This window comes from Serratia sp. TSO36, assembly GCF_057808395.1.
The window spans coordinates 113,089-170,424 of record NZ_JBJZOU010000009.1; the positions used below are offsets into that span (position 1 = coordinate 113,089).

Here is a 57,336-nt window from a genome sequence, read left to right on the forward strand (position 1 = left end):
AGTTGCCGCCGACCTGGAACAGCGACTGCGCCAGGCCGTGCCGCCCGCCGGAGGCCATGCGCGCCACGCGCGAGGATTCCGGGTGGAACACCGATGAGCCGGTGCCCACCAGCGCCGCCGCCAGCAGCACCAGCGGGAAGGTGCTCGCCACCGACAGCAGCAGCAGGCCGGACAGGGTAAAGCCCATGCCGATCGGCAGCGAATAAGGCTGCGGATGTTTATCGGTGTAATAACCAATCAGCGGCTGCAGCAGCGAGGCCGTCAGCTGATAGGTCAGGGTGATCATACCGATCTGCACGAAGCTGAGGTGAAAATCGGCTTGCAGGATCGGGTAAATCGCCAGGATCAGCGATTGGATCATATCGTTGAGCAGGTGAGACACGCTGATGGCGCCGAGGATGGAGAAGGCGGTGCCTTTCACCGCACTGCCCTTGGCGGGTGGCATCGCGCTTTGGCTACTGTCGGTCATATTATTATTAGCCTGATAAGTTGTTGAGCACAGAGAAGACATCTTAGGCAGGGTGCGCAATTTTTACCATATCTGAAATAATCAGACTCACATCGCAAAAATTTGAAATCAGCTGTCATTGATTCGCGCTACAATTTCGCCCTCATCATAAAAGCCATTTAATACACGGAGATCCGCCATGCGTTTTTCGCTGAAAACCACCGCATGTGCGTTGGCCGTTTCCCTGACGTTGCTGTCGGGGGCCGCCAGTGCCTGGGAAAAGGATAAGACCTACGCCATCACCATTCTGCATACCAACGACCATCACGGTCACTTCTGGCAGAACGATCATGGCGAATACGGCCTGGGCGCGCAGAAAACGTTGGTGGACGGCATTCGTCAGGAAGTGGCGGCGCAGGGCGGCAGCCTGCTGTTGCTGTCCGGCGGCGATATCAACACCGGCGTGCCGGAATCGGATTTACAGGACGCCGAGCCGGACTTCCGCGGCATGAACCTGGTGGGTTACGACGCGATGGCGATCGGCAACCACGAATTCGACAACCCGCTGAGCGTGCTGCGGCAGCAGGAAAAATGGGCGACCTTCCCGCTGCTGTCCGCCAATATCTATCAGAAAAGCACCGGCCAGCGCCTGTTCAAGCCTTACGCCTTGTTCGACAAGCAGGGCATCAAGATCGCGGTGATCGGCCTGACGACCGACGACACCGCCAAGATAGGCAACCCGGAGTACTTCACCGACATGGAGTTCCGCGTGCCGGCGCAGGAGGCGAAGCAGGTGGTAGAGCAACTGCGTAATGACGAGAAGCCGGACGTGATTATCGCCGCCACCCATATGGGGCACTACGACAATGGCGAACACGGCTCGAACGCGCCGGGCGACGTGGAAATGGCGCGCAGCCTGCCGGCCGGGTATCTCGACATGATTGTCGGCGGCCACTCGCAGGATCCGGTGTGCATGGCCGGCGACAACCGCAAACAGGCAGATTACGTGCCGGGCACGCCGTGCTCGCCGGATCGCCAGAACGGCACCTGGATCGTGCAGGCGCACGAGTGGGGCAAATACGTGGGCCGCGCCGACTTCGAATTCCGCAACGGCGAGCTGAAGCTGGTGCATTATCAGCTGATCCCGGTAAACCTGAAGAAGAAGGTGGAGAAGGCGGACGGCACCAGCGAGCGGGTGTACTACACCCAGCAGATCGCGGAAGACCCGACCATGATGAAACTGCTGACGCCGTTCCAGGAGAAGGGCAAGGCGCAGTTGGGCGTGAAGATCGGCAGCGTTAACGGCAAGCTGGAGGGCGATCGCAGCAAGGTGCGCTTCGTGCAGACCAACCTGGCGCGGGTGATGCTGGCGGCGCAGAGGGAGCGCGCCGATGCCGACTTCGCGGTGATGAGCGGCGGCGGGGTGCGCGATTCGATTGAAAGCGGCGATATCACCTATAAGAACGTGCTCAAGGTACAGCCGTTCGGCAACACCCTGGTGCATGTTGATATGAAAGGCAGCGAGGTTGAGCAGTACCTGGCGGTGGTGGCCAACATGAAGCCGGATTCCGGCGCCTACGCCCAGTTCGCCAACGTCAGCCTGGTGGCGGACGGCAAGGGCGTCAGCGAGGTGAAGATCAACGGCCAGCCGCTGCAGGCGGATAAAACCTACCGCATGGCGACGCTGAACTTCAACGCGCTGGGCGGCGACGGCTATCCGAAGCTGGACGGGCTGCCGAGCTACGTCAACACCGGCTTTATCGACGCCGAGGTGTTGAAGCAGTACATCGAGAAACATTCACCGCTGGATGCGGCGGCCTACGAGCCGAAGGGCGAGATCGTCTATCGATAAGGGCGTAGCGGAACGGCGTTTCTCGCTTGTCGCGGGGGCGCCGTTCCCGCCGTCGCCGTTTTAGACGGCCTCTTACTTTCTTCTCTCCATATACGCCCTCGGCGGGCAGCCCACCATATTCTTAAAAAAAGTGGCGAAGGCGCTGTCGCTGGAAAACGCCAGCCGACCGGCGACGTCGGATTGGCTCAGCCCTGCGGCCAGCATCTCTATTGCTTTGATCAGGCGCCATTGCTGACGCCACTGTTGATAACTGAGGCCGGTTTCACGGCGGAAAATCCGGCTGATGGTTTTCTCGGAAGCGCCGCTGTAGCGCGATAGCTCGTGCAGCGGCGGAAGCATGTCCAGATTGGCCAGATGGCGCAGGCGCCGGTCGCTGGGCAGCGGCAGCAACGTCAGTTCGCGCGGCGCGGCGGCGATCTCGTCCAGGCAGACCGCCAGAATATTGGCGTGAGGCCCATGCTGCCAGTCGGTGTCGAATGCGGCGAACGCGATGCGTTCCAACACCTCGCGCAGCAGCGGCGAGGCTGTCAGTACGGCAAGCTGCGCAGGCAGACAGGCATAGCGATCGGCGTCGAGATAAAGCGAACGGTAACCGACTACGCCGTTGACCTGAACGCGGTGAGCCACTTGCGGCGGGATCCAGGCAACTCTGCCCGGCGGCAGCATACAGATGCTTTGGTTGAGCGTGATACGCATGCTGCCTTGCTGACAGAACAGCAACTGGCCCCTGTCATGCCAATGCGTGCCAGAGTCGTGCTGCGCCAGTTCGGCGGCGATCCCGAGCACGCCGTTGTCGAGCGTATCCGGATTAAAACTGTCCTGCGCCTGAAGCCACGCCATAGTATGTCCGATTTTGTAAATTTATTGTCTTTTATATTGTAATCGGCGCCGGGGAGCAGATGCTACCTTGTGCAGCTTATTCTTGGCTACAGGATCTGTTATGCAACGTAAACTGACTCTGACATTGGCGACGTCGATGATGATGTTTCCCCAGGTGGTGGAGACCATCTACAGCCCGGCATTGACGCACATTGCGCATGGTTTCCGGGTAAGTGCGGAAATGGCGGCGCAAACGCTCTCTTGCTACTTTTTCGCCTTTGCGCTGGGCGTGGTGGTTTGGGGGCGGATGTGCGACGTCATCGGACGCCGTCCCACCATTTTGGCCGGGCTGACGCTCTATCTGCTGGCTTCTATCGTCGCACTGTTCAGCGGCAGCTTCAGCGTGCTGCTGGCGGCGCGGGTGCTGGCCGCCTTTGGCGCGGCGGTCGGTTCGGTCGGGACGCAAACGGCGATTCGCGATCGCTTCGACGGTTATGAGTTGGCGCGGGTGTTCTCGGTGATGGGGATCGCCATGGCGATCAGCCCGGCGGTTGGCGTATTGAGCGGCGCAGTGTTGACTCATTACTGGGGCTATCAGGGGGTGTTTGGCGGTTTGGCGCTGTTGGCGGCGCTGTTGCTGGGCTATGCCGGTTGGCAACTGCCGGAGACGCGTCCGCAACAGGTGGTGAGGCATTCATTTTTCGGCACGTTGGGGCGGATGATCAAGGACGGGGATATTTGGCTCAGTGCGCTGCTGGTGGCGTTGTTCAATATTTGCATGTTCAGCTATTACCAGCTGGCGCCATTCCACTTCTCGGCGTTGGAACTGCCGGCGCAGTGGTTCGGTTATACCGGTTTGGTGTTGGCGGCCGGGGTCGGTATCGGCGCGGCGATCAACAAGTTTTTGATCGGCAAACACTGGCTGTTCCCCGCGTTGCTGATGCTGGCCTGCGTTTTGTCACTGGCCGGCGGCCTGCTGGTACTGCTGCTGGAAGGGAGCTTGTGGTTCGTTCTGCCGATGATGCTGGTGGTGATGGCGTACGGCATCGCCATTCCCAATATTCTGGCGCGCGCGCTGCGGCATTATAAAGACTGCATGGGCACCGCCGGCGCGATCCTTGGCCTGATGTATTACCTGATGCTCGGCGGTGGCTTGGTGCTGGCCGGGCTGTCGCAGCACCTGGGCGCCGTGCTGTCGCTCTGCAGCCTGTGCGTGCTGCTGTTGGCGTGGCGGGTGGTGCACAACGAGCGCCGTTTGGCGTTGCCTGAGAGTGAAAACGCCTGAGTGTTACCGGCTGGCCGGTTCGCTCAGGCGGCCAGCCAGCAACTGGTGAACGCCGGCTATCACCGCCTCGCGCTGCGTGGTGATATACATATGTCCGCCGGCAAAAGTGCGCTGCTGAAAATCGCCTTGCGCGATCCGGCGCCAGTCGAGCAAATCCTGCCGATCGATCAACTCGTCGTTTTCACCATAGAACATCGCCAGCGGGGCGTGGTAACCCGGTTGCGCAGGGAAAAGCAATTGGCTGGACAGCAACAGATCGGCACGGATCAACGGCAGATAGTAATCGACCAGCGCGCTGTCGCCGATGAGAGACTCATCCAGGCCCTCGCCGGCACAAAGCGCGTTCAACAAAGCGGCACGCGGCATCCTCAGCAACTGGCTATGGCGCGCCAGAAAGGGCGATGAACTGGCGGAAATGATCAACTGCAGCGGCGGTTGGGGCAGCGCCATCGCTAACGCCAGCGCAACCCGCCCGCCAAGACTGTGGCCGAAAAAGATCAGCGGTTTATCCTGCAGTGGCTGCAGTGCCGGTATCAGTTGATTGATGAGCGATTGGGGTTGGCAGAGCGGCGCTTCGTGCGCCCGCTCCTCTCGACCGGGGTATTGCACGGCATAGAGTTCGATGTCCTGATGCAACGCGGGGCTCCATCGCTGAAAGGCAGTGGCTCCGGCGCCGGCGTGGGGAAAAGCGATCAGCCGCAGGCTGCCCTGGCGTCCCGGCGTCAGCGGTTTCAGGCCGAGGGGGGCGTTGGGGAAGTGGGTGCAATGCATGGCGAAAATCCGTATTTTCAGGGGTGCCAAGGAAGCCTGAGCTTCCTTGGCGTTAAGGGAATGCACTCAGTTGATGGCGTTCCACAATTCATCGAAGATCGGCGTGAACAGCGTAGATTTAAGATAGTCCGAACCCGATGAACCGCCGGTACCTTTCCGCTGCCCGATCGTACGCTCCACCAGTTTCACATGGCGGTAGCGCCATTCTTGCAGCAGTGAATCCAAATCAAGCAGTTGGTTGAGCAGCAGCGACTCGCAGCCTGAACGCGTCAGCGATTGCCTGATGATGTCGTCGAAGCCTTGCGCCGCCTGATTGGGCTGGTCATTGAGACGCATCAGGTGGCCGCGTATCGCCTGCCATAGGGAAACCGGTTGGATAATAGCCGCCAATCGGCGCTGTGCCTCTTCATCACCTTGATACTGTTGTAGTTTCTTTGGGTTTTCCTTGCCGAGCAGCGCTTCTATGCCGGCAAACTGGTAGGATTGGAAACCGCTGGCGGTGCCGAGATAGCTGCGAAAACGCTGGAATTCATGAAACTTCAGCGTGCAAATCACGGCGATCTGATTCACCACGGTTTGGGTAATGGCATTGACGCGCGTCATCGTTTCGATCGCCGCTGGTATATCTCCTTCTTCGATCAGCGCGATCGCCAGATGAAGCTCATCGATCAACTGCTTGAACCAGAGCTCGTAGGTTTGATGAGTGATGATAAACAAGTTTTCATTGCGGTGTTCCGCAGACGGCGAGGCTGGCTGTTGCAGTGACAGCAGCTGGTTTAGCTGCAGATAGCTGGCGTAATTCATGATGTCACTTTCCCTGTAGAAAACGAAAATAGGACGGGCCGACTGGGAAGGGCATCCCCGCTCAGATCCGGCAGTTGAATGGTCAGAAAATAGTGTCCCGCCGCGGCGTGTGCGGGAACCTGAATCAGCTCGGTCACGGAGGCGTGTTTGCGCCCGGAGTGCGGCCTGACGGGGGCATCAAGCCCCCAAAAACGGCGATGGTTGTCCATGCGTCCGCCGTCGTATAGCCGGTCGATCGACGGAATATCCACCAACAGATGCTGGACGCCGAGTTCGACGATGCGCGCCAGAGCTTGATGGCTGAAGTAGGGCGCACAGGCTGCGGCGCGGAAATCGCTCGGCGTCTCGACCGCTATCACCAAAGCCTGCAGGTAGTCGCCCGACAACGGCGCCAGCGCGTCATCGAGCGCCGCCCGGGTAATCAGCCAATCTTCAGAGGCAGCGCTGGCGTTATAGCTCTCCGTGGTCCCGTCCGCGCGTTGCGGCCTGACGCGAATCAGGGTGGCGGCGATGAACGGTTCAAGCGGCAAATCCGCCACGTTGTGCGTTTCAGGAAGAATATGGCCGATGCATTCGGTGTGCGTGCCGTGGCAGTGTGGCACCAGGCTGATACGCTCGGCGTTGCAGACCCCGCCATGACGCACGCTGGCGACGGTATCGCCGTAACTCAGCGGCGCCGAATCGGCGGGGGCCACGCCATAAAGGTTGATCGGGTTATCGGCGAAGTCCAGCCTGGCCGAGAGCCGCAGCGGCTCTCGGTAGTCAAGGTGATGACAACGTCCATGGTGGTACACCTCAATGCGTTTCATCGGTGACCCCGGCAGTTTTGCTCAAGGCCAGCGCGGTGAGTTCGCGGATCTGGCTGTGCATGATGAATTCGCGGATAGTCAGCGAGACGCCCATCTGTTGACGAATGGCGTGCAGCAGTTGCGGGATCTGCAGTGAATTTCCACCCAGGCTGAAGAAGCTGTCGCAGACGCTGATCTGCGTCTGCGACAAGACTTGTTGCCAGATATGCTGCATGGCGCTTTCCGCCTCGTTGGCCGCAGGCGTGTAGTCCGCTTCGGAAGCCGAGTAGTGGGTTTCCGGCGCCGGTAGCCGACGAATGTCGATTTTATTGTTGTTGGTGAGCGGGAAGGCCGACAGCACCACAAAACCGGACGGGATCATGATATTCGGCAAGCGAGCTTTCAGCGCCGTGCGCACCGCTTTTTCATTCAGCTCCTCTCCCGGCGTTAACTGCAGGTAGCTGACGATGCGGGCCTGCTGGCCTTCACCGACAATTAAGCTGAGCGACCGCTCGATATTGTCGAGAGAGGATAAACTGAGATCGATTTCGCTCAATTCGATGCGGTGGCCGCGAATTTTGACCTGGTGATCGTTCCGGCCGAGGTATTCCAGCTGCCCCTGACGATTAAACCGCACAATGTCGCCGGTGCGGTACATATAGCGCTCGGTGCCGAACGCCTGGCGCCGTAGAAAGACCTTATCGCTCAGCGTCGGGTTGCGCCAATACCCCGGTGATACCCCTGCGCCGCCCAGCCATAGCTCACCAAATGCGCCGCTTGGCATCGGGTTGCCGGCCTGATCCATGACCAGAACGTCAGTCGACTGTATCGGCGTGCCGATACAGTCGCTCGCGCCTTCGTGAGTCAGATCGGCGCAGGTCGACCAGATGGTGGTTTCCGTCGGGCCATACACCTGTAGCACCCGTGTCGCGATGCGTCGCAATTGCGTCAACAAGGCCGCCGGCATCTTCTCGCCGCCGCACAGCACGGTCAGGGGGCGCTGGCCCGCCGCCGGCAGATGGTGGACGATGGTGCTCCAGACGGTAGGTGTCGCTTGAATCACACTGGGCTGCTGTCGCTCGATAAAGTGATACAACTTGACCGGATCCATGGCGGTTTCTCGTGGACACAGCGTGACGTGCGCGCCGCCGGCCAGCGAGCAGAACAGTTCCAACCCAAAAATATCGAAACTGATGCTGGTCAGGCTGAGCACCTTATCGCTCGCGCTCAGCGCCAGCCGCCCGACGAAGTCGTGGGTGAAATTGTTCAGGTTGCCGTGGGTGATCATCACGCCTTTGGGGTTACCGGTTGAGCCTGAGGTGTACATGATGTAGGCCAGCGTATCGTCGGCTGGGATCGGCAATGTGTCGGCCGCTGCAGGTTGAGAAACCAGCGAGTCGAAACCGACGGCGGGACTGGCCCAACGTTGCTCTGGCTCTCCATCGGTCACCAGCAACCGGGCTTGCGCGTTCTCGATCATGTAGCTCACGCGGTCGGCCGGGTAGTGTACGTCAATCGGCACGTAGTGTTTGCCGGCTCTCAGCACGCCGAGCAGGAGTACGGCGACGTGGCAACTTTTCTCCATCATGACGCCGACCGAAAAAGGCTTGCTGTCGATGCGCTGCAATGCATGCGCGATGCGCTCAGACTGCGCCCACAGCTGACGGTAGCTGTACTGTTGCCGTTCGCAGCTGACGGCGAGGCTGTCAGGCTGGGTTTGTGCCAAGCGATCAATTTGCACCAGCAGCGAGTCACCTGAACCAGCGTCCGAGCTGACGGCCAACTGTTGCAGCCAATGTTGCTCCCGTTCGCATAGCGGGTTGAGGGCACGCTGCGCCGTGTTGGCCGGCAGGGTGAGCACTTGCCGCAGCGTTTGCTGATAGTTGTCCAACAGCATCTGCATGCTGGCGGGATAAAACAGTTCGCTGGCGTAATCGAGTTCGATGGCGACGGCGTCCTGTTCCACACTAAAGTTCCAGGTCATATCGAACATCGAGAAGCCGGACGAAAGTGGCAAGCGATGCAGCGTGCAATCGTGCAGGTTTTGTTGGCATACGTCGCCGGCGTTCTGCAGGATCGCCATGATTTGGAATAACGGATTTTTGTTCGACATTCGCTCGTATTCGATCTGGTGCAAGATCCGGTCGAACGAGAGCTGCTGATGCTGATAGGCGCCGATGCAGGTTTCCATCATGTTACCGATCAGCTCGGCCAGGGTGTCCTGTTCGCTCAGTTGGATACGCAGCGGTACGGTATTGACATGGAAGCCGCTGACCTGCGCCTGATCCAGGTTGTCCCGCGCTGCGATGGCGGTGCCGATGACGATATCCTGCTGCTGGGTATAACGGCTGAGCAGTAAACTTAATGTCGCGCAGAGCAAGGCGAAAGGCGTGGCGCCCAGCGCTTTGCCCCGTGACGCCAGCAGACCGGCCACGTCGGGCTGCAGCTGATAATGGATGCGTTCTCCGGCGTGCGTCGGCATTAGCGGGCGTGGTTTATCCAGCGGGAAGTCCAGTTCGCGGCAGCCTTGCAGTTGCTGTTGCCAGTAAGCGACATCCGCCGGCGCAGGTGGCGCGATGCCGCTGTTGACGATGTCGATGGTTTGGATCTGCGGTTGCGGCGCGTCAAACCCATTGTGATCGTCGAGCTCGTTATAGCGCTGCCACAGATCGTTAAGGATCAGCTGTTCGCTCCAGGCGTCGGTAATTATGTTGTGTTTTACCCAAATCAAAACATGGTGCTGCTGATGATACTGTACCAGCCGAAGCGTCAGAGGCGGCCGAGCGGTGATGTCGAAAGGCATGGCACACAGTTGGCGCACCCACTTTTCTGCCGACAGCGTTTGGCCTTCCACCCAGTGGTCGGCAAGGCGAATCGGGGTATGCGGTTCTGCCAACTGATAGGCGACACCGTCGGTTTCGGCGAAGCGAGTGCGCAGGCTTTCATGTTTTTCATAGATAAAATTGATCGCCTGTTCAAAGCGCGCCAGATCGAGCGAGCCCTGGATGTCTATCGCCAGCGGCAGGTTGTAACTGCAGTCGTCAGGATTCAATGCGCTCAGGTACCAGAGCAGGTTCTGCTGAGGGCTGAGCGGCGCGCGGCGTTCGTCGCAGATCGCGATGGCGCGCTCCGCGGCAACGGCCTTATTCTCGATATATTCGGCCAGTTTGCGTACCGTATTATGGCGGAACAGATCGGCGATGCTCAGGTGGCAGCAAAGATCGCGTGCCACGAGCGCGACGATTTTGCTCATGGTCAGCGAGTGTGCGCCCAGGTTGATGAACTCCTGTGTGACGTCGGCTTGCGGACAGCCGATGGCGTTGGCCACGATGCGCTCGAGAATGGCCTCAGTTTCTGTTTCCGGTGGCGTCAGGCGCTCATTTCGTTCATCCAGCGGCCAGTTTTCCAACTGTTGACGGGCGATCTTGCCATTGATGGTCAGCGGCAGCGCCGGCAAGAAAATAAAGACGCTGGGGATCGCGGCTGGGTGGAGCTGTGTGACCAACGCGTGACGCAGCGCGTCGATCGTCAGCTCAGGCGAAGCGGGTTGTACGAAGGCGGCGAGAATTTTTCCCGAAGGCTGGCTGCGAGCCACGACGCAGGCGCTTTCAACCAGGGGGTGACTGCGGACGGCGCTTTCCACTTCACCCATTTCGATGCGTACACCGCGTATCTTCACCTGGTGATCACGGCGGCCGACGAAAATAATGTTGCCCTGTTCGTCCCATTTGGCGATGTCACCGGTTTGATAAAGGCGCTCTTCGGCCGCCATATACGGTAGCCGACAGGTAATGAACTTCTCTGCGCTCAGCGCCTCTTGATGCAGGTAACCGTGCGCCAGGCCGCTGCCGGCGATGCACAGTTCGCCCTCAAAACCGACCGGCAGTGGATTATGGTGGGGATCAAGGATGTGACAACGGTAGTTTTTCAGCGGTTTGCCAATGCAGTTCCAGGGAACGCCTGGACGATACTCGCACAGCGAAGTGGCAATGGAAGCCTCGGTCGGCCCGTAACCGTTGCACAATCGGGTGCGCTCGGCCCACCAGGTGACGACGTCCGCTGGCGGTGCGTCTCCCATGACGATCATTGTCCGCAGTCCCGGCCACATTTCGCGGGGCAACAATTCCAGAATTGCCGGTGTAATAGTGATATGGCCGATATCGTGTCGAGTCAGATAATCGTGCAGTGCGCCGACATCGGTATGCAGCTCCGAGGGCGCCAGATAAAGCGTCGCACCGCTGACCAACGCGCCATAGACATCCCAGCCGAAGGCGTCGAAACCCAGCGAGGCGATGGCCAGCACGCGACTGCCTTGCGCCAGGCCAATGAAATCGCGGTGGTTTTGCGCCACGTTGCTCAGGCCCTCACGCCCTATCATGACGCCTTTGGGCTTGCCGGTCGTCCCGGAGGTATAGCAGACGTAGGCCAGTGCGTCTCGCGATTGAGGGAGTTGCTCCGCATGAATGTTCAGCGAACGGTAGTCAATGCTTGATGGCGCAATGCACGGCGCGTCGCCGGAGTGCAACGGCGAGTCGGCCAAAATCAGCGCAGGCTGCACGTCGTCAAGAATGTTTTGATTGCGCGCCGCTGGCGCCTGTGGATCGAGCAGTACATAGGTTTTATTGCTTTTCAGTATCCCTAACAGCACGATCAGCAGCGTCGCTGACTTGTCCATCGAGACGGCGACGACCGAGCTGGCGGCCCCGCTGTGTTCAAGCAGCCAACAGGCAAACTGATCCGAGGCGCGATCGATCTCGCCATAGCTGTATATCTGGCCATCGGCATGCAGCGCGGCCTGTTGCGTATGAGCGGCGGCGGCGTGGCGGAACAAAGCGATGACGTCGTGCGCCAGGAGCTTGGCATCGTCGGTTGCGTTGAATTGGCTCAGGCGATGCAACGTTTGAGGTTGAGTAACAATAGGCGCGGCGACGGGATCGGCCGGATCTGCCAATAGCGCGTCAAGATAGTCGGTGAACGCGTTGAAACGCATGTCGTCGCCATACAGGGTAAGCTGAGTGCCGTCACCGCAAGCCGCTACGTCGACCATCGCTCGTGGCTGGGCATAGCGCCCCTGTTTGAGCGCGCCGGTTTCATTAAAGAAGAAATGTTGCAGCTGTGCGGGGGACGTGATGTCCGCCACCGGCAGCGTATGGAAGTCGGCGCCGGGTTGCCAGGTGAGATGGCAGAGATCGCTGCCGCAACGCCCCTGCATCTGATCGCCAAGGCGTTCCATCAGCAATGCGGTCAACTCGCGCATGCGCGTCGGTGATTCGGCATAGTATTTACGCGCCAAACGGTAGGGAGTGTCTTGTGCGTGCGGTAAGCCGCCACGCGAAAGCTCGACCACAATGTCGACAAGCTTTTCCTGCAGCAGGGGAAGTTGGGCGCCTGCCGCCATATCGGACAGCGCGTCGCACAGATAAGCGGTTTGGCCGGCGGAGCTAAAGTACAGAGAAAAGTGTTCTTGGTTTTGCAGGGTATCAATGTCGCTAATATTTTTTTTATTGGTTACGATCATCAGCAGATTTTTTCCCTGCTGTTGCAGCCGTCGTATTGTTTCAGCGTTATTTTCAGTGGTGATAATAAGATCGAATTTTTCGATTGGACGGCGTTCGAGACTGATAAAACTAACCTGATGGCCGTATTCCTGGATTTCGTCTGTTAATAATTTACCGCAGGCACTGTCGCCGAAATAGCCAATATGAAGTAATTCCATTTTTGCTTCCTGAGAATAATGATTTCCCTTACGGAATATCAAAGGTGCTGACTTTTTATGCCGGTTAATTAGATTTTTGCATGCAGCGCATCGGCGATAGGCAAATCGGCCAGAATGCCCGATTTATTCAGTGCCACCAGCATTTGTTCCGTGACGATATTATTGGTTTCCCACGGTTTAACATGCGTTGCTGGATAAGTGTCTGCGATGATGTCGATAATTTCCGCTTCGGCCAGTCCGAGTTGGCGCAACATGCAGGCGCTGAAATCTTTGGCGATAGCGTCGGTTGCGTAGCCTTCCAGGAAAGCCAAAATCGGTTGTTGCAACGCTTGCTTGGTCGCCGCGTCGCTGTGGCGCCAGATATGGCTTAGCACCTGCTGTGAGAAGCGGGCATGGCGGCCTTCATCCGCAACGTGATCTTTCATCACCAGATAGAAGGTCGGGAAAATATCTTCGTTGTTGATCACATCGATAAGATCGGTCGTCAGCGCCTGCTCTGACAGAGACACGCACACCAGTCGCAGCAGTTCGCGCAGCCGTTCGTCCCCCATTGCCAACGATTGCGCCAGGGCATAGGAAGCCTCGGTGTCTTTTGGCATCGGCAGCGGCGCAATGGACGTCATCTGCTCTACCTGATTGATCAGATCCAGCGCCACCAGGGCGTGATAGGACTCATCCACGACCACGGTCAGCGCGTCTAAGCGCATTTCAAGCGGAAAGTCTACGCCGACCGCGTTTTTGTAGAGCTTGTAACTGGAATCATTGATGATATCCAACTCGATGTTGGCGATGCCATTCAGGTAGTGGTAGAGGGTTTGCACCTGAATATAGCGCAATGCTTGTTCACCGAGCGCGGCAACGCGCGGATGGAGGCACAGCGGCAGACGTTCGAGGGGGAAGAAAAGGGTTGATTGGCTGTCCTGTTCGTTGAGAAGGCGACGAGGACGGGAGCGGACAATCGCGGCGCGATCCCATTTTTTCAACGTGGTTTCAATGAGGCTCATCGGTTAATCCTTATTAATAGAGTTCTATTTCAATATCCGATTGTGAATAAGCACAGCAGGCTAGAATAATATTCTCTTCTAACTCCTCTTCGCATAAGGCACTCTGTTTTTCATGGCGTATATTTCCGCTGATTAGAAGTAATTTGCAACAGCCGCACCTCCCCTTTCGGCATAGGTTGGGGATGTCGATATTTAATCTTTCAAAGTTTTCAAGCAGCGACGTTTCAGGACAAAAGTCACCGATGCCCGCGCCATCAAAAATAACATGATGACCATCGGGCCCTGTTTTTGCAGACATGGCGTGTTATTCCCTATGGAAGTCAGTGAGTGAGATCACATTTTAAAATTCATATAAGTAAATTGTTATTAATAATAGGTTGTGGGTTTTAATGGGGAGTAACGATAGCTTTGGCTTTGTATATTGTCAACACGACACATTAAAAACATTAACATTATATTAAAGGTTGTTTCACATAATATAGTTCATATTCAAACTTTATTGCCTGGATTGTTTGGCAATTCTTATTATTGTTTGTTTTATAATATCAACAGGCAAAAATCTTTGTTCAGCGAATGGAAAACAGGACGTCGCCGCCTTCTAATGATAGCCTGAGCGGCAATTTGGTTTTGATAACGCAAGCAGGAAGATGACATGTTGAAAACCGCAGGCTGGCTGCTGCCCGCCATCCTGGCGCTGGCGGGGTGTTCGTCATCCGGTCAACGTCATGAGCAAACGCTTAGCCAGGCGCTGACGGCCCTCGGTCAGGACAAGGCGCTGATTGGGGCGTCGAGCGGCGTGATGGTGCGCGACGCCGAGAGCGGCACCGTGCTGTATCAGGCGCACGCGGAGCAGCGTTTGGCGCCGGCTTCCAATATGAAGATTTTCACTTCTTTGGCGGCGTTCGGCGTGCTGGGGGCGGATTACCGGTTTGAAACCCGGCTGCTGACCGCCGGCGAGCAGCGCGGCGACATGTTGCGGGGGGATCTCTATCTGCAGGGCAGCGGCGATCCGACGCTGCATCCGGACGATCTCGACACCTTCGCCGCGGCGCTGGCGCAGCGCGGCATCCGTCATATACAGGGGCGGTTGTTGCTGGACGCCAGCGCGTTCGATCAAACGCCATTCGGCGCCGGATGGAGCTGGGACGATGAACCCTTCGCCTTCGCTGCGCCGATCTCGGCGCTGAACTATGCCTTTACCCCCGGCGGCGATATCAACGTGGTGCAGGTGGATGTGCGGCCGGGGGCTCGCGCCGGCGCGCCGGGACGGGCGAGCTTCTATCCCGCCAATGACGCGGTGACGCTGGTCAATCGCACCACCACCGGCAGTGACACCGCGCTGAAGTTCGAGCGCTGGCCGGGCAGCAACCGGATCGTGGTCAGTGGCACCATCGCCGCGCAGGCGGAGGCCAGCTCGCGATTGATTACCGTCGATCAACCGGCCCTCGTCGTCGGCGCTTTATTGCAACATGCTCTGCGCGCGCACGGCATCACCCTGCGCGGCAACGCTGAAGAGGGCGTGACACCGGCCGGCGCCCGGCTGCTGGCGCAAAAAACCTCGCCGCCGCTCTCCCGCCTGGTCGTCACTTTCCTGAAAGTGTCCAATAACGGCTACGGCGAGATATTGACCAAGGCGATGGGCCGCAAGACGCAGGGCAAAGGGGATTGGGCCGCCGGCCTTCAGGCGATAAACGGATTTGTGCAAAGCCAGGGCATCGCGGCTGACGCGTACCGTCAGGTGGACGGTTCAGGGCTGTCGCGCATGAACCAGATCACGCCGCAACAGCTGACGACGCTACTGCTGGCGGCCAGAAAACAGCCGTGGTTCGCCGACTGGTATCGCGCCTTGCCCGTCGCGGGCGAGCCGGGGTTGCTGGTGGGCGGCACGCTGCGTAACCGCATGGTGAAAAGCGCGGCGGCCGGCCGCGCCCACGCCAAGAGCGGTTCCATGACCGGGGTATCGTCGCTCAGCGGCTATGTCGATTCGGCGACCGGGCGGCCGCTGGCGTTCGCCATCATCAGCAATAACTATCTGGTGCCCGGCGCAGAGGTGAAAGCGCTGGAGGACCGCCTGGTGGAAACGCTGGCGGCCTGTGACGCCACGGTGGTGTGCCGCTGAGTACGCGGCGTCAGTCGCGCTTGGCGATGTCGGCGAAGCTGCCGGCCAGCAGGCGGCACAGATCGGCGGCGGCCAGCTCGATGTCCAGCCCGCGTTTGCCGCCGGAAACGTAGATGGTGGCGAACGCTTGCGCCGGGCTGTCGATCACCGTCGGCAGCCGTTTTTTCTGCCCCAGCGGGCTGATGCCGCCCACCAGATACCCGGTGACGCGCTGGGCCAGCTGCGGATCGGCCATCTCGGCCTTTTTGGCGCCGAGCGCGCGGGCGACCTTTTTCAGATCCAACTGGGTGGCGACCGGCGTGACCGCCACCGCCAGATGTTTGGCGTCGCCGTTCAGCGCCACCAGCAGCGTTTTGTAAACCCGATCGGCATCCAGCCCCAGCTTTCTCACCGCTTCGTCGCCGAAGTTGGTTTCGTCGCTGTCGTGGTGATACGGATGAAGGGTGAAGGCGACCTTTTGTTTCTCGAGCAGAACGACTGCGGGCGTCATAATGTATTGTCCAAAATGTCCCTAACGGGGAAGGGGTGATAACCAGCCTTAAAAATACAAAAATCCAACCCGCCCGGCAACCTGAGCGGCTGTTACATAAAGCGGGTTGCCAAGATATTCACCGGGTTGCTACCCTGTTTGTTGTAACCGTTAACACGGTTGCTATGCGTATAACTACAATATAAGAAATTCCTCTTTGACTGGCCAATAGCGATATTGGCCTCTTTTTTAGCCCTGTGGCTGCAGCATTGCCGGCAGGTTATCCTCGCCGTACAGGTGCAATGCGCCAACCGCCACCACGTAGTCACCGGCCGGCAGCGCCTCCAGCTGACGCCGCCAGTCGCGATTGCGCTGATGCATCAGCACATCGTACAGCCCGGCGCTGAAGGTGGCGGGCAGGGTGTCCAGCGTGCCGCGCGGTTTGGCGTCCAGCCACCAGCTCACCATGGTTTGCAGCAGCCGCGCGTTGGTGTGCCAGTGCTCCAGCGTATCGCGCAGCAGCGCGATGCCGCCTTCCGGCAGCTGTTCCAGCATCGCCAACTGCTGCTGTGCCCCCTCGAGTTCGATCACCGGTTTGTCATGCGCGCGGGCGGCCTGCAGCAGCTGATAGTCCACGCCGTACTCCGCCCGCAGCCCCAGACGCTGAGCCTGGCGCGCCTGCATCATCAGCGCCACCTGCCAGCCGGGCAGGGTGGCGAAGGCGTGCGGATCGGCGCCCAGCTCGTGGCAAAGCGCCAGCAGCCGTTGATATTCTTCGGCGGACAGGCGCTGTTCCAGCGCCGGCTGCTGTTCTGCGTGGTCAAAAGGGGAGGCGGAATCGGTGATATCGGCCTCGACGATCAGCGCGTCGGCCTGCTGCAGCCGGGCGGCCAGCCGCGCCGGCAGCGGCGACATATCGACGGTGCCCATATGGATGCTGCCCACCAGATGCAGCCGACGATCGCCAGGCAGAGTGATGTCCAGCGCCGGATAAGCGTATCGTTTGGGCGAGATCAGGCCGAGGAAGGCGGCGAGGCGGCGTAACAGTTGACCCATACGGCGTGGCTCCTGAATAACGGGTGCGCGTTTCAGCATGAAAGGCGAGGAAAAATCGTCATTCATGCTAAACGCTATCCGCCGCGCAGGAAAGCCCGGAAAACGGCGGGGCGCCATGACGGCGCCCCTGAGATCACTTCCTGGGTTTAAAACGCAGCAGCCGGTTGGCGTTGCTGACCACGGTAATCGACGACAGCGCCATCGCCGCGCCCGCCACCACCGGGCTGAGCAGCGTGCCGGTCAGCGGGTAGAGCACGCCGGCGGCGATCGGGATGCCCAGCGTATTGTAGATAAAGGCGCCGAACAGGTTCTGCTTCATGTTGCGCAGCGTGGCCTTCGACAGTTCCACCGCATCCGCTACGCCGTGCAGGCTGTGGCGCATCAGGGTGATGGCGGCGGTCTCGATGGCGATGTCGCTGCCGCCGCCCATCGCGATGCCCACGTCGGCCTGCGCCAGCGCCGGGGCGTCGTTGATGCCGTCGCCGACCATCGCCACGCGCTGGCCCTGCGCCTGCAGCTGCTTGATCGCTGCCGCTTTGCCGTCCGGCAGCACCCCGGCAATCACCCGATCGATACCGGCCTCTTTGGCGATGGCGTTGGCGGTCACCGGGTTGTCGCCGGTCAGCATCACCAGCTGATACCCCTGCTGGTGCAGGCGCTGCAGCGCCGCGACGCTGTCTTCGCGCAGCGGATCGCGAATGGCGAACAGCGCGGCCGGTTTACCGTTAACGGCCAGCAGCACCGGTGTCACGCCGCGTTCGGCCTGGGCGCGCATCGGCGCTTCCAGTTCGGCGGTCGCAACCTGATGCTGCTCCAGCAGCGCGGCGTTGCCCAGCAGCAACTGCACGCCGTCGATCTCCCCGCTGACGCCAGCGCCGCGCAGGGTGCGGAACTGCGCCACCTGAGGCAGCGTTTGCCCAGCGGCACGTTCCATGATGGCGCGCGCCAGCGGGTGATTGGAGCCTTGCTCCAGCGCGGCGGCCCAGCCGATCGCCTGCCGTTCGCTGACCTGATTGAAGGTCAGGATCTCCACCACCTGCGGCTTCCCTTCGGTCAGGGTGCCGGTTTTGTCGAACACCAGGGTGTCCAGCTGGCTGGCCTGCTGCAGGGCGTCGGCGTCGCGTACCAGCACGCCAAACTCCGCCGCGCGGCCCACGCCGGAGATGATCGACATCGGCGTCGCCAATCCCAATGCGCACGGGCAGGCGATGATCAGCACCGTGGTGGCGATCACCAACGTGTAGACCAGCTGCGGCTGCGGGCCGAAGAAGTACCACATCGCCGCGCTGAACAGGGCGATCGCCACCACCGCCGGCACGAACACCGCCGAGACGCGATCGGCCAGTTGGCCAATCGCCGGTTTACTGCTCTGCGCCTGGCGCACCAGTTTGATGATGCGCGCCAGCGTGGTTTGGCTGCCGATGGCGGCGGCGCGGAACAGCACGCTGCCGTCGTCGACCACCGTCCCGGCATGCACCGTATCGCCGGGACCTTTCTGCTGCGGCACCGCTTCGCCGGTCAGCATCGCTTCATCGAGCCAGACTTCGCCCTGCACGATTTCACCGTCGACCGGCACGCGATCGCCGGTGGTCAGCCGCAGCGTCATGCCGAGCTGCACCTCCGCCAGCGGGATATCGCGCTCGCCGTCGTCGGTCACCAGCCGTGCGGTAGGCGGCGTCAGATCCAGCAGCCGTTCCAGCGCCTGCGAAGAACGCTGGCGAGCACGCTGCTCCAGCGCATGGCCGAGGTTGATCAAACCGATGATCATCGCGCTGGCCTCGTAATAGAGGTGGCGCGCCTCCATCGGGAAGAAATCGGGCCAGATGTTGACGGCGATCGAATAGAGCCAGGCGGCGCCGGTGCCGAGCGCCACCAGGGTATCCATGGTGGCGCTGCCGTTCATCAGCGCGCGCCAGGCGTTGCGGTAGAAGTGCCCGCCGGCGAACACCATCACCGCCAGGGTGATGACGCCGACCAGCAGCCAGGGGCGCTGGGTTTCCGGCGTCAGCGTCATGCTGCCGCCGAACAGCCCCCAGGCCATCAGCGGGATACCCAACGCCAGACCCAGCGCCGCCTGCCAGCTAAAGCGCTTCATGTTGGCGCGTGCGGTCTGCTGTTGGCGCTCGCGGCGTTCGGTCTCGTCCTGAATCATTTCGGCGCCGTAGCCGGCTTTTTCCACCGCCGCCACCAGCGCCTGCGCATCGGCGGCGCCGGTCACCAGCGCGCTGCGTTCCGCCAGGTTGACGCGCGCGTGCTCAACGCCGGGAACGCTTTGCAGCGCCTGCTGCACTTTATTGACGCAGCTGGCGCAGGTCATGCCGCTGAGCAGCAGCTGTACGCTGTCGTCCGCGCCGTCGGTTGCCGGAAGGGGAGATTGCGCCGCTGGCTGAACGTCCGGCAACGAAGGTGTTGCGTCAGTCAACGGCTCAGTTTTTGGGGCGACGGCGCCCGCTACGCCGGCGTGATAACCGGCATCTTTCACCGCGGCGATCAGCGCCTGCGGATCGGCATCGCCGTACACTTTCGCGCTGTCGATAGCGACGTCGGCGGCGAACACGCCCGGCACCGCTTCCAGCGCTTTGCGGGTGGTGCCGACGCAGTGCATGCAGCTCAGGCCGCTCAGCTGCAGTTCGGTATCGGCGTGCGGCGCGACTTCGGCCTGATAACCGGCGGCGATCACGCTGTCGATCAGCGCGCTGTCCGGTGCGTCGCCGGTCACTTTGGCGTAATGCACGTTAACGTCCGCCTGTTCGACATCGCTGCGGCTTTCCAGGGCTTTTTTCACCCGCTGCGCGCAGTTCATGCAGGACAGCCCCTGCAATGCCAGCATAGTGGTGTGTGACATGATTGAACTCCTTGCTTAAAAGACGGTGTTTAAAGGTTGACCGCCTGACCTGTTTTCACTAAGAATGGAGCTTAAACCTTCCAGCAAGGGTAAGGTCAAGGAGGGAAAATGAATATTAGCGACGTCGCGAAAAAAACCGGGTTAACCAGCAAAACGATTCGTTTTTATGAAGAGAAAGCGCTGATTACCGCCCCGATCCGCAGCGATAACGGTTACCGCCATTATTCCGCCAGGCACGTTGAAGAGCTAACGCTGCTGCGCCAGGCGCGGCAGGTGGGGTTCAACCTGGACGAGTGCCGCGAGCTGGTGGCGTTGTTCAACGATCCGGCCCGACACAGCGCCGACGTGAAGGCGCGCACGCTGCAGAAGGTGGCGGAGATCGACAGGCACATCAGCGAACTGGGCGAAATGCGCCAGCGCCTGGTGACGCTGGCCGACCAATGCCCGGGCGACGAGGGGGCGGAGTGCCCCATCATCAACAACCTGGCGGGATGCTGTCGTTCTAATTAGAGGCCGATGGCGCGGATCACCAGCGTGACCCCTTCCACCGCCACCACTTCCACTTCGGTGCCGGCGGGCAGATCTTCCGCCGCCTGCGCGCGCCAGCTGCTGTCGCCGATATTGATGCGCCCCATGCCGTTGTGCATCGGCTCCGTCAGCGTGGCGCGGGTGCCGATCAACTGGCGGTTGCGCTGGTTGAGCACCGGCGAACCGCCGGATGCGGCCGCCGGGCGCCGGCGCAGCCAGTACCACCACAGGTAGGCGACGACGACGGTCAGGACGGCGAAGATCATGCCCTGCCACGCCCAGGAAAGCGGCGGCAGCAGCCAGATCAGCACGCCGACCAACAGCGCCGCCACGCCGCTCCACAGCAGGTAGCCGCCGGCGCCGAGCATTTCCGCCGCCAGCAACACGCCCCCGAGGGAGAGCCAAAACCACAGCGGATTCGCCGCGATCAGTTCAAGCATGATTATTTGCCTTTGCTTTCTTTCAGCAGCTCGGTAATGCCGCCGATAGAGCCGAGCAGGCTGCTGGCGTCCAGCGGCATCATCACCACCTTGCTGTTGTTGGAGGAACCGATCTTCTGCAGCGCGTCGGTGTATTTCTGCGCCACGAAGTAGTTCACCGCCTGAATGTTGCCGCTGGCGATGGCGTCGGACACCAGCTGGGTGGCGCGCGCCTCGGCCTCGGCGGCGCGTTCACGCGCTTCGGCCTGCAGAAATGCCGACTGGCGTTCGCCCTCGGCCTTCAGGATCTGCGACTGTTTCTCCCCCTCGGCGCGCAGAATGGCCGCCTGACGCACCCCTTCCGCCTCCAGGATGTCGGCGCGCTTGGTCCGTTCGGCCTTCATCTGGGCGTTCATCGAGGCGATCAGTTCCGCCGGTGGCCGCACGTCGCGGATCTCGATACGAGTGATTTTCACCCCCCACGGATTGGTCGCTTCATCGACGATGTGCAGCAGGCGGCTGTTGATGCTGTCGCGCTGTGACAGCATTTCGTCCAGCTCCATCGAGCCGAGCACGGTGCGGAAGTTGGTCATGGTCAGGTTGACGATCGCCTGTTCGAGGTTGCTGACCTCGTAGGCGGCGCGAGCCGGATCGACCACCTGGATAAAGCACACCGCGTCGATGGCGACGTTGGCGTTATCGCGGGAAATCACCTCCTGCGAGGGAATGTCCAGCACCTGTTCCATCATGTTGATTTTACGGCCGATGCGGTCCATGAACGGCACCACCAGGTTCAGGCCCGGCATCAGCGTTTTGGTGTAGCGGCCGAAGCGTTCTACCGTCCATTGGAACCCCTGCGGCACAATTTTGACGCCGGCGAACACCACAATCAGCGCGACGACGATCACGATGGGGATAAAAGTAAGCATGCAAACCTCCTGTCAGACATATGTAAACAGATATTACGTCAGCGCCGGAAAAATGCCTACCGATACCGAGACTTAATCCAGAGCGCCGATCAAACCCGCGATCAGCGGATCCCGCGTCTGGAACAGGTTGATAAGGGTACGCACCGCTTCGCCGCCGCGAGCATCGGACCAGGCCAGCGACAGGGGAGAAGACTGGCGCGGGTATTTGAGCTGTTTGGCCACCAACTCGCCGCTCTCCAGATAAGTTTGGCACAGCCGGCGCGGAAGGAAACCGATCCCGAGACCGCGCAGATGGCACTCCAGCTTGGTGCGCAGATCCGGCACCTTGATTTCATGCTGGCCCGACAGCAGCCAGGCGGTGCGCTTGGCCAAATGGCGTGCGGTATCTTCGACGTTGATCGCGGCGTAAGGGCGCAGCTGCGTTTCGTTCAGCGGATCGGCGGCGGCGGCCAGCGGGTGCGTCGGCGCGATGGCGAACACCCACTCTATTTTGCCCAGCGGCAGCACCTTGATGCTGTTTTCCAGCGATTCGTTGCCCGCCGCGCCGATCGCCAGATGGCAATCCTCATTCAGCAGCGCGTCCCACACGCCCATGTACACTTGGCGGGAAATGTGGAATTGGGTGAACGGGTATTTGTCGTGCAGGTGAGTTAACAGCCCGGCTACGGCGGCGGCGTCGTACAGCAGGTTGTTGATCACGATATTCACCTGATGCTCTACGCCGTCGTTGATTTGCCGCAGCTCGCCCGGCATGGCGTCCAGCCAGGTGTGCCACTGGCGGCAGCGTTCCAGCAAATATTCTCCGGCCGGCGTCAGGTTGACGGTGCGGGTGGTGCGGATAAACAGCTGCGTGCCGATGCTCTCTTCCAGCGTTTTGATGCGGTAGCTGATGGTGGCGGTGGTTTTATGCAGCAATTCTGCCGCGCGCGAGAAACTTTGGCACTCGGCAACCTTGATAAACGAACGAATGGTTTCGTGATCCAGCATGAGGGGTCCTTGGCTGACACCGCCTTTTCGGTTATCGATGAGAAGAATCTACTGATGTTGCGGCGCGATAGGCAGCGGCAAAGCGCAACCCCACGATCCCGGTCACAGAATCACCTGACAGCGATGAACGCGTGCCGCCCCATTTTGCGCGATGATGAATCAGGCGGTTTTTTAATTCATTGATTTAAGGCAACTAATATTGTTCTTCGATCATAAAGTGTGCGGGTGATCTTGTTGTGGAAAAATTTTCCAAAAAAATGCTGTCAAATTCACCACGCGCTGTCTAGAGTGAAGGCGTTGGGTGAAATATCGCCGTTCAATCGTCGTCTGGGTCATGCGCTTGGGAGAATCACATGGATTTAGTCATCGAAGAATTAACGCCGGCGGCCTTTGCGCCTTATGGCGATGTATTGCAGATAGAGGGCTCGCGTTTCTTTCATATCAATGACGGGAAAACCGAGCGTTATCACGATCTCGCCAGGATAGAGGTGTCCGACGGCAACCGGGTGCTGGCCAGCATCAACCGGGCGGAACCCTGCGATCTGCCGATGACCTTTTCCCTGTTGGAAAAGCATCCGCTCTCGTCGCAGGCCTTTGTGCCGATGAACGGCGAACGCTTCGTGGTGATCGTCGCCGAACCGGGCGAAACCATCCCCGTCGGCACCCTGCGCGCCTTTATCACCAACGGCAAACAGGGGATCAACTATCATCGCAATGTCTGGCACCACCCGCTGTTCGCCTATGCGAAGGTCACCGACTTTTTCACCATCGACCGCGCGGGCGCCGACAACTGCGTGGTCAGCCGCTTGCCGGAGCCGTATCGCATAGTTTTGGCATAGCGCTGGCCGCACGCCGCGCTGGGCGTTTATCATAGCGTCACCCATGCCGTCACTGACAAAGGAAGCTTGAATGACCGAATTACGCAGGAAAGGACGACCCGCCACTGAAGCCGGCGCCACCAAAGGAGCGCAGGCGTTGGATCGCGGGCTGGAGATCCTCCAGTACCTGGCCAACGCCGGGGGGAGTTCGTCGGTTTCCGTGCTGTCCGAAAAGCTGGAACTGCCGCTTTCCACCACCTTCAGGTTGTTGAAAGTGCTGGAGAAATCGGAATTCGTCTTTCAGGATCCACAGCTGGGCTGGTGGCATATCGGCATTCAGTCGTTCACCGTCGGTTCCGCTTACATGAACGATCGCGACGTGGTATCGGTGGCTGGGCCGTTCATGCGCCGGCTGATGCTGCTGTCCGGCGAGACCGCCAACCTGGCGATCCGCAACAATTTCGACGCGGTGCTGATTCGCCAATGCGAGTGCCAGGCGATGGTGCGCATGTGCGCGCCGCTGGGCAGCCGTTTGCCGCTGCACGCCTCGGGCGCCGGCAAGGCGCTGCTGTACCCGCTGGCGGAAGAGGAGATGCTGGATCTGATCGTGCGTTCGGGGCTGCAATCCTATACGCCGAAGACGCTGACCAGCGTGAACCTGCTGCGCAAGGATCTGCATCAGTCGCTGGAACAGGGCTACACCATCGACGATGAAGAGCACGCGCTCGGCCTGAACTGCCTGGCTTCGGCGATTTTCGATCGCAACAACAACGTGATCGCCGCCATCTCCATCTCCGGGCCCAGTTCGCGGGTCGGCAAGGAGCGGTTCAAGGAGCTGGGCGAACTGGTGGGTGAAGTGGCCAGAGACATCAGTGCCGCGCTGGGCGAATCGCGCAGCAAGGCGTAAACGTCGCGCGCCGGGCTGAACCGGCGCGGAGCAAGACTCCCCGTTTGATGAGCAAACGGGTTTTTTTGAGCGTAATTTTAAGTTGGAAAAATTTTCCAATAAATTAAGGAGAGCATCACATGGCAATTATGCGAGCGGTAGACGCGGCAATGCACGTGCTGGAAAAAGAAGGGATCACCACCGCGTTCGGCGTGCCCGGCGCGGCGATCAACCCGTTCTACGATGCGATGCGGCGGCACGGCGGCATCAAACACTACCTGGCGCGGCACGTGGAAGGGGCCTCGCACATGGCGGAAGGCTACACCCGCGCCGCCGCCGGCAATATCGGCGTGTGCATCGGCACCTCCGGCCCGGCGGGCACCGACATGATCACCGGCCTTTACTCCGCCTCCGCCGACTCGATCCCGATTCTGTGCATCACCGGCCAGGCGCCGCGTGCGCGTTTGCACAAAGAAGATTTTCAGGCGGTAGACATCGAATCGATCGCCAAGCCGGTGACCAAGATGGCGGTCACCGTGCAGGAGCCGGCGCTGGTGCCGCGTGTGCTGCAGCAGGCGTTCCACCTGATGCGCTCCGGCCGGCCGGGCCCGGTGTTGATCGACCTGCCGTTCGACGTGCAGATGGCGGAGATCGAGTTCGATCCGGACACCTACTCTTCGCTGCCCGCCTATAAGCCGGCGGCCACCCAGATGCAGATCGACAAAGCGCTGGATCTGCTGTGCGCGGCGAAAAAGCCGCTGATCATCGCCGGCGGCGGCATTCACAACGCCGATGCGGCGGATCTGCTGCAGCAGCTGGCGGAGATCTGCAACGTGCCGGTGATCCCGACGCTGATGGGCTGGGGCGCCATTCCGGACGATCACCCGCTGATGGCGGGCATGGCGGGCCTGCAAACCTCGCATCGCTACGGCAACGCCAACCTGCTGGATTCGGATCTGGTGTTCGGCATCGGCAACCGCTGGGCCAACCGCCACACCGGCTCGGTGGACAAGTACACCGCCGGGCGCAAGGTGGTGCACATCGATATCGAGCCGACGCAGATTGGCCGGGTGATCTGCCCGGATCTGGGCATCGTTTCCGACGCGCGCATCGCGCTGCAAATGCTGGTGGACACGGCAAAGCGCCGCTTCGAGCGCGGCGAGTTGCCGAATCGCGACGCCTGGTGCGCCGCCTGTCTGCAGCGCAAGCAAACGCTGCTGCGCAAGACCCACTTCGACAACGTGCCGGTCAAGCCGCAGCGGGTGTATGAAGAGATGAACCGTGCCTTCGGCCGCGACGCCTGCTACGTCACCACCATCGGGCTGTCGCAGATCGCCGCCGCGCAAATGCTGCACGTTTTCGAGCCGCGTCACTGGATCAACGCCGGCCAGGCCGGCCCGCTGGGCTGGACGTTGCCTGCGGCGCTGGGCGTGTGCGCCGCCGATCCGCTGCGCAAGGTGATCGCGCTGTCGGGCGACTATGATTTCCAGTTCATGATCGAAGAGCTGGCGGTCGGCGCGCAGTTCAAGCTGCCCTATATCCACGTGCTGGTGAACAACGCCTACCTGGGGCTGATCCGGCAGGCGCAGCGCGGGTTCGATATGGATTACTGCGTGCAGCTGTCGTTTGAAAACATCAACAATGCGGAGATTGGCGAGTATGGCGTCGATCACGTCAAGGTGGCGGAAGGGCTGGGCTGCAAGGCGCTGAGGGTGTTCAAACCGGAAGAGATCGCGCCGGCGTTCCGTCAGGCCCAGGAACTGATGCAGCAGCACCGGGTGCCGGTGGTGGTGGAAATCATCCTGGAGCGCGTCACCAATATTTCCATGGGCACCGAGCTGGATAACGTCAACGAGTTCGAACCGGTGGCGGCAACGCCGGAAGACGCGCCGACCTCGGTCAACTTCTTTGTTTATCGTTGAGGAGCCTTACCATGCCGAAATTTTCAGCCAACCTGTCCATGCTGTTCACCGAAGTCGATTTCATGCAGCGCTTCCGCCGGGCGAAGGAGCAGGGCTTCAGCGCGGTGGAATACATGTTTCCCTATGACTACCCGATCGCCGCGCTGCGCAGCGAACTGGAGGCGCATCGCCTGAGCCAGGTGCTGTTCAACCTGCCGGCCGGCGACTGGGCGGCGGGCGAACGGGGCATCGCCTGCTTGCCGGGGCGCGAAGCGGAGTTCCGCGACGGCGTCGGGCGCGCGATCGAGTATGCGCAGGCGCTGGGCTGCGATCGCATCAACTGCCTGATCGGCAATTCGGATCCCGCCGTCGGCCGCCACGCCACCGACGAACGGGTGAAAGAGAACCTGAGCTACGCCGCCGACACCCTGGCGCGGCAGAATATCCGCCTGCTGATCGAACCGATCAACCGCTACGACATGCCGCAGTTCTACCTGCAAACCTCCCGGCAGGCGATCGAACTGATCGAAACGATCGGCAGCCCCAACCTGTATCTGCAGTACGACCTTTACCACATGCAGCGCATGGAGGGAGAGCTGACGCAGACCCTTGAGCGCCTGCTGGCGAAGATCGACCACGTTCAGGTCGCCGACAACCCGGGGCGGCACGAGCCGGGCACCGGCGAAATCAACTGCGAGTTTATCTTCGCGCAGCTGGATCGCATGGGTTACCGCGGCTGGATCGGCTGTGAATACAAACCGCTCACCACCACGGAAAGCGGCCTGTCATGGATTAAAAAATACCTGTCTTGAGGAGATGAAAATGAAAGTGGGATTTATCGGTCTGGGCATCATGGGCGCGCCGATGGCGGAAAAGCTGCTGGCGGGCGGGCACACGCTTTACGCCCATACCCGGCATCAGGTGCCGGCGGTGCTGTTGCAGCAAGGGGCCATCGCCTGCGGCGATCCGCAGCAGGTGGCGGATGAGGCGGACGTGATCTTTATCATGGTGCCGGATACGCCGCAGGTGGAGGAGGTGCTGTTCGGTGAACGCGGCTGCGCCGCCGGCAAGCTGAACGGCAAAGTGGTGGTGGACATGAGCTCCATTTCACCGCTGGAGACCAAGCGGTTCGCGCAGCGCATCAACCAGCTGGGCGCCCAGTATCTGGACGCACCGGTTTCCGGCGGCGAAGTGGGCGCCAAACAGGGCACGCTGACCATCATGGTGGGGGGCGAGGAAGCGACCTTCGAACGGGTGCAGCCGCTGCTGGCGCTGATGGGCAAGAACATCACGCTGATCGGCGGCAACGGCGACGGGCAAACCTGCAAGGTCGCCAACCAGATCATCGTGGCGTTGACCATCGAAGCGGTCTCCGAGGCGCTGGTGTTCGCCTCGCGCGCCGGCGCCGATCCGGCCCGGGTGCGCGAAGCCCTGATGGGCGGTTTCGCCTCGTCGCGCATTCTGGAGGTGCACGGTGAGCGGATGATCAAGCGGGCGTTCGCGCCAGGGTTCCGCATCTCGCTGCACCAGAAGGATCTTAATCTGGCGCTGCAGGGCGCGAAGGCGCTGGCGCTCAGCCTGCCGAATACCGCCACCTGCCAGGAGTTGTTCAACGTCTGCGCCGCCAATGGCGACGGCGAACTGGATCATTCCGCGCTGGTGCGGGCGCTGGAAATCATGGGCAACCACCGGGTGGCCGGCTAAGAGCACCCCCGGCATTTGATTTGCCGGCTTATCGTTAGAATCAGAGATGTTCGACATTAATAACGCCCTCTTTATGATAAATAAAGAGGGTCCCCGCCAATCCAATAAAAAATGATTCAGCACAATAAAAAGTAAAAAGCAGGATGCCAACCGAGGAGACACTGAATATGGCAACCGATAATGCTGTTATTGATAAAGATATTCTTACCGCCCCTGACAAAAACCGTTTATATCGAAAAATCGCCTGGCGCATTATGCCAATTTTATTAGTGAGCTATATCGTCGGTTATCTCGATCGGGTTGGCATTTCGTTTTCGAAATTTCAAATGATGCCCGATATTCTGAACGGCAATGTCTCGATGGCCGAAGCCGTTTACGGGCTGGGCGCCGGGGTGTTTTTCATCGGCTATATCATCGCCGGGGTACCCAGTAATATTCTGCTGAGCCGCTACGGCGCCAGAAAGATCATCGCGCTGCTGATGGTGGTGTGGGGGGCGATTTCGATGCTGAGCATCTTTATCACCAACCCCTGGCAATTCTACCTGGCGCGTTTCCTGCTGGGGCTGGCGGAGGCCGGCTTCTACCCCGGCGTGATCCTCTATCTGACGCTGTGGTTCCCGTCCAGCCAGCGCGCCAAGATGACCGCGCTGTTCGTGTGCGGTATCCCGGTCAGCAACATCATCGGCGGCCCGCTGTGCGGGTGGATCATCGAGCACATGAACGGCCTGATGAATCTCTCCGGCTGGCAGTGGCTGTTCTTTATCAGCGGCCCGCGCGCGCTGCTGATCGCCATCGTCATCTTCTGTTTCCTGGATAACACCTATCAGAGCGCCAAGTGGCTCAGCCCGCAGGAGAAGGCGCTGATCAAAGAGGATATGGCGCAGAGCGCGCCGCGCCAGGGTGCCGCCGGCGGGCAGGAGTGGACGATGAAAAGCATGCTGAGATCGTCCGCGTTCACCAAAATGTGGCTGATTTGCTTCTGCACCGTGATGGGCCAGGGCGGGCTGGCGTTTTGGGTGCCGACCATCATTCGCGACACCGGCGTGACCTCGGTGATGGATATCGGCCTGCTGACCATGCTGCCGTACATGCTGGCGGTGGTGGCGATGCTGGCGGCCGCGCGCAGTTCGGACAAGCATCGCGAGCGGCGCTGGCACATCATCGTGCCGTTCTGCATCGCCGCGGTGTCGCTGATCTTCATCGGCCTGTTCCCGGACAACAAGCACGTGGTGATGGCGGCGCTGTGCGTGGCGGTGGCGTCGAGCCTGGTGCCCTCGCCGCTGTTCTGGAGCCTGCCGAACGCCATCTTTACCGGCACCTGCGCCGCGGCGGGCATTGCGCTCATCAATTCCATCGCCAACATCGGCGGTTTTATTTCGCCTTATATCATCGGCTATTTCAAACAGCTGACCCACAGCAATTTGGCGGCGATGTGCGTCTTGTCGACGATGATGATACTGGGGGCGATATTAACCTACAGCGTGCCGGCGAAATGGGTCAATAAATAACGCTTCCCTTCATCTTCATTAAATAGTCGGCAACAGTTTTATTTTATTTCGCCATGCATTTCTCATCTGATTATTTCAGCGGGGGAAGGCATGGCCATTTTTATTTCGTCTCGAATAAAGGAGGCAGCATGAAAATTGTTATTGCACCGGATTCATTTAAAGAAAGCGTCAGCGCAGAACGGGCGGCGCGGGCGATCGCGCGCGGCTTCCACGAGGTTTATCCCGATGCCGAGTGCGTCTGCCTGCCGATCGCCGACGGCGGCGAAGGCACGGTGGACGCGCTGGTGGCCGCCACCGGCGGGCGCAAGGTGACGGTATCGGCGACGGGGCCGCTGGGGGAACGGGTGGCGGCGTTTTACGGCATCAGCGGCGACGGCAAGACGGCGCTGATCGAAATGGCGGCGGCCAGCGGATTGATGCTGACGCCGGCGGCGCGCCGTAACCCGCTGCTGGCGACCAGCTACGGCACCGGTGAACTGATCCGGCATGCGTTGGATCAGGGCATTCGCCACCTGATCCTCGGCATCGGCGGCAGCGCCACGGTGGATGGCGGCGTCGGCATGGTGCAGGCGCTGGGCGGGCGCTTCTACCGCCCGGACGGCAAGGCGCTGCCGTGGGGCGGCGGCGACCTGGCGACGCTGAGCGGCATCGATCTCTCCGCGCTGGACGCACGCCTGCGGCAGTGCCGGATCGAGGTCGCCTGCGACGTAGACAATCCGCTGGTGGGGCCGCGCGGCGCGGCGGCGGTGTTCGGGCCGCAGAAGGGTGCGACGGCGGCGATGGTGGCGCAGTTGGAACAGGGCCTGACGCAGTATGCTGAGGTGATCCGCCAGAGTACCGGTCACGACGTGCGGCACGTCGCCGGCGGCGGGGCGGCGGGTGGCATGGGGATCGCCTGCCAGGTGTTTCTCGGCGCAACGCTGAAGCCGGGTATCGAGATCGTGATGGCGGCGCTGGGCCTGGAGCAGGCGCTGGCGGAGGCCGATCTGCTGATCACCGGCGAAGGGCGCATCGACAGCCAAACGCTGGGCGGCAAGGCGCTGTCCGGCGTCGCCCGTCTGGCGCGGGCGCGCGGTTTGCCGGTCATCGCGCTGGCCGGCGTGGTGGAGGAAGGGGCGGAGGCGCTGCACGCGCAGGGAATAGACGCGATGTTCAGCATTCTGCCGCGCCTGAGTGCGCTGGAGGCCGCGCTGTCGCAAGGGGAGCTCAACCTGCAGCGCAGCGCCGCCAACGTCGCCCGCGCGATGCGCATCGGCCGGCGATTGGGATAAAAAAGAAGGCCACGCTGCGCGAGCAGGTGGCCTTGGTTTTGGCGGCGAAGCGCTTACGGCTCGACGTCGCGGTTGCAGTCCTTGGAGTAGATGTAGCTGAAGGTTTCCTGGCCCACCGCATAGCCCGCCTGCTGCACATAGGCACCCATGAAGATATAGTCGCCTTGCTTCACCGGCATCCATTCATTGTCCAGGTTGTACACACCGGCGCCGCTGAGAATGTAGGCGCCATGCTCCTGCACGTGGGTCTCGATGTAGCCGTGGCTGGCGCCGGGGGCGAAGGAGAGGATGTGCATATTCATGTCGAAGCCCAGATCTTTCGGCAGCAGATCCTGCAGGATCACCTCGCTCATGCCTTCGTAGTGGATCTTTTCCAGGTTGGCGACGTTGTTGCTGACCACGTGCGCCTCGTAACCCTTGATGCGCTGGTAGCGGCGCTTGTAGAGGAACAGGCGGCTGGATTGGCCGCCGTTGGCGTTTTCCAGCCGCAGGGTGACGCCCGCCGGGCAGTAAAGATAGCCGCCGGCGGTCAGCGGGTAGTCGGTGGCGTCGGCGGAAGCGGTGATGGCGCCGTCGATGACGTACACGAAGGTTTCGATCTCTTCGCCGCCAAAGCCTTTGGTGTTGCGGCCGCAGTCGTGCAGCGTTACCAGATAATCGACGAAGGTGGCGCCCAGTTTCGGCGTCGACAAGATGGTGACGTCGCAGTTTTCAAAACCGGGAATGACGTTGCGCACCAGGCCGTTCGGCGGGATCAGCGCATAGTTGCCGCGTTTGATGATGGCGCGCGTTGACAGAATGTCGGTTGGATATCCGGTTTGATTGTTGAAGTAACCCACGTTGATTCTCCTGATCGTTGAAAGGGCGCCGCGGCGGCGCCCGGTAAAAAAGCGCCGTCAGGCCTCGGTGGCCGTTCGGGTTGGCGTAGTGCGTTTCATCAAGACGTTGACGGTGAAGAAAATGGCGGTGCCCACCAGCAGGATGGCGGCGGAGATGTAAAACCCCATCACCTTGGAGCCGGTGCTGTCGGAGATCACGCCGGTCAGGAAGGGGGCGATCACCGACGAGGACATGCCGAAGAAGTTGAACACGCCGAAGCTGGTGCCATAGCCTTTCTTCGGCGCGTTGTCGGCGACGAAGGAGATCATGATCGGATCGACCGCCAGCTTGCCCAGCAACCCGTACAGGATCAGGCTGATCAGCAGCATGGTGGAGTCCGGCGAAATGACGGTGCAAACCAGCATCACCGCCGCGCACAGCTCGAGGAAAATGATCAGCTGCACCTTCTTGTTGCGGAAACGGTCGGACATGCGGCTGAAGAACAGCGCGCCCGGCACCGACGCGAACGCCACCAGGGCGGAGGAGAAGCCGATGGCCACCCCTTCAAAGCCGCGCTCTTGCTGCAGGAACGAGGGCAGCCAGGTGACTATCATGTAGTAGCCGTAGCAGGTGGCGAAGTACATCGCGTAGGCGGAGATCATGCGCAGGCTGAACAGGCCGCTGGGCTGGCCGTCCTCCTCGGGCTCGGCAGCCGTCGGCGCAACGGTCTGGCTGACGGCCGCCGCGGCTTGAGGCTGCGAGCCTTTGATGACCACGGCGAACACCAGCGTCATCACTACCAGCAGGCCGGTGATGATGAACAGCATGATCTGCCAGTTCATGTTGAAGCTTTTCACCAGCAGGCTGGAGGCGATCAGGCCGATGGCCATGCCGAGCGCCGAGCCGCTGTTGATCACCGCGGTTGCCAGGCCACGGCGTTCCAGCGGGATATTCTCCGACGACAGGGAGTAGGCCGAGCCGTAGTAAGAGCCGCAGCCCATGCCCGCCAGCAGGCTGCCGGCATAGACCATGGTCAGGCTGGTGGCGTTGCCGATCAGCAGCGTGGCGATGATGAACAGGCAGAAGCCCGGGATCAGCACCACCTTCTTGCCGAATTTGTCCACCAGGATGCCTGCCGGGATCTGCATCCCGGTGTAGGCGAAAAAGTAGAAGCTGGCGATCAGCCCCATTTCCGCATTGGAGTGCGCGCCGATGGTTTGTTGGATCTCGGGGAAGATCGGCGTCAGGACGGTGCGATAGATCCAGATCACCGCCCAGCCCAGACAGAGCACGACGACGATCTTTTTCCAGTAGCGCGGGTCGATGTCGTTGCTCATGCCTCGGCCCCCTGTTCGGTGTAGGCCAGCTGATACAGCGTCTGCGCCAGGATTTTCACCCCTTCGTTTAAATCGGCGACGGCGGTTTTTTCCGCCGGGTTATGGCTGATGCCGGCGATGCTCGGCACGAACATCATCACCGTCGGCACGCGCGGGGCGAAGATTTGCGAGTCGTGTCCGGCGCCGCTGTGCATCATGCGGTAATTCAGCCGCTGCGTTTCGCACAGGCGGCTGACGCAGGCCACCAGCTGTTCGTTCATCGGGATCGGCGCTTCGTCCATCCACAGATCGATCTCGGCCTCGATGCCCATCTCGGCGCAGATGCGCTGGATATCCTGCTCGATCTCCTGCGTGAAGCGCAGCAGCGCGGCCTGATCGGTGTGGCGGCAGTCGAGGGTGAAGTGGGTGAAGCCCGGCACCACGTTGACGGTGTTCGGCTTCGGCTCCACCTTGCCGAAGGTCAGCACCAGCGGATCGCCCTCGGCGCGCGCCTTGGCGATCGATTCGCAGCAGATGCGGCTGAAGGCGTGCACGGTATCCCGGCGGTAGCTCATCGGGGTGGTGCCGGCGTGGTTGGCTTCGCCCTGCAGCCGCACGTCATAACGCCGTTGGCCAACGATGCTGGTCACCACGCCGATGGTTTTGCCTTCGGTTTCCAGCACCTTGCCCTGCTCGATGTGGATCTCGACGAAGGCCGCGATGTCGCTGCGCAGCGGCTGATGCGGCGGGGGGAAATCGAAACCGGCATCGTGCATGGCGTTGACGAAGCCGACCCCTTTGGCGTCCGTAATGTGCTGCACGTCTTCCCGCCGGGCCAGGCCGACGATGTTCTTGCTGCCCCAGAATACATAAGGGAAGCGGCTGCCTTCTTCTTCCGCCAGTGCGATGACTTCCAGGCTGCGCAGCGGCGGGCCGTAGGTGTCTTTGAGGTGTTTGATCGCCATGAAGGCGGCTTCGATACCGAACTGGCCGTCGAGGTTGCCGCCGTTGACCACCGTGTCGATGTGCGAACCGGAGAGAATCACCTGGTCGGGGTATTTGCTTCCCTCCAGCCGGCCGAACAGGTTGCCGACCGCATCAAAATGGGCGCTCAGCCCGGCGGCCTCGAAGGTGGTTTTCAGCGCGTGCTGCGCTTCGATCCATTCCGGGGTATAAAGCAGACGCGTCATGCCGCCGCTGGGGTCGGCGCCGATTTTCGATAACCAGCCGGAAATATCACGGATTTCTTGTTGGAAGTCTTTCATGTTTACCTGCCCGCATGTTGTGTCTCAGCGGCGATGCGGCCAGGGCGGAGGCTATTCGCCGCCGGCCGACCTATTGCGCTGAGCGCGCTGATGAAGGTTTTCTTTTTTCTCCCCGGCTCAGAAATATCAACCGCGAGCCGCGGCGTAAAAAGCCCACGATAATAAGAGTGCGTTAACTGGCGAAGGGATCTTTATGGTCGTAAGAACGCTGGTAAATAGCATTTGAAATTAAGTATTGATAAATATCGTCGACGATTTCGATGCCGTTTTTCTCGCTTTCCATTTCACGCGCATGGCTGTTCTGCCCCGGATAAAGCACTTTGCTGACGCCCGGCGCCGGCTTAACGGCATTCAATTCTTTCATGACCTGGCTGATATTTTTACGGAATGCGGATTCGTTGGTGAAATAACCCGGATTCAGGACGATATGCAATTGGCCCAATTCCCGGCCGGCGCTGAGATCGTGATACATCGAGCTGACGTGTTTGCCGAACGGCAGGCCGAGCAAAATGCCCGACAGCACGTCGACCATCATCATCAGGCCGTAGCCTTTCGGCCCGGCGATCGGCAGCAGCCCGCTGACGGCGAACGGATCGGTGGTGTGCTTGCCCTCGGCGTCCACCGCCCAGGTGTCGGGGATGGCGGCGTTGCGCGAGCGGGCGTCCAGCACTTTGCCCCAGGCCTGCACGGTGGTGGCCATATCGAAGGTAATCAGCTCGTCGCCTTCGCCCGGCGCGGAGAAGGCGATGGGGTTGGTGCCGTAGTAGACCTCGGCGCCGCCGTACGGCACCACCATCGGATCGGACTGGCACAGCGAAATGCCGACCATGCCGGCGCGCGCCGCCTGCTGCACGAAGTAAGACAGCGCCCCGCTGTGGCCGATGCGGCGCACGCCCACCACCGCCACGCCGTTCTCTTTCGCCATTTCAATGGCGCGATCCATGCTCAGCTTGGCCGCCACGTGCCCGGCGCCGTTGTCGCCGTCGAAAATGGCGCTGCAGGGGCCGGTTTTCTCAAAGGTGAAATGCGGGTGATTATTGGTGCCGCCTTTGCTGATGCGTTCGGAATAGTATTCGACCCTGACCGCGCCGTGAGAATGAATGCCGCGCGCATCGGCATGAACCAGCACGTCGGCGACGATGCCGGCGTGTTCCTGGCTCAGGCCGGCGGCGTGAATTTTTTGCTGGATAAGCTGATGTAATTGTTGTTTAGAGACCTTCATATACAGTCCTTTTATCACTACGGTTTATTTAATTCGCCTCTGCGTTGTAATGTATAAATACCGGGGGGGAATAATGTGATCCAGATGCGTTTTATCCGATTGGATTAAAAATTCGTTGAATTAAATCGCCATTGTTAGAAGTTTTTTTATAAATGATATTTCCCTTCTGGATTAACTAATATTCAGACGATTAAGTTATTTTTTCTAACAATGGATAAAGTGTGACCGTACTCACCTCGGGACACGATTTTAATTTGTAGCTTGATAATTAACCTTTTCGCTGAATTCAATGCGTCGCCGCGCCGCCGGTGCGGGAAATATTGCCGATATTATTAAATGCTGTCTTAAGGATATCACCATGATCCATGCTTTTATTAAAAAGGGGAGCTTTCAGGATTCCGTCAGCCTGATGTTGATCTCCCGCAAACTCAGTGAATCTCCCAAGGTCGAGGAAATATCCGTCATGATGGGGACACCGGCCAATAAATCCTTATTGGAGGTGACCGGTTTCTGGCACCCGCAGTTTAGCGAAGCGACGCCGAACGATATTTGCGTGGCGATCAAGGCGGAGTCCGCCGATGAGACGATCGCCGAGGAGATCGGCGCGGCGCTGGAGACGGCGCTCAAGGCGATTGCGCAGGGCAGCCAGGGCGGCAAAAAACTGCTGCGGGCGCGCAGCTGGCGCACCGCCAGGCAGAAGCTGCCCGCCGCCAATCTGGCGCTGATCTCGATCGCCGGCGAATACGCGGCGGAGCTGGCGGATAGCGCGCTGGAAGACGGCTGCAACGTGATGATGTTCTCCGACAACGTCAGCGTGGCGCAGGAAGTGGCGCTGAAAACCAAGGCGCGCGAACGCGGGCTGATCGTGATGGGGCCGGACTGCGGCACCGCCTGCATCGCCGGCGCGCCGCTGGCATTCGCCAACGTGGCGCCCGCCGGATCTATCGGCGTAGTGGGCGCCTCCGGCACCGGCATTCAGGAACTGATTTCGCAAATTACCCTGGCAGGCCAGGGCATCTCGCACGCCATTGGCCTCGGCGGGCGGGATTTGACGGCGGAGATCGGCGGCATCAGCGCCATCAGCGCGCTGCGCATGCTGGCGGCGGATCCGCAGAGTCTGGTGCTGGCGTTCGTGTCCAAACCGCCGGCACCCGAGGTGCGCCAGCGGGTGATTGACGAGATGAAAGCGCTCGGCAAGCCGGTGGTGGCGTTGTTCCTCGGCGCGCAGTCCGCCGTGCGTCAGGAGGGCAACATCACGTTCGCCGCCACGCTGGATGAAGCGGCGCGGCTGGCGGCGATGCTGGGCTGCGTGCAGCAACAGGCGGCGCAACAGCCCGCGGTGCCCGGCGGCAAAATCGCCGGGCTGTATGCCGGCGGCACGCTGGCGGCCGAATGCGCGATGTTGCTGGCGGAAAAACTGTCCCTGCCGGTGGATAGCGAGCACCCGCGCGGCGCCATGCTGGTGGCCGACGGCCATCGCATTATCGACATGGGCGATGACTTTTATACCCAGGGGCGACCGCACCCGATGATTGACCCGACCGCCCGCAATCAAGAAATCGCCCGCCTGGCGCAGCAGCCGCAGACCGGCGTGTTGCTGCTGGACGTGGTGATCGGCTTCGGCGCTCAGGACGATCCGGCGGGGTCGCTGGCGGCCGAGGTGGCCAACGTGCGCGCGGCGCGCGGCGCGGCCCACCCGCTGGCGGCGATCGCCACCGTCACCGGCACCGAACAGGATCCACAGCAGCGCTCGCGGCAAATCGCCACCCTGCAGGAAGCCGGCATCGCGGTGATGCCGTCGCTGCCGGCGGCGGTCGCGCTGGCGCACCAGCTGATTACCCCCGTCTTACCCGCACCTGAACGCGAACGGCCGGCCTTGCTGGACGGCGTCGCGGTGATCAACGCCGGGCTGCGCAGCTTCGCCGATGACCTGCAAACCAGCGACATCCCGGTGGTGCACTACCAGTGGGCGCCGGTGGCTGGTGGCGATCAACGATTAGCCAACATCTTGAAAAAATTAAAGTAAGGAACCGCTATGTACGCAACGATTGAGCAAGCAAACGCCGCCGTTATCGCCCGTATCCGCGAGGCGCGCCCGCTCTGGCAGGATGTGGATCTGGCGCACCGCTTGATCCCGCAGCTGGCCGAAGGGCGCAAGCTGCTGCACGCCGGCCCGCCGGTTACCTGGCAAGAGATGAGCGGCCCGGTGCGCGGCGCCTGCATCGGCGCCTGCCTGTTCGAAGGCTGGGCGCAGGATGAGCAGCAGGCGCTGGCGCTGCTGGAGCAGGGGGAAATCGAATTCATCCCGTGCCACAGCGTGAGCGCGGTGGGGCCGATGGGCGGCATCACCTCGGCCCATATGCCGATGGTGGTGGTCAGGAACACCGTTCACGGCAACTACGCCTACTGCAACATGAACGAAGGCATCGGCAAAGTGATGCGCTTCGGCGCCTACGGCGAGGATGTGCAGCAGCGCCTGCGCTGGATGCGCGATTCGCTGGCCCCGGTGTTGAAAGCGGTGCTGGCGACGCTGGAGGAGGGGATCGATCTGACCGCGCTGATGGCGCAGGCGATCAGCATGGGGGACGAATTCCACCAGCGCAATATCGCGGCCTCGGCGCTGCTGATGCGCAGGCTGGCGCCGGAGATTAGCCTGCTGCCGCGCGATAAGGCGGAGCTGGCGCAGGTGATGCAGTTCCTCAGCATCACCGATCAGTTCTTCCTCAATCTGGCGATGGCCTACTGCAAGGCGGCGATGGACGCCGGGGCGGAGATTGAGCAGGGCACCATCGTCACGGTAATGACCCGCAACGGCAAGAACTTCGGCATCAAGATCAGCGGGATGGGCGATCGTTGGTTCACCGCCCCCGTCAATACGCCGGAAGGGCTGTTCTTCTCCGGCTTCAGCCAGGCGGACGCCAACCCGGACATCGGCGACAGCGCGATCACCGAAACTTTCGGCATTGGCGGCGCGGCGATGGTCGCGGCACCGGGCGTGACGCGCTTCGTCGGGGCTTCCGGCGGCATGAGCGCCGCCACCGACATCTCCGAGGAAATGGCGGAGATCTACCTCGAGCGTAACATGATGCTGCAGATCCCGACCTGGGACTTCCAGGGCGCCTGCCTGGGGCTGGATGCGCGCCGGGTGGTGGAAACCGGTATCACGCCGCTGATCAACACCGGCATCGCCCACCGCGAAGCCGGGGTCGGGCAAATTGGCGCCGGCACGGTGCGCGCGCCGCTCGGCTGCTTCGAGAAAGCGATCGAAGCGCTGGCCGATAAGCTCGGCATCACGGCGTAAGCGAACGGAGGGGCGTATGGACATTATCGCGTTGGCCGGCAGCCGCCATGCGACGCAAGACTACGGCGCGCTGCGCTGCGTCGGCAGCTTCAACAACGCGATCAATTTCCTGACGGAAAACGCGCGGCTGCTGACGCTGCACCGCGCCGGCAGCGGCCTGAGCCCGATGGGGTGGCAGCTCGGCGCGCGGGATTTCGATCGCGTGCGGCGTGCGGTGCCGTCTGTACGACGCTGCGCCTTCTCCGCCGCAGGCATCACGTTGGATGGGCTCCTGGTGCGGCCCGCCGCCGCGGCGCGGGATCTGGCGCTGACACCGCGCGCGGCCATTGCCGATCGGCCGCTGACGGCGGTATTGCAGCGCTGCACGGCGCAGTGCGGGTTACACGGCGAGCTGGGCCGATTGGTGAAGCAGCCGTTAACGCCGGAGCCGGCCGCGCTGGTGCGGGATTTCTCCCGTTGGCTGCGGGGCGGCACGGTCGACTGGCGCCAGGCGCTGGGCAAGGGGCCCGGGCTGACGCCGAGCAACGACGACACCTTGCTCGGCCTGCTGCTGAGCGCGCACCTCGACAGCCGCATTCAGGTCGCCGGGCTGGCGCCGTTTTTCGCCCAGACGCCACCGCTGGACGCGCTGACCACGCTGGTGAGCGCGCACTACCTGCGTTACGCCGAGCAGGGCGTGTTCGCCACGCCGGTGCATGCGTTGGCGCTGGGGCTGCGGGCGCCTGAAGAGGTATCGGCGGCGGTGGCGGCGGTGCTGAGCCTGGGGCACTTTTCGGGAGCGGACACGCTGCTGGGCGTGTGGCTGGGGATGACGACGATTAACGCACTGTGCGGCGCGCGGTGTGAACACGAGGGCCGGATCGCGGATCCGGCCGGGACGGTATGATTTCAACTACGGGTGCAAACCATGAAAACCTTGGTCATTGCGTTGGGCGGCAACGCCCTGTTGCAACGCGGAGCCGTGCTCTCTGCGGAAAATCAGTATAAGAGCATCGCCCTCATCGCCGACGCCATCGGCAAGCTGGCGCAGAAATACCGCATCGCCATCGTGCACGGCAACGGGCCGCAGGTGGGGCTGCTGGCGTTGCAGAACCTGGCGTACCGCGACGTGCCGCCCTATCCGCTGGATATTCTGGTGGCCGAAAGCCAGGGCATGATCGGCTATATGCTGGCGCAGCAGTTGAGCGCCAGCCATCCGCAGCAGCCGGTGTCCACGCTGCTGACGCGGGTGCTGGTGGATGCGCAGGATGCGGATTATCAGGCGCCGAGCAAGTTCATCGGGCCGGTGTATGCGCCGGAACAGCGGCAGGCGCTGGAGGCCAAATACGGCTGGACGCTGAAGGCGGACGGCAACTACATCCGCCGGGTGGTGCCTTCGCCGGCGCCGCAAAAGATCCTCGACATTGAGGCGATCACGCTGCTGCTGTCGCAGCGGCACATCGTGATCTGCAACGGCGGCGGCGGCATCCCGATGATCGCCGGCGAGCGTGGGCTGACGGGCAGCGAAGCGGTGATCGACAAAGATCTGGCGGCGGCGCTGTTGGCGGAACAGGTGGGGGCCGATCATCTGGTGATCCTCACCGACGCCGACGCGGTGTATCAGGAGTGGGGCACGCCGCGCCAGCGCGCCATTCGGCGCGCCACCACGCAGGAGCTGGCGCCGATGGCGGTGGCGGACGGCGCCATGGGGCCGAAGATCATGGCGGTCAGCCGCTTCGTCGATCGCACCGGGCGGACGGCCCATATCGGTGGCCTGCAGGATATCGACGCGGTGCTGGCGGGCCAGGCCGGCACCTCTATTTTGCCTTAGCCGCCGTCGGTTTATCCGCGCCCGCGCTGGCGCGGATAAGTATGCCTAAATGGCATGATTTCAATAATTTTTATTCATTTCATGATGTTGCTCGCCTTGGCTAGAGTAAAAACACCCCCGTATTTACCGTCAAAAATTTGTCATTTTTATTTGCGACTATGCTTTTTGAAATGACATTTCGGCCAAGGATTGTTATGGATTCGCTCAGTGTTGATGAACTCGCCCAGAAGAAGGATCGCTGGTATCGCATTGTGGAGGAGATGTTGGCGGAAGCCGGCGTCGCCATCAACGGCCCGCGCGCCTGGGATATCCGGGTGCACAATCCGGCGCTGTTCAAACGCATTTTGCAGGAAGGCTCGCTCGGTTTCGGCGAAGGCTATATGGACGGCTGGTGGGAGTGCGAACGGCTGGACATGTTGTTCACCCGTATTCTGCAGGCCGGCGTCGATGAGCGGCTGCCGAAAAGCCTGAGCGACATCGCGCGCATCGCCTATGCCCGGCTGTTCAACCGCCAATCGCGCAAGCGCGCCTGGCAGGTGGGCAAAGAGCACTACGACATCGGCAACGACCTGTTCCGGGCGATGCTCGATCCTTACATGCAATACTCCTGCGGCTACTGGAAAGAGGCGCAGACGCTCGAGCAGGCGCAGCAGGCCAAGCTGCGGATGATCTGCGAAAAACTGCAGCTGAAACCGGGCATGACGCTGCTGGATATCGGCTGCGGCTGGGGCGGGCTGGCGCAGTTTGCGGCGCAAAACTACGGCGTCTCGGTGCACGGCGTGACCATTTCCGCCGAGCAGCAGAAGCTGGCGCAGGCACGCTGCGCGGGGCTGGACGTCGAGATCTTGCTGCAGGACTACCGCGATCTGGATCGCCAGTTCGATCGCATCGTGTCGGTCGGCATGTTCGAGCACGTCGGGCCGAAAAACTACGAGACCTATTTCAGCGTCGCGGCGCGCAACCTGAAGCCCGACGGCCTGTTCCTGCTGCACACCATCGGTTCCAATCAGACCGATCTTAACGTCGACGCCTGGATAGACAAATACATCTTCCCCAACGGCTGCCTGCCTTCGGTGCGGCATATCGCCGAGGCCAGCGAAGGGCGTTTCGTGATGGAGGATTGGCACAACTTTGGCGCCGATTACGATCGCACGCTGATGGCCTGGCTGGAGAACTTCAAACGGGCGTGGCCAGAGTTGGCGGGCGGCTATTCCGAGCGCTTCGAACGCATGTTCACTTACTACCTGAACGCCTGCGCCGGCGCGTTCCGTTCGCGCAATATTCAGCTGTGGCAGGTGTTGTTCAGCCCGGCGGGCGTGGAAGGTGGGGTGCGGGTCTATCGTTGATATCCCTTCGTCTTTTCCGCCGCATCGTTGTTGGCTGCACGTTCGAACCCCTGGTCACTTAGTTATCTAAGCTCCCAGGGCTTCTCACGTTTGCCGCCTGGATGCAGCTTCAGGTATGAAGGATATCAGTACAGCAGGGAGTACAGCTGGCGGCGATACTTAGCGGCCAGCGCGTCGCCGGTGCCGAGCGCGGCCAGAATGTCCATCAGGGTCTTGCGCGCGTTGCCGTTGGCGGCGGCCAGATCTTTCTTCAGATGCCCCATCAGCAGTTCCAGCGCTTCTTCGTTACGCCCGACCTGATGCAGCTGCAGCGCCAGCTGCACCGCCAGCTCGACGTTGCCCGGCTGCTGCTGTACCTGCTGTTGCAGCTGTTGGATTTCCGGCGTGTCCGCCGCCTGCTTCAACAGTTCAATCTGCGCCACCAGGCCCTGATAGCGGGTATCGCGATCTTGCAGCGGGATGGTTGCCAGCACCGCTTCGGCGTCTTCGCTGCGGCTGAGCGCGATCTGAGTTTCGGCCAGGGTCAGGCCGATGTCGCTGCGCTGTTGGCTGCTCTGCCAGGCGTCTTTCAGCAGCGGCAGCGCTTCGGCAGCGTTGCCGGCGGCCAGCAGTTCCTGCGCCTGCGCCAGTTTCAGATCTTCTTCCTTCGGCAGGAAACGCTGCAGCAAGTCGCGGATCGCTTCTTCCGGCTGCGGGCCCTGGAAGCCGTCGACCGGCTGACCGTCTTTGAACAGATAGACGGTCGGAATGGAGCGCAGCCCGAACTGGGAGGCGATCATCTGTTCGGCGTCGCAGTCCACCTTGGCCAAAATGAACTGGCCGGCGTATTCCGCCGCCAGTTTGTCGAGCACCGGCGTGAGCTGCAGGCAGTGTTGGCTGCGCTCGGACCAGAAGTAGAACAGCACCGGAATGGACATCGACTGTTCCAGCGTCTGGTGCAGGTTAGTTTCGTTAATATCAACAACAGCTTGAGCTAGCATCTTTTTTCTCTCTGATCGTGCGGAGCCATGGGGTGTAGATGGGGGCGCGCCGCCATTCTTCAACCCCGGCGGGCGAATTAAGCGTTGCTGCGCAGCAGCCAATCCAGACAGCGGCCCGGCAGAATGCGGCGCAGCACGCTCATGGCGTGCGCCAGCAGGGTCACTGGGTAGCGCAGTTTGGCGCGCGGGCTTTCCAGCGCGTGGCGCAGCTTGGGCAGAATGGCCTCCGGCGGCAGCGTCAGGCGCTTGGCGATGCCGGGGTTGTGCACCGGTTTGTCGCTCTGCGTCTGATTGACGTTCTGGCTAAAGTGGGTGGAAATCGGCCCCGGTTCGATCAGGCTGACCTGAATGCCGCTACCGTGCAGCTCCATGCGCAGCGCGTCCGACCAGGCTTCCAGCGCGAACTTGCTGGCGGCGTAGGCGCCGCGCCCGGCGCTGGAGACCAGACCCATCACCGAGCTGGTCTGGATAATGCGCCCTTCGCCGTGCGGCAACATCGCCGGCAGCAGCAACTGGGTCAACTGGTGGGCGCCGAACAGGTTGGTGGCGAACTGCCGCTCCAGCTGGCTGCGCGAGATGCCGCTGAGCGGGCCGTAAACGCCGAAGCCGCCGTTGTTGAACAGGCCGTACAGACGGCCGCCGGTCAGCGCGATCACCTCGGCGGCGGCGCGCTCGACGCTGGCGCTGTCGTCCAGATCCAGCTCGATGCCTTCCAGCCCGAGCTGGCGCATGTTTTCCACGTCCTGCGGCTTGCGGCAGGCGGCCAGCACCCGGTAGCCGCGGTTGCGCAGATCCTGCGCCGCAATCAGCCCAATCCCGCTGGAGCAGCCGGTTATCAATACTGCTTTTTGCATAACTTTACCTAGTGTACGACCCTAATTTAGTTAGACTCATGTTTTACTAGCGGTTCCAGGCGCTCCGCCATCCAGGTGGCGATAAACGGCTGGGCGTCCCCATTGGGGTGCAATCCGTCATCCTGCATCCATTCCGGCTTCACCACCACCTGTTCCATATAGAACGGCAGCAGCGGAATGTTGAACTGCCTGGCCAGCGCCGGGTAGACGGCGCTGAACGCCTCGGTATAGCGGCGGCCGTAGTTCGGCGGGATGCGGATCTGCATCAGCAGCGGCTGTGCGCCGGCCTGCTGCACCTGCGTGATGATCTGGCCGAGATCGCGCTGCATGTCCTGCGCCGGGAAACCGCGCAGACCGTCGTTGGCGCCCAGCTCGATCAGCACCCAGCGCGGCTGATGCTGTTTCAGCAGCGCGGGCAGACGCGCCAGCCCCTGTGCGGCGGTGTCGCCGCTGATGCTGGCGTTGACCAGCTGCGGCGCGCCCGGTTTTTTCTGCCACTGTTCGGCCAACAGCGTCGGCCAGGCCCGCTCGATCGGCAGGCGGTAGCCGGCGCTTAAACTGTCGCCCAAAATCAACAAGGTATCGGCGGCGACAGCGCGTAAACTGAATAATCCCAACAGCAAAAGGAAGGGAAGATGCCAGCGGAAAACGTTCTTGAAGTTCATCATCTTAGTAAACACGTTGGTCAGGGTGAGCATCAGCTCACCATCCTTACCGGAGTCGAGCTGCTTGTCAAACCCGCGCAGACGATCGCCCTGATCGGCGAATCCGGATCGGGGAAATCGACCCTGCTGGGCATTTTGGCCGGGCTGGATGACGGCAGCGAGGGCGAGGTGCGCCTGCTCGGCGAGTCGCTGACCGCGCTGGACGAAGAAGGCCGCGCCGCGCTGCGCGCCAGGAACGTCGGCTTCGTGTTTCAGTCGTTCATGCTGGTGCCGACGCTGAACGCGCTGGAGAACGTGCAGCTGCCGGCGCTGCTGCGCGGCGAGAGCGACAGGCAGAGCCGCGAGCAGGCGGTGCAACTGCTGGAACAGCTGGGATTGGGCAAACGGCTCGATCACCTGCCGGCGCAGCTGTCCGGCGGCGAGCAGCAGCGCGTGGCGCTGGCGCGCGCCTTCAGCGGCCGGCCGCGGGTGCTGTTCGCCGATGAACCGACCGGCAACCTCGATCGCCAGACCGGCGATCGCATCGCCGACCTGTTGTTCTCTCTCAACCGCGATTTTGACACCACCCTGATCCTGGTGACCCATGACGAAACCCTGGCGGCGCGCTGCCAGCGGCGGCTGCGGCTGCGTGAAGGCAAGCTGTGGGAGGAAGCATGATCTGGCGCTGGTTCTGGCGCGAATGGCGCTCGCCGTCGCTGCTGATCGTTTGGCTGGCGTTGACGCTCTCCGTGGCCTGCGTGCTGGCGCTGGGCAGCATCAGCGATCGCATGGACAAAGGGCTCAGCCAGCAGAGCCGCGATTTTATCGCCGGCGATCGGGTGCTGCGCAGTGCGCATCCGGTGCCGGAAGGCTGGCTGCTGGACGCGCAGCAGCAGGGGCTGACGCTGAGCCGCCAGCTGTCGTTCACCACCATGACCTATGCCGGCGACCGGCCGCAGCTGGCGGACGTGAAAGCCACCGATTTGGCCTATCCGCTGTATGGCAAGCTGGAAACTCGCCCGGCCAACATCAAGCCCGAACCGGGCAGCGTGCTGGTGGCGCCGCGTTTGCTGGCGCTGCTGAACGTGAAAGTGGGGGATTCGCTCGAGGTGGGCGACACCACGCTGCGCATCGCCGGTGAAATCATTCAGGAACCGGACGCCGGCTTCAACCCGTTCCAGACCGCGCCGCGCATCATGATCAACCTGGCGGACGTCGATAAGACCGGCGCGGTGCAGCCGGGCAGTCGCCTGACCTACCGCTACATGTTCGCCGGCGCCGAGCCGGATATTCAGCGTTACGAGGAGCGGCTGACGCCGCAGTTGACGCCGGATCAGCGCTGGTTCGGGCTGCAGGAGTCCGGCAGTGCACTCGGCAAGTCGCTGCAGCGATCCCAACAGTTCCTGCTGCTGTCGGCCCTGCTGACGCTGCTGTTGTCGATCGCCGCCGTGGCGGTGGCGATGAGCCACTATTGCCGCAGCCGCTACGATCTGATCGCGGTGCTGAAAACCCTTGGCGCCGGGCGCGGCGCGCTGCGTAAACTGATCGTCGGCCAGTGGCTGGCGGTGATGGCGCTGGCGGCGGTGTGCGGCGGGGCGATCGGGCTGGCGTTCGAAGCGCTGTTGATTCGCCTGCTGAAGCCGGTATTGCCGGCCGCGTTGCCCGCCGCTGGCGCCTGGCCGTGGCTGTGGGCGCTCGGCGCGCTGGTGCTGATTTCGCTGCTGGTCGGGCTGCGGCCGTACCGTCAGCTGCTGGCCACCCAGCCGCTGCGGGTGCTGCGCCGCGACGTAGTGGCCAACGTCTGGCCGCTGCGCTACTTCCTGCCGGTGACGGCGGCAGTCGTGGTGGCGCTGCTGGTGACGCTGATGGGGGCCAGCACGCTGCTGTGGGCGATCCTGGCGGGCATGGCGGTGCTGGCGCTGCTGCTGGGCGGCATCGGCTGGGGCAGCCTGCAGCTGCTGCGCCGCATCACGCTCAAGAGCCTGGCGCTGCGGCTGGCGGTCAACCGCCTGCTGCATCAGCCGTGGGTGACCATCAGCCAGCTGGCGGCGTTCTCGCTGTCGTTTATGCTGCTGGCGCTGTTGCTGGTGCTGCGCGGCGACTTGCTCGACCGCTGGCAGCAACAGCTGCCGCCGGATAGCCCGAACTATTTCCTGCTCAACATGACCGAGGCGCAGGTGCCGCAGGTGAAAACCTTCCTGCAGCAGCACCAGATCAAGCCGGAAACCTATTATCCGATCGTCCGGGTGCGCCTGACCGAGATTAACCAGCAGCTGGCGACCGAGCGGGTGCATGAAGACGATCCGGGCGGCGAGGCGGTGAACCGCGAGCTGAACCTGACCTGGCTGGCCGATCTGCCGGATCATAATCCGCTGGTGGCGGGCAGCTGGCCGCCGAAAAGCGGCGAAGTCTCGATGGATGAAGGCATTGCCGGGCGGCTGAAGATCAAGTTGGGCGACACGCTGACCTTCAGCGGCGATACCCAGGCGTTCAGCGCCAAGGTCACCAGCCTGCGCCAGGTGGATTGGGAAAGCCTGAAGCCGAACTTTTACTTTATCTTCCCGCCGGGCGCGCTGGACGGCCAGCCGCAGACCTGGCTTACCAGCTTCCGCTACGACGGCGACGGTCAGATGCTGACCCAGCTCAACCGCCAGTTCCCGACGCTCAGCCTGATGGACATCGGCGCGATCCTGAAACAGGTCGGCGGCGTGCTGCAGCAGGTCAGTCGCGCGCTGGAGGTGATGGTGGTGCTGGTGGTGCTGTGCGGCGGCCTGCTGCTGCTGGCACAGGTGCAGGTCGGCATGCGTCAGCGCCGCCAGGAGCTGGTGGTGTACCGCACGCTGGGCGCCGGCAAACGGCTGCTGCGCCGCACGCTGTGGTGCGAGTTCGCCCTGCTGGGGCTGGTGGCGGGCATCGCGGCGGCGGTGGGCGCCGAGGCGGCGCTGTGGCTGCTGCAGAGCCGGGTGTTCGACTTCCCGTGGACGCCGACGCCGGTGCTGTGGTGGGCATTGCCGCTGGCCAGCGCGCTGCTGCTGTCGCTGTGCGGCGGCTGGCTGGGCGTGCGCCTGCTGCGCGGCCGGGCGCTGTTCCGCAGTTATGATGGCTGATCTTGCTATCGCAGGTCCGTTGCCGCCAAGCGCGGCCGGGCCTGCCGATTTTCCGCCGCGCGTTACCGTGGCTTTTCTCCTTGTTCCCTTCCGCACGTCACGCTGATTTTTGTGAAATCGATTACATTTGTACTCTATCGACACAATGCGTATTGGCAATGCTCTTACCAAACTCAGGCCGTTGCTTACTTTTTTATGCATGTAAATAATGAGTTAGACAGTGAGTAAACGAGTTTGTCGTCTATTGATGCGTAGAATTAAGGTTTAAAATTATGTAACCGCTTCCACTAATGTGATCGTACTCACTTATCTCCGACGCATTGCCTCCTATCATGTCGCACAACTGATGACCGTTTTCTCCTGGAGGCTGTATGAGCGCTACCGTTAAAGTTGCACCGGCGGAGAAAAGCCCGACCCATGTCGGCATGACTTTTTTCGTCTGTTTTTTGGCCGCCTTGGCCGGCCTGTTGTTTGGCTTGGATATTGGCGTAATCGCCGGCGCTCTGCCGTTTATTACCGACACTTTTCATATCACCAGCTCTCAGCAGGAGTGGGTGGTCAGCTCGATGATGTTTGGCGCCGCCGTCGGCGCCATCGGCAGCGGCTGGATGAACTTCCGGCTGGGGCGCAAATACAGTTTGATGATCGGCGCCATTCTGTTCGTCGCGGGATCGCTGTGTTCAGCGTTCGCCCCCAACGTGGAGGTGCTGATCGTTTCACGCATTCTGCTGGGATTGGCGGTGGGTATCGCTTCTTATACCGCGCCGATTTATCTTTCCGAAATCGCGCCGGAGAAAATCCGCGGCAGCATGATCTCGATGTATCAATTGATGATCACCATTGGTATTTTGGCGGCTTACCTGTCTGATACGGCATTCAGCTATACCGGCGCCTGGCGCTGGATGTTGGGCGTCATCACCATCCCGGCCGGGCTGTTGTTGGTTGGCGTGTTCTTTTTACCTGACAGCCCGCGCTGGCTGGCCTCGCGCAATCGTCATGAGCAGGCGCGCCAGGTGTTGGAGAAGCTGCGCGACAGCAGTGCCCAGGCGCAGCATGAGCTGAATGAAATTCGTGAAAGCCTCAAACTGAAGCAAAGCGGTTGGGCGTTGTTCAAAGGCAATAAAAATTTCCGCCGCGCGGTTTTCCTTGGCATTCTTCTCCAGGTGATGCAGCAGTTCACCGGGATGAACGTCACCATGTATTACGCGCCGAAGATTTTCGGTCTGGCGGGCTTCGCCAGCACGGAACAGCAGATGTGGGGCACGGTGATCGTCGGTCTGGTCAACGTGCTGGCCACCTTTATCGCTATTGGGCTGGTCGATCGCTGGGGCCGCAAACCCACCCTGATCCTTGGGTTTATCGTGATGGCCGTCGGCATGGGGGCGCTGGGAACCATGATGAATATCGGCATGAACTCGGCGGTGGCGCAATATTTCGCCATCGTCATGCTGCTGATGTTTATCGTCGGCTTTGCCATGAGCGCCGGCCCGCTGATTTGGGTGCTGTGTTCAGAGATCCAGCCATTGAAAGGCCGCGATTTCGGCATCACCTGCTCCACTGCCACTAACTGGATCGCCAATATGATTGTGGGAGCGACGTTCCTGACCATGTTGAATTCGTTGGGTAGCGCGCACACCTTTTGGGTCTATGCAGGGCTTAACGTGCTGTTTGTTTTCATCACGTTGGCGCTGATCCCGGAAACCAAAAATATTTCTCTGGAACATATTGAACGCAATCTGATGGCCGGCAAACCGTTGCGTAATATCGGCTCGCGTTGATCTTTGCGGCAAAAAAAAGGTTCAGCCTGGGCTGAACCTTCTTCTTTTTCGGCGGCTTAAACCGTTAAGCCAGCTTCTGCTGCGCCCAGGCCAGCCCGCTTTGGTATTCGCCCGGCAGCAGCGGCGCCAGCGCCTGCAGCGCCTGGCACAGATCGGCGGCGCTCGGGTCGTTCAGATTGAGATGGCCGACCTTGCGGCCCGGGCGCACCTCTTTCTCATACCAGTGCAGATGCACCAGCGGCAGCGACAGCCACTGTTCGTTGACGGCGGTGCCGATCAGGTTGACCATCACCGACGGCGTGCTCACCACCGGCTGCGGCAGCGGCAGGCCGAGAATGGCGCGCAGGTGCAGCTCGAACTGGCTGATGGACGCGCCGTTTTGCGTCCAGTGGCCGCTGTTGTGCACGCGCGGCGCCAGTTCGTTGATCAGCAGCCGATCGCCGACGATAAAGCACTCCATCGCCATCACGCCGACGTAGTTCAGCTTGTTCAGGATCGCCGCCAGCATCTGCTCGGCCTGTTGCTGCAGCGCTGGGTTGGGCTGCGGCAGCGCAACGCTGGTGCGCAGGATGCCGTCTTCATGCAGGTTGTGGGTCAGCGGGTAGAATACCGAACGGCCGTCGTGGCCGCGCGCCCCCACCAGCGACACTTCGCCGGAGAAATTGATGCCTTGCTCGACGATGCACTCGCCATAGGCATCGGCCGGCAGTTCAGCTTCCTGGCCCGGGCGCAAGCGCCACTGGCCGCGGCCGTCATAACCGCCGACCCGGCGTTTGACGATCGCCAGCTCGCCTAGCGCAGCGAATACCTGCGGCCATTCGGCGGCGCTCGCCAGCAGCTGCCACGGCGCGGTCGCCAGGCCGAGCTGATCGAGCAGCTGTTTTTGCGTCAGGCGATCCGCCAGGCGCGGGAAAATGTCGCGGTTGACGAAGGCGCTGTGGGTCGCCAGCTCGCGCGTCAGCGCGGTTTCCGGCCAGCGTTCGATCTCGGCGGTAATGACGCTGTTCTGATACGGCACCGCTTCGGGCTCGGCATCGATGCCGACAGGGTAAACGGCGATGCCCAGCGGTTCGCCTGCCTGGCGCAGCATGCGCCCCAGCTGGCCATTGCCCAGTACGCAAACCGGCTTCATGCATCCTCCCGCGGATCGGGGTGGTTCAAGACGTCTTCGGTCTGCGCCTGACGCCAGTCCGCCAAACGCTGCGCCAGCGCGGCGTCGTGCAGCGCCAGGATCTGCATCGCCAACAGCCCGGCGTTGGCGGCGCCGGCTTTGCCGATCGCCAGCGTGCCCACCGGAATGCCGCGCGGCATCTGCACGATGGAGTACAGGCTGTCTACGCCGCTCAGCGCGGCGCTTTGCACCGGCACACCCAGCACCGGCACCAGGGTTTTCGCCGCCAGCATGCCCGGCAGGTGCGCCGCACCGCCGGCGCCGGCGATGATCACGTCAAAACCGTTGGCGGTAGCCTGCTCGGCGAAGCTGAACAGCTTGTCCGGCGTGCGGTGGGCGGAAACGACTTCGACATGGAAGGGGACATCGAGCTGGGTCAGGACTTCGGCGGCGAACTGCATGGTGGCCCAGTCACTTTTCGATCCCATTACAATTGCGATTTTCGCCCCGGTAGTGGCGGCTGAAGCAGCGTTGGCTCCCATGGGTGTAAGGCTCCTGTGATTTGTCTGGCGTCGGCTGAGGGCCGAATGAGGGCGTAGAGCATACCATGAGCGCACGGCGAGGAAAACGGTTGCGTCGCCGGTTTTCACCGTCGAAAGCGCGAATTTTCACTCGCGCGCCAGTCTGGAATTCAGAATGGGAATTGGATCAGCTCGACGGCGTCGGCGCTGACTTTGATCATCGATCCTTCGACGTGCCAGGCCCCCAGCACCGCGCGATGGGCTTCGCCGTTGCTCAACGCCAGCCGGTGCACCGCCGGGCGGTGGGTATGGCCGTGGATCATCCAGTGCACGTCGTGGCGCAGCATGGTTTGTTCGACCGCCTGTGGGTTGACGTCCATGATGGCTTCCGACTTGTCCTGGTTGGATTGCTGGCTGCGGGCGCGCATTTTGGCGGCGATCTTCAATCGCCAGCGCAGCGGCAGCGCCAGGAACAATTTTTGAATCAGCGGGTTGTGCACTTTACGGCGGAATTGCTGATAGGCGTGATCGTCGGTGCACAGGGTGTCGCCGTGCAGGATCAGGATCCTGCGGCCGTACAGCTCCAGCACTTTCTCTTCCGGCAGCAACTGCATGCCGCTGGCGCGGGCGAAGCGTTTGCCGAGCAGAAAATCGCGGTTGCCGTGGATGAAGTAGCAGGGCACGCCGGCCTGTTGCAGCGCTTTCAGCGCCGCGGCGATCTCCGCGTGCAGCGGCTCGGGATCGTCGTCGCCGATCCAGGCTTCAAACAGGTCGCCGAGGATGTACAGCGCGTCGGCGTGCACCGCTTCGCGCCGTAAAAAACGCAGAAAACCGGCAGTGATTGCCGGTTCCTGTGCGCACAAGTGCAGATCTGCGATGAACAGCGTACTCATGCAGCCGCGATTACTCGCTGACGGTCACGCTGTTGATCACCACGTCTTCTACCGGTACGTCCTGGTGCATGCCGCTGCGGCCGGTTTTCACGCCTTTGATCTTGTTGACCACGTCCATGCCTTCAACCACTTCAGCAAACACGCAGTAGCCCCAGCCCTGCACGTTTTCGCCGCGGAAGTTCAGGAAGTCGTTGTCAGCCACGTTGATGAAGAACTGTGCGGTGGCGGAGTGCGGATCGTTGGTGCGTGCCATTGCCAGGGTGCCGATGGTGTTTTTCAGACCGTTGTTGGCTTCGTTCTTGATGGTCGCGTTGGTCGCTTTCTGGTTCATGCCCGGCTCGAAACCGCCGCCCTGGATCATGAAGCCGTTGATCACACGGTGGAAGATGGTGTTGTCGTAGAAACCGGCGCGGCAGTAGTTCAGGAAGTTTTCAACGGTAACCGGCGCTTTGTCAGCAAAGGTCTTGATAACGATATCGCCGTGATTGGTGTGGAAAGTAACCATAGTTTTAATCCTAACAAGGTGAAGTGAGACGTCACGTAAAGCGAGTGAACATTCAGACCGCCCTTATAACATATCCGCCCCAGCGAGTCAGCAGCGGCTCAACCGCGCACTGTCTGTGGTAATTGCATTTGTGTTATATTATAACAATTGTGCCGGCCGCCGAATTTCGCGCATTTTATTCGCGTGAAATCAGCAAAGCATGGCCTTAACCTTGCAATAGATCAGGCTTCAGGTTTCAATACGCTACCGGGCGGAAACCTGAAGCCCGGTTATCTTTTTTGTTATCACGCACACCACGGAATCTCCCGATGCTAAAGATTTTTAATACCCTGAGTCGTCAAAAAGAGGAATTCAAACCCATTCATGCCGGGAAAGTGGGCATGTACGTGTGCGGGGTAACCATCTATGACCTGTGTCACATCGGGCACGGTCGTACCTTTGTCGCTTTCGACGTGGTGGCGCGTTACCTGCGCTACCTCGGCTATTCGCTGAACTACGTGCGCAACGTCACCGACGTGGACGACAAAATCATCCGCCGCGCGGCGGAAAATCATGAGACCTGCGACCAGCTGACCGAACGCATGCTGGCGGAAATGCACGCCGACTTCGACGCGCTGCTGATCGATCGCCCGGATCAAGAGCCGCGCGCGACTCAGCACATCGCCGAGATCATCGAGATCACCCAGCGCCTGATCGATCGCGATCACGCCTACGTGGCCAGCAACGGCGACGTGATGTTCTCCATCGACAGCGATCCGCAATACGGCCTGCTGTCGCGTCAGGATCTGGATCAGCTGCAGGCCGGCGCGCGCGTGGAGATCGACGACGTGAAGCGCAATCCGATGGACTTCGTGCTGTGGAAGATGTCCAAGCCGGGCGAGCCGAGCTGGCAGTCGCCGTGGGGGCCGGGCCGTCCGGGCTGGCACATCGAATGCTCCGCCATGAACTGCAAACAGCTGGGCACCCATTTCGACATTCACGGCGGCGGTTCCGATCTGATGTTCCCGCACCACGAGAACGAGATCGCACAGTCGAGCTGCGCCCACGACGGCCCGTACGTCAATTACTGGATGCACTCCGGCATGGTGATGATCGACAAAGAGAAGATGTCCAAATCGCTGGATAACTTCTTCACCATCCGCGACGTGCTCGGCCATTACGATGCGGAGACGGTGCGTTACTTCCTGATGTCCGGCCACTATCGCAGCCAGCTGAACTACAGCGAAGAGAACCTCAAGCAGGCGCGCACCGCGCTGGAGCGCCTCTATACCGCGCTGCGCGGCACCGACGCCGACGCCGTGCCGGCCGGCGGCGAAGCGTTCGAAGCCCGCTTCCGCGAAGCGATGGACGACGACTTCAACACCCCGGAAGCCTACTCGGCGCTGTTCGATCTGGCGCGCGAGGTTAACCGCCTCAAGGGTGAAGATATGGCGGCGGCCAACGGCATGGCGGCGGAACTGCGCAAGCTGGCGAAGGTGATCGGCCTGCTGCAGCAGGAGCCGGAGCAGTTCCTGCAAGGGGGCGCTCAGGTTGACGACGGCGAAGTGGCGGAGATCGAAGCGCTGATCAAACAGCGTAACGAAGCGCGCGCCGCGAAGGATTGGGCGCTGGCGGATGCCGCCCGCGATCGGTTGAACGAGATGAACATCGTGCTGGAAGACGGCCCGCAGGGCACCACCTGGCGCCGTAAGTAATCCGGCCGCAGGGAAAAACAAAAAAGGCGCTGAATTCAGCGCCTTTTTCTATGGTTGCGGGTCAGGGTTTAACCATGACCTTGCCGCCGTTGAACTCCACCACCTGATCGGCGACGATCTTGCAGCGCTTGCGGGTTTCGACCTTGCCGTCGACTTTCACCTGCCCTTCAGCGATGACTTCTTTGGCGGCGCCGCCGCTTTCACACCAGCCCTGGAACTTCAGCAGATCGCACAGTTCGACGTGGGGATGATTGTCCAGATTGAAAATTTCCATACTGCCTTACTTATTTAGGTTGAACGTCGTGATATTCCTCGCAGGCCTGCAAGGTATTTTGGATCAGTGTAGCAACGGTCATCGGGCCAACGCCACCCGGCACCGGGGTGATGTAGGCGGCGCGCTCGCTGGCGGCGTCGAAATCGACATCGCCCACCACTTTACCGCTTTCCAAGCGGTTGATGCCGACGTCCACCACGATGGCGCCCGGTTTGATCCAGTCGCCCGGAATGAAGCCCGGCTTGCCGACCGCCACCACCAGCAGATCGGCGTTCTCGACGTGGTGATGCAGATTCTTGGTGAAGCGGTGGGTGACGGTGGTGGTGCAGCCGGCCAGCAGCAGCTCCATGCTCATCGGGCGGCCGACGATGTTGGACGCGCCGACCACCACGGCGTTCAGGCCGTAGGTATCGATGTTATAACGCTCCAGCAGGGTGACGATGCCGCGCGGCGTGCACGGGCGCAGCTTAGGCGCGCGCTGGCACAGGCGGCCGACGTTGTACGGGTGGAAGCCGTCGACGTCTTTGTCCGGGTGGATGCGTTCCAGCACCTTGACGTTATCGATGCCGGCCGGCAGCGGCAGCTGCACCAGAATGCCGTCGATTTCCTCATCGGCGTTCAGCTGGTCGATCAACGCCAGCAGCTCGGCTTCACTGGTGGCAGCGGGCAGGTCGTAGGAGCGGGAAAGGAAGCCGACTTCATCGCAGGCGCGGCGCTTGCTGGCGACGTAAATTTGCGAAGCCGGATTCTCGCCGACCAGCACAACCGCCAGCCCTGGGGCGCGTTTGCCGGCCGCCAGACGTTGTTTCACTTGCTCAGCCACTTCGTTTCTAACCTGCTGCGCAATCGTTTTACCATCAATAATCTTTGCTGACATCAGTGTGGAAATCCATCAATTAAGAAAAGCGGGGATGCCGCTATTCTGGCAGAAGCTGAGCGCGCTGTCAGGCGCAGAATCACCCTCGCGGCCGTTGCCGACGGCGATTTACGCTTTTTTTATGCCGGCCTCAGGATCCTCTACGTCATTTTTACCTGTATTTGGATACGCTGGGGCTGTTCACAGGGTGAAAGAGGGCAGGATCATGAGAGCGATAACCCGGCTTTACCCGTTGCATCATCAGCCTGACGAGCAACCGGCGGAGCCTAAACATGTGGGGGAAACGGTGTTCGATTCTTCATTGCATCCGGCGGACAGCGCGCAACTCACCGCGCTGCATCAGCTCGGTAAGCATGAAGGAGCGCCGTCGTGGCGGGCGCGCCTGAATGCGCTGTGGCGGAAATTATACGTATGAAGGGCTGCGCCTGGGCAGGCTGCACGCTGTTGCTGGTTTGGGCATCGGGGAGCCAGGCTTCTTTAAACAGCGCCCGCCCCGACGCCACACTGGAGGAAAGGGTGGCGGCGACCTGCAACGCGCGGGGGGTTGAGCACGCCGATTGGGGCGACATCGCCGCAGTCGTGCAGTCCGCTCGCCTTTGCCGGTGGTGGGGTGACGGGCGGCGGTGGTCTGAACGCGCGCCGATTTACGTAGGCGTCGGCCAGGTTCAGCATGGCGGCGCCCGGTTGACGGGAACCCTCGCCGCGCGGGCGCTGGCGGAAAAAACGCCATAAAGCACGGCCGCCGCCGTAACGCCATGAAAAGGCATTGACTCGCTAACCTCTGACCGTATAATCCCAACCCGCAGCCGCAGGTTGCCGCATCTCAATGCGCCCTTAGCTCAGTTGGATAGAGCAACGGCCTTCTAAGCCGTAGGTCATAGGTTCGAATCCTATAGGGCGTGCCATTTTGAAGTCAACTCACCTCTACTGAATTCGTTTTTTATCCCTTATACTCCCTGAAATTACTGAATTTTTCTGTCTCGAGCTCTACCGAGGTCAACTCAGTTATACCCAAATCAAGCGGTATCTGGGGGCCTTTATGCCACTAAATGCACGACAGATTGATACTGCAAAACCCAAAGAAAAAGAATACAAGCTCACTGACGGTGGCGGCCTGTATCTGCTGGTAAAGCCTAACGGTGCGAAGTACTGGCGCTTGAAGTATCGTTTTTTGGGGAAAGAGAAAAAGCTCTCTATCGGTGTTTATCCTGATATCTCTCTGGCCGACGCTCGCCTGAAGCGTGAGGAGGCTCGGAAGAGCATCGCTTTAGGTGGTGATCCCGGAGAAGAGAAGAAAGCTGAGAGGTTGGCTAAAAAAGCCAATGCCGAAAATACCTTTAAAGCTATTGCTCTGGAATGGCATGGCTACAAGCGGCCCAACTGGTCGAAAGGTTATGCTGACGATCTGATGGAGGCGTTCGAGAACGATATCTTCCCCGATATTGGTAAGCGCCCTATTGCTGAGATCAAGCCTCTTGAAGTGCTCAGTACGCTGCGTAAACTCGAAAAGCGAGGTGTGCTCGATAAGCTGCGTAAAATCCGCCAGGCCTGCAATCAGGTGTTCCGCTATGCCATTGTCACCGGCAGAGCCGAAACGAACCCAGCTTCAGAATTGGCGAGCGCGCTGACTGCGCCTAAATCTACCCATTACCCCCATCTGCTAGCTGATGAACTCCCTGATTTCTTACAAGCCCTTGCTGCGTATTCTGGTAGCCCGATCACCCGACTGGCTACTCGTATTCTGATGTTGACCAGCGTTCGTACCGTCGAACTCCGTCAGGCTGAATGGAAAGAGTTTGATTTCGATAAACGTGTTTGGGAAGTCCCGGTAGAAAGGATGAAGATGCGCCGCCCGCATTTGGTACCCCTATCAGATCAAGTTGTGGCATCACTTCGTGAGATTCAGGCACTGACTGGCCGTTATAAGCTGGTATTTCCCGGCCGTAACGACATCACTAAACCAATGAGTGAAGCAAGTATTAATCAGGTACTGAAAAGGATTGGCTACCACGGGAAGGCGACAGGACACGGTTTCCGGCACACGATGAGTACTATCCTGCATGAACAGGGCTATAACACGGCATGGATCGAG

49 protein-coding genes and 1 tRNA gene (2 of these 50 cut by a window edge) are annotated in these 57,336 nt (G+C 61.1%); 23 read left to right on the forward strand and 27 right to left on the reverse strand.

Going from position 1 to position 57,336, the window contains the following annotated elements:
- Positions 1 to 469: the start of an MFS transporter gene (locus ACK3CV_RS05865; protein WP_033637357.1), read on the reverse strand. The gene continues 752 nt to the left of window position 1, outside the view; the window shows 469 of its 1,221 coding nt (coding positions 1-469); it begins with the start codon at positions 467 to 469; its stop codon lies beyond the left edge, outside the window.
- 178 nt (positions 470 to 647) lie between these two features.
- Between ACK3CV_RS05865 and ushA the strand changes: the two genes are divergently transcribed.
- Positions 648 to 2,300, forward strand: coding sequence for a bifunctional UDP-sugar hydrolase/5'-nucleotidase UshA (gene ushA, locus ACK3CV_RS05870; RefSeq protein WP_164141163.1), 1,653 nt, complete (start codon positions 648 to 650; stop codon positions 2,298 to 2,300).
- Positions 2,301 to 2,372: 72 nt separating this feature from the next.
- Here the strand turns inward: ushA and ACK3CV_RS05875 are convergent, their stop codons facing one another.
- Positions 2,373 to 3,140, reverse strand: a complete 768-nt coding sequence (locus ACK3CV_RS05875) for an AraC family transcriptional regulator (protein WP_033637359.1) — start codon at positions 3,138 to 3,140, stop codon at positions 2,373 to 2,375.
- A 100-nt stretch (positions 3,141 to 3,240) separates the two neighbouring features.
- Here ACK3CV_RS05875 and ACK3CV_RS05880 point away from each other — a divergent pair, with 100 nt between their 5' ends.
- The gene (locus tag ACK3CV_RS05880) at positions 3,241 to 4,404 is read left to right on the forward strand and encodes a multidrug effflux MFS transporter (protein ID WP_164141162.1); all 1,164 of its coding nucleotides are present in this window, start codon (positions 3,241 to 3,243) and stop codon (positions 4,402 to 4,404) included.
- Positions 4,405 to 4,407: 3 nt separating this feature from the next.
- Here the strand turns inward: ACK3CV_RS05880 and ACK3CV_RS05885 are convergent, their stop codons facing one another.
- The 6 genes from ACK3CV_RS05885 to ACK3CV_RS05910 all read right to left on the reverse strand — a co-directional run bounded on the left by ACK3CV_RS05885 (position 4,408) and on the right by ACK3CV_RS05910 (position 13,785).
- Positions 4,408 to 5,205, reverse strand: a complete 798-nt coding sequence (locus ACK3CV_RS05885) for a thioesterase II family protein (protein ID WP_130042481.1) — start codon at positions 5,203 to 5,205, stop codon at positions 4,408 to 4,410.
- A gap of 36 nt (positions 5,206 to 5,241) precedes the next feature.
- Positions 5,242 to 5,979, reverse strand: a complete 738-nt coding sequence (locus ACK3CV_RS05890; RefSeq protein WP_033647260.1) for a tryptophan 2,3-dioxygenase family protein — start codon at positions 5,977 to 5,979, stop codon at positions 5,242 to 5,244.
- Complete coding sequence (locus ACK3CV_RS05895; protein WP_033637362.1) at positions 5,976 to 6,788, reverse strand: cyclase family protein; 813 nt, start codon at positions 6,786 to 6,788, stop codon at positions 5,976 to 5,978. Before ACK3CV_RS05895 ends, ACK3CV_RS05890 begins: the two co-directional genes overlap by 4 nt.
- A complete protein-coding gene (locus tag ACK3CV_RS05900) occupies positions 6,775 to 12,483 on the reverse strand; it encodes a non-ribosomal peptide synthetase (protein ID WP_164141160.1) in 5,709 nt (1,902 codons plus the stop codon). The genes ACK3CV_RS05895 and ACK3CV_RS05900 overlap by 14 nt, the downstream gene beginning before the upstream one ends.
- A 68-nt stretch (positions 12,484 to 12,551) precedes the next feature.
- Positions 12,552 to 13,487 carry a diiron oxygenase gene (locus tag ACK3CV_RS05905; protein ID WP_033647255.1) on the reverse strand — a complete coding sequence of 312 codons (936 nt, stop codon included), beginning with the start codon at positions 13,485 to 13,487 and terminating at the stop codon, positions 12,552 to 12,554.
- Between the two features lie 13 nt (positions 13,488 to 13,500).
- Positions 13,501 to 13,785 (reverse strand): 2Fe-2S iron-sulfur cluster-binding protein, encoded by a 285-nt coding sequence (locus tag ACK3CV_RS05910; RefSeq protein ID WP_071883774.1) that lies wholly within the window; start codon positions 13,783 to 13,785, stop codon positions 13,501 to 13,503.
- Positions 13,786 to 14,139: 354 nt separating this feature from the next.
- On the opposite strand from ACK3CV_RS05910, the gene dacB reads away from it, so the two are divergent.
- Complete coding sequence (gene dacB, locus ACK3CV_RS05915) at positions 14,140 to 15,606, forward strand: D-alanyl-D-alanine carboxypeptidase/D-alanyl-D-alanine endopeptidase (protein ID WP_164141158.1); 1,467 nt, start codon at positions 14,140 to 14,142, stop codon at positions 15,604 to 15,606.
- Positions 15,607 to 15,616: 10 nt separating this feature from the next.
- On the opposite strand, the gene ybaK is transcribed toward dacB, so the two are convergent.
- The 3 genes from ybaK to copA form a co-directional block, all read right to left on the reverse strand.
- Positions 15,617 to 16,096: a Cys-tRNA(Pro)/Cys-tRNA(Cys) deacylase YbaK gene (ybaK, locus tag ACK3CV_RS05920; RefSeq protein WP_004940240.1), complete on the reverse strand. Its 480-nt coding sequence runs from the start codon at positions 16,094 to 16,096 to the stop codon at positions 15,617 to 15,619.
- A 228-nt stretch (positions 16,097 to 16,324) separates the two neighbouring features.
- Positions 16,325 to 17,131: a TraB/GumN family protein gene (locus ACK3CV_RS05925; RefSeq protein ID WP_060429551.1), complete on the reverse strand. Its 807-nt coding sequence runs from the start codon at positions 17,129 to 17,131 to the stop codon at positions 16,325 to 16,327.
- A gap of 133 nt (positions 17,132 to 17,264) precedes the next feature.
- Complete coding sequence (gene copA, locus ACK3CV_RS05930) at positions 17,265 to 19,976, reverse strand: copper-exporting P-type ATPase CopA (RefSeq protein WP_164141156.1); 2,712 nt, start codon at positions 19,974 to 19,976, stop codon at positions 17,265 to 17,267.
- A 108-nt stretch (positions 19,977 to 20,084) separates the two neighbouring features.
- On the opposite strand from copA, the gene cueR reads away from it, so the two are divergent.
- Positions 20,085 to 20,486, forward strand: a complete 402-nt coding sequence (cueR, locus tag ACK3CV_RS05935; RefSeq protein ID WP_033637368.1) for a Cu(I)-responsive transcriptional regulator — start codon at positions 20,085 to 20,087, stop codon at positions 20,484 to 20,486.
- Here cueR and ACK3CV_RS05940 read toward each other — a convergent pair.
- The 3 genes from ACK3CV_RS05940 to allS form a co-directional block, all read right to left on the reverse strand.
- The gene (locus ACK3CV_RS05940) at positions 20,483 to 20,944 is read right to left on the reverse strand and encodes an NfeD family protein (RefSeq protein ID WP_489009814.1); all 462 of its coding nucleotides are present in this window, start codon (positions 20,942 to 20,944) and stop codon (positions 20,483 to 20,485) included. The genes cueR and ACK3CV_RS05940 overlap by 4 nt on opposite strands.
- Positions 20,945 to 20,946: 2 nt before the next feature.
- Entirely contained in the window at positions 20,947 to 21,852 is a 906-nt protein-coding gene (locus tag ACK3CV_RS05945) for an SPFH domain-containing protein (protein ID WP_004940203.1), read from the reverse strand.
- A 72-nt stretch (positions 21,853 to 21,924) separates the two neighbouring features.
- A complete protein-coding gene (allS, locus tag ACK3CV_RS05950) occupies positions 21,925 to 22,839 on the reverse strand; it encodes an HTH-type transcriptional activator AllS (RefSeq protein ID WP_033637370.1) in 915 nt (304 codons plus the stop codon).
- A 353-nt stretch (positions 22,840 to 23,192) separates the two neighbouring features.
- On the opposite strand from allS, the gene ACK3CV_RS05955 reads away from it, so the two are divergent.
- From ACK3CV_RS05955 to ACK3CV_RS05985, 7 genes are all read left to right on the forward strand, one after another.
- A complete protein-coding gene (locus tag ACK3CV_RS05955; protein ID WP_033653231.1) occupies positions 23,193 to 23,678 on the forward strand; it encodes an ureidoglycolate lyase in 486 nt (161 codons plus the stop codon).
- A gap of 70 nt (positions 23,679 to 23,748) precedes the next feature.
- On the forward strand, positions 23,749 to 24,564 hold the full coding sequence (gene allR / locus ACK3CV_RS05960; protein WP_015376892.1) for an HTH-type transcriptional repressor AllR: 816 nt from the start codon (positions 23,749 to 23,751) through the stop codon (positions 24,562 to 24,564).
- Positions 24,565 to 24,683: 119 nt separating this feature from the next.
- Positions 24,684 to 26,465 (forward strand): glyoxylate carboligase, encoded by a 1,782-nt coding sequence (gene gcl, locus ACK3CV_RS05965; RefSeq protein WP_164141154.1) that lies wholly within the window; start codon positions 24,684 to 24,686, stop codon positions 26,463 to 26,465.
- A gap of 11 nt (positions 26,466 to 26,476) precedes the next feature.
- Positions 26,477 to 27,256: a hydroxypyruvate isomerase gene (gene hyi / locus ACK3CV_RS05970; RefSeq protein WP_164141152.1), complete on the forward strand. Its 780-nt coding sequence runs from the start codon at positions 26,477 to 26,479 to the stop codon at positions 27,254 to 27,256.
- 10 nt (positions 27,257 to 27,266) lie between these two features.
- Positions 27,267 to 28,148 carry a 2-hydroxy-3-oxopropionate reductase gene (gene glxR, locus ACK3CV_RS05975; RefSeq protein ID WP_164141150.1) on the forward strand — a complete coding sequence of 294 codons (882 nt, stop codon included), beginning with the start codon at positions 27,267 to 27,269 and terminating at the stop codon, positions 28,146 to 28,148.
- A gap of 254 nt (positions 28,149 to 28,402) precedes the next feature.
- The gene (locus ACK3CV_RS05980) at positions 28,403 to 29,656 is read left to right on the forward strand and encodes an MFS transporter (protein ID WP_223915619.1); all 1,254 of its coding nucleotides are present in this window, start codon (positions 28,403 to 28,405) and stop codon (positions 29,654 to 29,656) included.
- 128 nt (positions 29,657 to 29,784) lie between these two features.
- Positions 29,785 to 30,927 (forward strand): glycerate kinase, encoded by a 1,143-nt coding sequence (locus ACK3CV_RS05985; RefSeq protein ID WP_164141148.1) that lies wholly within the window; start codon positions 29,785 to 29,787, stop codon positions 30,925 to 30,927.
- Positions 30,928 to 30,980: 53 nt separating this feature from the next.
- Here ACK3CV_RS05985 and allE read toward each other — a convergent pair whose 3' ends face one another.
- The 4 genes from allE to allD all read right to left on the reverse strand — a co-directional run bounded on the left by allE (position 30,981) and on the right by allD (position 35,549).
- Positions 30,981 to 31,766 carry a (S)-ureidoglycine aminohydrolase gene (gene allE, locus ACK3CV_RS05990; protein ID WP_033637377.1) on the reverse strand — a complete coding sequence of 262 codons (786 nt, stop codon included), beginning with the start codon at positions 31,764 to 31,766 and terminating at the stop codon, positions 30,981 to 30,983.
- Positions 31,767 to 31,823: 57 nt separating this feature from the next.
- Positions 31,824 to 33,083: an MFS transporter gene (locus tag ACK3CV_RS05995; RefSeq protein WP_033653227.1), complete on the reverse strand. Its 1,260-nt coding sequence runs from the start codon at positions 33,081 to 33,083 to the stop codon at positions 31,824 to 31,826.
- A complete protein-coding gene (gene allC / locus ACK3CV_RS06000) occupies positions 33,080 to 34,327 on the reverse strand; it encodes an allantoate deiminase (protein ID WP_060426379.1) in 1,248 nt (415 codons plus the stop codon). The genes ACK3CV_RS05995 and allC overlap by 4 nt, the downstream gene beginning before the upstream one ends.
- A 172-nt stretch (positions 34,328 to 34,499) precedes the next feature.
- A complete protein-coding gene (gene allD / locus ACK3CV_RS06005) occupies positions 34,500 to 35,549 on the reverse strand; it encodes an ureidoglycolate dehydrogenase (RefSeq protein ID WP_015376901.1) in 1,050 nt (349 codons plus the stop codon).
- Positions 35,550 to 35,907: 358 nt separating this feature from the next.
- Between allD and ACK3CV_RS06010 the strand changes: the two genes are divergently transcribed.
- The 5 genes from ACK3CV_RS06010 to cfa all read left to right on the forward strand — a co-directional run bounded on the left by ACK3CV_RS06010 (position 35,908) and on the right by cfa (position 42,006).
- A complete protein-coding gene (locus ACK3CV_RS06010; RefSeq protein ID WP_164141146.1) occupies positions 35,908 to 37,575 on the forward strand; it encodes an acyl-CoA synthetase FdrA in 1,668 nt (555 codons plus the stop codon).
- 9 nt (positions 37,576 to 37,584) lie between these two features.
- Positions 37,585 to 38,850 (forward strand): YlbE family protein, encoded by a 1,266-nt coding sequence (locus tag ACK3CV_RS06015; RefSeq protein WP_164141144.1) that lies wholly within the window; start codon positions 37,585 to 37,587, stop codon positions 38,848 to 38,850.
- Positions 38,851 to 38,866: 16 nt separating this feature from the next.
- Positions 38,867 to 39,736 carry an oxamate carbamoyltransferase subunit AllH family protein gene (locus tag ACK3CV_RS06020; RefSeq protein WP_164141142.1) on the forward strand — a complete coding sequence of 290 codons (870 nt, stop codon included), beginning with the start codon at positions 38,867 to 38,869 and terminating at the stop codon, positions 39,734 to 39,736.
- A gap of 21 nt (positions 39,737 to 39,757) precedes the next feature.
- Entirely contained in the window at positions 39,758 to 40,660 is a 903-nt protein-coding gene (locus ACK3CV_RS06025; protein WP_033637382.1) for a carbamate kinase, read from the forward strand.
- A gap of 194 nt (positions 40,661 to 40,854) precedes the next feature.
- A complete protein-coding gene (gene cfa, locus ACK3CV_RS06030) occupies positions 40,855 to 42,006 on the forward strand; it encodes a cyclopropane fatty acyl phospholipid synthase (protein WP_033637384.1) in 1,152 nt (383 codons plus the stop codon).
- 125 nt (positions 42,007 to 42,131) lie between these two features.
- Here the strand turns inward: cfa and ACK3CV_RS06035 are convergent, their stop codons facing one another.
- The 3 genes from ACK3CV_RS06035 to tesA form a co-directional block, all read right to left on the reverse strand.
- Entirely contained in the window at positions 42,132 to 42,986 is an 855-nt protein-coding gene (locus ACK3CV_RS06035; RefSeq protein ID WP_033647233.1) for a co-chaperone YbbN, read from the reverse strand.
- A gap of 77 nt (positions 42,987 to 43,063) precedes the next feature.
- Positions 43,064 to 43,840 (reverse strand): SDR family oxidoreductase, encoded by a 777-nt coding sequence (locus tag ACK3CV_RS06040; RefSeq protein ID WP_164038768.1) that lies wholly within the window; start codon positions 43,838 to 43,840, stop codon positions 43,064 to 43,066.
- 26 nt (positions 43,841 to 43,866) lie between these two features.
- The gene (gene tesA / locus ACK3CV_RS06045; RefSeq protein ID WP_162091349.1) at positions 43,867 to 44,505 is read right to left on the reverse strand and encodes a multifunctional acyl-CoA thioesterase I/protease I/lysophospholipase L1; all 639 of its coding nucleotides are present in this window, start codon (positions 44,503 to 44,505) and stop codon (positions 43,867 to 43,869) included.
- On the opposite strand from tesA, the gene ybbA reads away from it, so the two are divergent.
- The 3 genes from ybbA (at position 44,476) to ACK3CV_RS06060 (ending at position 49,369) form a co-directional block, all read left to right on the forward strand.
- Positions 44,476 to 45,162 (forward strand): putative ABC transporter ATP-binding protein YbbA, encoded by a 687-nt coding sequence (gene ybbA / locus ACK3CV_RS06050; protein WP_004940192.1) that lies wholly within the window; start codon positions 44,476 to 44,478, stop codon positions 45,160 to 45,162. The two genes, tesA and ybbA, sit on opposite strands and share 30 nt — an antisense overlap.
- A complete protein-coding gene (ybbP, locus tag ACK3CV_RS06055; protein ID WP_164038765.1) occupies positions 45,159 to 47,591 on the forward strand; it encodes a putative ABC transporter permease subunit YbbP in 2,433 nt (810 codons plus the stop codon). Before ybbA ends, ybbP begins: the two co-directional genes overlap by 4 nt.
- 371 nt (positions 47,592 to 47,962) lie before the next feature.
- Positions 47,963 to 49,369, forward strand: coding sequence for a sugar porter family MFS transporter (locus ACK3CV_RS06060; protein WP_086579504.1), 1,407 nt, complete (start codon positions 47,963 to 47,965; stop codon positions 49,367 to 49,369).
- Positions 49,370 to 49,433: 64 nt separating this feature from the next.
- Here ACK3CV_RS06060 and purK read toward each other — a convergent pair whose 3' ends face one another.
- The 4 genes from purK to ppiB form a co-directional block, all read right to left on the reverse strand.
- The gene (gene purK / locus ACK3CV_RS06065; RefSeq protein ID WP_164038761.1) at positions 49,434 to 50,501 is read right to left on the reverse strand and encodes a 5-(carboxyamino)imidazole ribonucleotide synthase; all 1,068 of its coding nucleotides are present in this window, start codon (positions 50,499 to 50,501) and stop codon (positions 49,434 to 49,436) included.
- Positions 50,498 to 51,022, reverse strand: coding sequence for a 5-(carboxyamino)imidazole ribonucleotide mutase (gene purE / locus ACK3CV_RS06070; RefSeq protein ID WP_033653219.1), 525 nt, complete (start codon positions 51,020 to 51,022; stop codon positions 50,498 to 50,500). The genes purK and purE overlap by 4 nt, the downstream gene beginning before the upstream one ends.
- A gap of 149 nt (positions 51,023 to 51,171) precedes the next feature.
- Positions 51,172 to 51,894: a UDP-2,3-diacylglucosamine diphosphatase gene (locus ACK3CV_RS06075; protein WP_047568932.1), complete on the reverse strand. Its 723-nt coding sequence runs from the start codon at positions 51,892 to 51,894 to the stop codon at positions 51,172 to 51,174.
- Between the two features lie 10 nt (positions 51,895 to 51,904).
- On the reverse strand, positions 51,905 to 52,399 hold the full coding sequence (gene ppiB / locus ACK3CV_RS06080; RefSeq protein WP_004940183.1) for a peptidylprolyl isomerase B: 495 nt from the start codon (positions 52,397 to 52,399) through the stop codon (positions 51,905 to 51,907).
- A 308-nt stretch (positions 52,400 to 52,707) separates the two neighbouring features.
- Here ppiB and cysS point away from each other — a divergent pair, with 308 nt between their 5' ends.
- Positions 52,708 to 54,093, forward strand: a complete 1,386-nt coding sequence (gene cysS, locus ACK3CV_RS06085; RefSeq protein WP_164141141.1) for a cysteine--tRNA ligase — start codon at positions 52,708 to 52,710, stop codon at positions 54,091 to 54,093.
- Between the two features lie 61 nt (positions 54,094 to 54,154).
- Here the strand turns inward: cysS and ybcJ are convergent, their stop codons facing one another.
- Positions 54,155 to 54,367 (reverse strand): ribosome-associated protein YbcJ, encoded by a 213-nt coding sequence (ybcJ, locus tag ACK3CV_RS06090; RefSeq protein ID WP_033637394.1) that lies wholly within the window; start codon positions 54,365 to 54,367, stop codon positions 54,155 to 54,157.
- Positions 54,368 to 54,377: 10 nt separating this feature from the next.
- A complete protein-coding gene (folD, locus tag ACK3CV_RS06095; RefSeq protein ID WP_164141139.1) occupies positions 54,378 to 55,244 on the reverse strand; it encodes a bifunctional methylenetetrahydrofolate dehydrogenase/methenyltetrahydrofolate cyclohydrolase FolD in 867 nt (288 codons plus the stop codon).
- A 205-nt stretch (positions 55,245 to 55,449) separates the two neighbouring features.
- Between folD and ACK3CV_RS06100 the strand changes: the two genes are divergently transcribed.
- The 3 genes from ACK3CV_RS06100 to ACK3CV_RS06110 form a co-directional block, all read left to right on the forward strand.
- On the forward strand, positions 55,450 to 55,659 hold the full coding sequence (locus ACK3CV_RS06100) for a hypothetical protein (RefSeq protein ID WP_039567125.1): 210 nt from the start codon (positions 55,450 to 55,452) through the stop codon (positions 55,657 to 55,659).
- Between the two features lie 413 nt (positions 55,660 to 56,072).
- A tRNA-Arg gene (locus ACK3CV_RS06105) sits at positions 56,073 to 56,149 on the forward strand.
- 134 nt (positions 56,150 to 56,283) lie between these two features.
- Positions 56,284 to 57,336 carry the 5' portion of a tyrosine-type recombinase/integrase gene (locus ACK3CV_RS06110; protein ID WP_033637399.1) on the forward strand. It continues 168 nt past the right edge of the window, so the window shows 1,053 of its 1,221 coding nt (coding positions 1-1,053); its start codon is at positions 56,284 to 56,286; the stop codon falls past the right edge of the window.

Coding starts and splice junctions, on each gene's coding strand:
- ushA (WP_164141163.1), top strand. CDS start 648: ATGCGTTTTTCGCTGAAAACCACCGCATGTGCGTTGGCCGTTTCCCTG.
- ACK3CV_RS05875 (WP_033637359.1), bottom strand. CDS start 3,140: ATGGCGTGGCTTCAGGCGCAGGACAGTTTTAATCCGGATACGCTCGAC.
- ACK3CV_RS05880 (WP_164141162.1), top strand. CDS start 3,241: ATGCAACGTAAACTGACTCTGACATTGGCGACGTCGATGATGATGTTT.
- ACK3CV_RS05890 (WP_033647260.1), bottom strand. CDS start 5,979: ATGAATTACGCCAGCTATCTGCAGCTAAACCAGCTGCTGTCACTGCAA.
- ACK3CV_RS05895 (WP_033637362.1), bottom strand. CDS start 6,788: ATGAAACGCATTGAGGTGTACCACCATGGACGTTGTCATCACCTTGAC.
- ACK3CV_RS05900 (WP_164141160.1), bottom strand. CDS start 12,483: ATGGAATTACTTCATATTGGCTATTTCGGCGACAGTGCCTGCGGTAAA.
- ACK3CV_RS05905 (WP_033647255.1), bottom strand. CDS start 13,487: ATGAGCCTCATTGAAACCACGTTGAAAAAATGGGATCGCGCCGCGATT.
- ACK3CV_RS05910 (WP_071883774.1), bottom strand. CDS start 13,785: ATGTCTGCAAAAACAGGGCCCGATGGTCATCATGTTATTTTTGATGGC.
- dacB (WP_164141158.1), top strand. CDS start 14,140: ATGTTGAAAACCGCAGGCTGGCTGCTGCCCGCCATCCTGGCGCTGGCG.
- ybaK (WP_004940240.1), bottom strand. CDS start 16,096: ATGACGCCCGCAGTCGTTCTGCTCGAGAAACAAAAGGTCGCCTTCACC.
- ACK3CV_RS05925 (WP_060429551.1), bottom strand. CDS start 17,131: ATGGGTCAACTGTTACGCCGCCTCGCCGCCTTCCTCGGCCTGATCTCG.
- copA (WP_164141156.1), bottom strand. CDS start 19,976: ATGTCACACACCACTATGCTGGCATTGCAGGGGCTGTCCTGCATGAAC.
- cueR (WP_033637368.1), top strand. CDS start 20,085: ATGAATATTAGCGACGTCGCGAAAAAAACCGGGTTAACCAGCAAAACG.
- ACK3CV_RS05940 (WP_489009814.1), bottom strand. CDS start 20,944: ATGCTTGAACTGATCGCGGCGAATCCGCTGTGGTTTTGGCTCTCCCTC.
- ACK3CV_RS05945 (WP_004940203.1), bottom strand. CDS start 21,852: ATGCTTACTTTTATCCCCATCGTGATCGTCGTCGCGCTGATTGTGGTG.
- allS (WP_033637370.1), bottom strand. CDS start 22,839: ATGCTGGATCACGAAACCATTCGTTCGTTTATCAAGGTTGCCGAGTGC.
- ACK3CV_RS05955 (WP_033653231.1), top strand. CDS start 23,193: ATGGATTTAGTCATCGAAGAATTAACGCCGGCGGCCTTTGCGCCTTAT.
- allR (WP_015376892.1), top strand. CDS start 23,749: ATGACCGAATTACGCAGGAAAGGACGACCCGCCACTGAAGCCGGCGCC.
- gcl (WP_164141154.1), top strand. CDS start 24,684: ATGGCAATTATGCGAGCGGTAGACGCGGCAATGCACGTGCTGGAAAAA.
- hyi (WP_164141152.1), top strand. CDS start 26,477: ATGCCGAAATTTTCAGCCAACCTGTCCATGCTGTTCACCGAAGTCGAT.
- glxR (WP_164141150.1), top strand. CDS start 27,267: ATGAAAGTGGGATTTATCGGTCTGGGCATCATGGGCGCGCCGATGGCG.
- ACK3CV_RS05980 (WP_223915619.1), top strand. CDS start 28,403: ATGCCAATTTTATTAGTGAGCTATATCGTCGGTTATCTCGATCGGGTT.
- ACK3CV_RS05985 (WP_164141148.1), top strand. CDS start 29,785: ATGAAAATTGTTATTGCACCGGATTCATTTAAAGAAAGCGTCAGCGCA.
- ACK3CV_RS05995 (WP_033653227.1), bottom strand. CDS start 33,083: ATGAGCAACGACATCGACCCGCGCTACTGGAAAAAGATCGTCGTCGTG.
- allC (WP_060426379.1), bottom strand. CDS start 34,327: ATGAAAGACTTCCAACAAGAAATCCGTGATATTTCCGGCTGGTTATCG.
- allD (WP_015376901.1), bottom strand. CDS start 35,549: ATGAAGGTCTCTAAACAACAATTACATCAGCTTATCCAGCAAAAAATT.
- ACK3CV_RS06010 (WP_164141146.1), top strand. CDS start 35,908: ATGATCCATGCTTTTATTAAAAAGGGGAGCTTTCAGGATTCCGTCAGC.
- ACK3CV_RS06015 (WP_164141144.1), top strand. CDS start 37,585: ATGTACGCAACGATTGAGCAAGCAAACGCCGCCGTTATCGCCCGTATC.
- ACK3CV_RS06020 (WP_164141142.1), top strand. CDS start 38,867: ATGGACATTATCGCGTTGGCCGGCAGCCGCCATGCGACGCAAGACTAC.
- ACK3CV_RS06025 (WP_033637382.1), top strand. CDS start 39,758: ATGAAAACCTTGGTCATTGCGTTGGGCGGCAACGCCCTGTTGCAACGC.
- cfa (WP_033637384.1), top strand. CDS start 40,855: ATGGATTCGCTCAGTGTTGATGAACTCGCCCAGAAGAAGGATCGCTGG.
- ACK3CV_RS06035 (WP_033647233.1), bottom strand. CDS start 42,986: ATGCTAGCTCAAGCTGTTGTTGATATTAACGAAACTAACCTGCACCAG.
- ACK3CV_RS06040 (WP_164038768.1), bottom strand. CDS start 43,840: ATGCAAAAAGCAGTATTGATAACCGGCTGCTCCAGCGGGATTGGGCTG.
- ybbA (WP_004940192.1), top strand. CDS start 44,476: ATGCCAGCGGAAAACGTTCTTGAAGTTCATCATCTTAGTAAACACGTT.
- tesA (WP_162091349.1), bottom strand. CDS start 44,505: ATGAACTTCAAGAACGTTTTCCGCTGGCATCTTCCCTTCCTTTTGCTG.
- ybbP (WP_164038765.1), top strand. CDS start 45,159: ATGATCTGGCGCTGGTTCTGGCGCGAATGGCGCTCGCCGTCGCTGCTG.
- ACK3CV_RS06060 (WP_086579504.1), top strand. CDS start 47,963: ATGAGCGCTACCGTTAAAGTTGCACCGGCGGAGAAAAGCCCGACCCAT.
- purK (WP_164038761.1), bottom strand. CDS start 50,501: ATGAAGCCGGTTTGCGTACTGGGCAATGGCCAGCTGGGGCGCATGCTG.
- purE (WP_033653219.1), bottom strand. CDS start 51,022: ATGGGAGCCAACGCTGCTTCAGCCGCCACTACCGGGGCGAAAATCGCA.
- ACK3CV_RS06075 (WP_047568932.1), bottom strand. CDS start 51,894: ATGAGTACGCTGTTCATCGCAGATCTGCACTTGTGCGCACAGGAACCG.
- ppiB (WP_004940183.1), bottom strand. CDS start 52,399: ATGGTTACTTTCCACACCAATCACGGCGATATCGTTATCAAGACCTTT.
- cysS (WP_164141141.1), top strand. CDS start 52,708: ATGCTAAAGATTTTTAATACCCTGAGTCGTCAAAAAGAGGAATTCAAA.
- ybcJ (WP_033637394.1), bottom strand. CDS start 54,367: ATGGAAATTTTCAATCTGGACAATCATCCCCACGTCGAACTGTGCGAT.
- folD (WP_164141139.1), bottom strand. CDS start 55,244: ATGTCAGCAAAGATTATTGATGGTAAAACGATTGCGCAGCAGGTTAGA.
- ACK3CV_RS06100 (WP_039567125.1), top strand. CDS start 55,450: ATGAGAGCGATAACCCGGCTTTACCCGTTGCATCATCAGCCTGACGAG.